This is a genomic window from Streptomyces sp. NPDC005898, from assembly GCF_040629635.1.
Classification (GTDB): Bacteria; Actinomycetota; Actinomycetes; order Streptomycetales; family Streptomycetaceae; genus Streptomyces.
Genome location: NZ_JBEXWC010000004.1, coordinates 344,061 through 399,580, shown reverse-complemented (window position 1 = coordinate 399,580; position 55,520 = coordinate 344,061). Strand labels below are relative to the sequence as shown.

Annotated in this window: 53 protein-coding genes, 1 tRNA gene and 2 pseudogenes (2 of these 56 cut by a window edge); 26 read left to right on the top strand and 30 right to left on the bottom strand. The window is 72.0% G+C overall.

Annotated features, from left to right (window positions below):
• Positions 1-363, bottom strand: partial view of a superoxide dismutase family protein gene (locus ABZ385_RS09070; protein ID WP_358700623.1) — the 5' portion only. The gene continues 186 nt to the left of window position 1, outside the view; only the first 363 of its 549 coding nucleotides appear in the window; it begins with the start codon at positions 361-363; its stop codon lies beyond the left edge, outside the window.
• 262 nt (positions 364-625) lie between these two features.
• On the opposite strand from ABZ385_RS09070, the gene ABZ385_RS09065 reads away from it, so the two are divergent.
• Positions 626-1,240 (top strand): VTT domain-containing protein, encoded by a 615-nt coding sequence (locus tag ABZ385_RS09065; RefSeq protein WP_358910586.1) that lies wholly within the window; start codon positions 626-628, stop codon positions 1,238-1,240.
• A 341-nt stretch (positions 1,241-1,581) separates the two neighbouring features.
• Here ABZ385_RS09065 and ABZ385_RS09060 read toward each other — a convergent pair whose 3' ends face one another.
• Positions 1,582-1,803 (bottom strand): DUF2277 domain-containing protein, encoded by a 222-nt coding sequence (locus ABZ385_RS09060; RefSeq protein WP_358581757.1) that lies wholly within the window; start codon positions 1,801-1,803, stop codon positions 1,582-1,584.
• 114 nt (positions 1,804-1,917) lie between these two features.
• Between ABZ385_RS09060 and ABZ385_RS09055 the strand changes: the two genes are divergently transcribed.
• Entirely contained in the window at positions 1,918-2,277 is a 360-nt protein-coding gene (locus ABZ385_RS09055; RefSeq protein ID WP_358910584.1) for a hypothetical protein, read from the top strand.
• Between the two features lie 194 nt (positions 2,278-2,471).
• On the opposite strand, the gene ABZ385_RS09050 is transcribed toward ABZ385_RS09055, so the two are convergent.
• The 4 genes from ABZ385_RS09050 to ABZ385_RS09035 form a co-directional block, all read right to left on the bottom strand.
• Positions 2,472-2,837: a cupin domain-containing protein gene (locus ABZ385_RS09050; protein WP_358698955.1), complete on the bottom strand. Its 366-nt coding sequence runs from the start codon at positions 2,835-2,837 to the stop codon at positions 2,472-2,474.
• Between the two features lie 78 nt (positions 2,838-2,915).
• Entirely contained in the window at positions 2,916-3,581 is a 666-nt protein-coding gene (locus ABZ385_RS09045; protein ID WP_358910582.1) for a class I SAM-dependent methyltransferase, read from the bottom strand.
• Between the two features lie 85 nt (positions 3,582-3,666).
• Complete coding sequence (locus tag ABZ385_RS09040) at positions 3,667-4,149, bottom strand: hypothetical protein (RefSeq protein ID WP_358910581.1); 483 nt, start codon at positions 4,147-4,149, stop codon at positions 3,667-3,669.
• Positions 4,150-4,249: 100 nt separating this feature from the next.
• Positions 4,250-4,600, bottom strand: coding sequence for a hypothetical protein (locus tag ABZ385_RS09035; RefSeq protein ID WP_358910579.1), 351 nt, complete (start codon positions 4,598-4,600; stop codon positions 4,250-4,252).
• 321 nt (positions 4,601-4,921) lie between these two features.
• Here ABZ385_RS09035 and ABZ385_RS09030 point away from each other — a divergent pair, with 321 nt between their 5' ends.
• A complete protein-coding gene (locus ABZ385_RS09030) occupies positions 4,922-6,265 on the top strand; it encodes a tetratricopeptide repeat protein (protein WP_358698947.1) in 1,344 nt (447 codons plus the stop codon).
• 93 nt (positions 6,266-6,358) lie between these two features.
• Here ABZ385_RS09030 and ABZ385_RS09025 read toward each other — a convergent pair.
• A tRNA-Val gene (locus ABZ385_RS09025) sits at positions 6,359-6,430 on the bottom strand.
• 182 nt (positions 6,431-6,612) lie between these two features.
• Here ABZ385_RS09025 and ABZ385_RS09020 point away from each other — a divergent pair.
• Entirely contained in the window at positions 6,613-8,085 is a 1,473-nt protein-coding gene (locus ABZ385_RS09020; RefSeq protein ID WP_358910578.1) for a hypothetical protein, read from the top strand.
• A gap of 126 nt (positions 8,086-8,211) precedes the next feature.
• Here ABZ385_RS09020 and ABZ385_RS09015 read toward each other — a convergent pair whose 3' ends face one another.
• The 4 genes from ABZ385_RS09015 to ABZ385_RS09000 are packed head-to-tail and all read right to left on the bottom strand — an operon-like array spanning position 8,212 to position 12,907.
• Positions 8,212-8,439, bottom strand: coding sequence for a zinc ribbon domain-containing protein (locus tag ABZ385_RS09015; protein WP_358581765.1), 228 nt, complete (start codon positions 8,437-8,439; stop codon positions 8,212-8,214).
• A gap of 9 nt (positions 8,440-8,448) precedes the next feature.
• The gene (locus ABZ385_RS09010) at positions 8,449-9,258 is read right to left on the bottom strand and encodes an HAD family hydrolase (protein ID WP_358910576.1); all 810 of its coding nucleotides are present in this window, start codon (positions 9,256-9,258) and stop codon (positions 8,449-8,451) included.
• Positions 9,255-11,729: a phosphoribosyltransferase gene (locus tag ABZ385_RS09005; protein ID WP_358910574.1), complete on the bottom strand. Its 2,475-nt coding sequence runs from the start codon at positions 11,727-11,729 to the stop codon at positions 9,255-9,257. Before ABZ385_RS09005 ends, ABZ385_RS09010 begins: the two co-directional genes overlap by 4 nt.
• A gap of 14 nt (positions 11,730-11,743) precedes the next feature.
• Positions 11,744-12,907 carry an HpcH/HpaI aldolase/citrate lyase family protein gene (locus tag ABZ385_RS09000; protein WP_358581773.1) on the bottom strand — a complete coding sequence of 388 codons (1,164 nt, stop codon included), beginning with the start codon at positions 12,905-12,907 and terminating at the stop codon, positions 11,744-11,746.
• Positions 12,908-13,163: 256 nt separating this feature from the next.
• On the opposite strand from ABZ385_RS09000, the gene ABZ385_RS08995 reads away from it, so the two are divergent.
• Positions 13,164-14,096: a TerD family protein gene (locus ABZ385_RS08995; RefSeq protein ID WP_358910573.1), complete on the top strand. Its 933-nt coding sequence runs from the start codon at positions 13,164-13,166 to the stop codon at positions 14,094-14,096.
• 41 nt (positions 14,097-14,137) lie between these two features.
• On the opposite strand, the gene ABZ385_RS08990 is transcribed toward ABZ385_RS08995, so the two are convergent.
• The 6 genes from ABZ385_RS08990 to ABZ385_RS08965 form a co-directional block, all read right to left on the bottom strand.
• Positions 14,138-14,878: a Tellurium resistance gene (locus tag ABZ385_RS08990; RefSeq protein ID WP_358581849.1), complete on the bottom strand. Its 741-nt coding sequence runs from the start codon at positions 14,876-14,878 to the stop codon at positions 14,138-14,140.
• A 157-nt stretch (positions 14,879-15,035) separates the two neighbouring features.
• Positions 15,036-16,181: a DUF475 domain-containing protein gene (locus tag ABZ385_RS08985; RefSeq protein ID WP_358581778.1), complete on the bottom strand. Its 1,146-nt coding sequence runs from the start codon at positions 16,179-16,181 to the stop codon at positions 15,036-15,038.
• Positions 16,182-16,244: 63 nt separating this feature from the next.
• Positions 16,245-16,820, bottom strand: a complete 576-nt coding sequence (locus tag ABZ385_RS08980) for a TerD family protein (protein ID WP_358581781.1) — start codon at positions 16,818-16,820, stop codon at positions 16,245-16,247.
• A gap of 128 nt (positions 16,821-16,948) precedes the next feature.
• Positions 16,949-17,524, bottom strand: a complete 576-nt coding sequence (locus ABZ385_RS08975; RefSeq protein WP_358581783.1) for a TerD family protein — start codon at positions 17,522-17,524, stop codon at positions 16,949-16,951.
• Positions 17,525-17,640: 116 nt separating this feature from the next.
• Positions 17,641-18,108: a peroxiredoxin gene (locus ABZ385_RS08970; protein ID WP_358581785.1), complete on the bottom strand. Its 468-nt coding sequence runs from the start codon at positions 18,106-18,108 to the stop codon at positions 17,641-17,643.
• Between the two features lie 182 nt (positions 18,109-18,290).
• Positions 18,291-18,722 carry a DUF3052 domain-containing protein gene (locus ABZ385_RS08965; RefSeq protein WP_358581787.1) on the bottom strand — a complete coding sequence of 144 codons (432 nt, stop codon included), beginning with the start codon at positions 18,720-18,722 and terminating at the stop codon, positions 18,291-18,293.
• Positions 18,723-19,089: 367 nt separating this feature from the next.
• Between ABZ385_RS08965 and aceE the strand changes: the two genes are divergently transcribed.
• Together aceE and ABZ385_RS08955 are read left to right on the top strand one after the other, a co-directional pair.
• Positions 19,090-21,822, top strand: a complete 2,733-nt coding sequence (aceE, locus tag ABZ385_RS08960) for a pyruvate dehydrogenase (acetyl-transferring), homodimeric type (RefSeq protein WP_358581789.1) — start codon at positions 19,090-19,092, stop codon at positions 21,820-21,822.
• Between the two features lie 198 nt (positions 21,823-22,020).
• A complete protein-coding gene (locus tag ABZ385_RS08955) occupies positions 22,021-22,884 on the top strand; it encodes a potassium channel family protein (RefSeq protein ID WP_358910571.1) in 864 nt (287 codons plus the stop codon).
• A gap of 271 nt (positions 22,885-23,155) precedes the next feature.
• Here the strand turns inward: ABZ385_RS08955 and ABZ385_RS08950 are convergent.
• Together ABZ385_RS08950 and ABZ385_RS08945 are read right to left on the bottom strand one after the other, a co-directional pair.
• Positions 23,156-23,236: pseudogene (locus ABZ385_RS08950) on the bottom strand (small hydrophobic protein); the annotation flags it as partial.
• A 57-nt stretch (positions 23,237-23,293) separates the two neighbouring features.
• A complete protein-coding gene (locus ABZ385_RS08945; protein WP_358910569.1) occupies positions 23,294-23,707 on the bottom strand; it encodes a peptidase inhibitor family I36 protein in 414 nt (137 codons plus the stop codon).
• A 316-nt stretch (positions 23,708-24,023) separates the two neighbouring features.
• On the opposite strand from ABZ385_RS08945, the gene ABZ385_RS08940 reads away from it, so the two are divergent.
• Positions 24,024-25,244, top strand: coding sequence for an alpha/beta hydrolase (locus ABZ385_RS08940; protein ID WP_358698117.1), 1,221 nt, complete (start codon positions 24,024-24,026; stop codon positions 25,242-25,244).
• Between the two features lie 66 nt (positions 25,245-25,310).
• Positions 25,311-26,192 (top strand): DUF4429 domain-containing protein, encoded by an 882-nt coding sequence (locus ABZ385_RS08935; protein ID WP_358581796.1) that lies wholly within the window; start codon positions 25,311-25,313, stop codon positions 26,190-26,192.
• Between the two features lie 42 nt (positions 26,193-26,234).
• Here the strand turns inward: ABZ385_RS08935 and ABZ385_RS08930 are convergent, their stop codons facing one another.
• Complete coding sequence (locus ABZ385_RS08930) at positions 26,235-27,236, bottom strand: aldo/keto reductase (protein WP_358698124.1); 1,002 nt, start codon at positions 27,234-27,236, stop codon at positions 26,235-26,237.
• 90 nt (positions 27,237-27,326) lie between these two features.
• Complete coding sequence (locus ABZ385_RS08925; RefSeq protein ID WP_358581798.1) at positions 27,327-27,800, bottom strand: MerR family transcriptional regulator; 474 nt, start codon at positions 27,798-27,800, stop codon at positions 27,327-27,329.
• A 178-nt stretch (positions 27,801-27,978) separates the two neighbouring features.
• Between ABZ385_RS08925 and ABZ385_RS08920 the strand changes: the two genes are divergently transcribed.
• A complete protein-coding gene (locus ABZ385_RS08920; protein ID WP_358698119.1) occupies positions 27,979-28,794 on the top strand; it encodes a serine hydrolase domain-containing protein in 816 nt (271 codons plus the stop codon).
• A gap of 71 nt (positions 28,795-28,865) precedes the next feature.
• On the opposite strand, the gene ABZ385_RS08915 is transcribed toward ABZ385_RS08920, so the two are convergent.
• The gene (locus ABZ385_RS08915; RefSeq protein ID WP_358910567.1) at positions 28,866-29,540 is read right to left on the bottom strand and encodes a pirin family protein; all 675 of its coding nucleotides are present in this window, start codon (positions 29,538-29,540) and stop codon (positions 28,866-28,868) included.
• Between the two features lie 59 nt (positions 29,541-29,599).
• Between ABZ385_RS08915 and ABZ385_RS08910 the strand changes: the two genes are divergently transcribed.
• The 5 genes from ABZ385_RS08910 to fabF all read left to right on the top strand — a co-directional run bounded on the left by ABZ385_RS08910 (position 29,600) and on the right by fabF (position 34,572).
• Positions 29,600-30,862: a helix-turn-helix domain-containing protein gene (locus ABZ385_RS08910; protein WP_358698122.1), complete on the top strand. Its 1,263-nt coding sequence runs from the start codon at positions 29,600-29,602 to the stop codon at positions 30,860-30,862.
• An 89-nt stretch (positions 30,863-30,951) separates the two neighbouring features.
• On the top strand, positions 30,952-31,863 hold the full coding sequence (locus ABZ385_RS08905) for an ACP S-malonyltransferase (protein WP_358581808.1): 912 nt from the start codon (positions 30,952-30,954) through the stop codon (positions 31,861-31,863).
• A gap of 28 nt (positions 31,864-31,891) precedes the next feature.
• On the top strand, positions 31,892-32,893 hold the full coding sequence (locus tag ABZ385_RS08900) for a ketoacyl-ACP synthase III (RefSeq protein WP_358910565.1): 1,002 nt from the start codon (positions 31,892-31,894) through the stop codon (positions 32,891-32,893).
• Between the two features lie 97 nt (positions 32,894-32,990).
• Positions 32,991-33,239 carry an acyl carrier protein gene (locus tag ABZ385_RS08895; protein WP_030777934.1) on the top strand — a complete coding sequence of 83 codons (249 nt, stop codon included), beginning with the start codon at positions 32,991-32,993 and terminating at the stop codon, positions 33,237-33,239.
• Positions 33,240-33,309: 70 nt separating this feature from the next.
• A complete protein-coding gene (fabF, locus tag ABZ385_RS08890; RefSeq protein WP_358581812.1) occupies positions 33,310-34,572 on the top strand; it encodes a beta-ketoacyl-ACP synthase II in 1,263 nt (420 codons plus the stop codon).
• 72 nt (positions 34,573-34,644) lie between these two features.
• Here fabF and ABZ385_RS08885 read toward each other — a convergent pair whose 3' ends face one another.
• On the bottom strand, positions 34,645-35,139 hold the full coding sequence (locus tag ABZ385_RS08885; protein ID WP_358581814.1) for a DUF3145 domain-containing protein: 495 nt from the start codon (positions 35,137-35,139) through the stop codon (positions 34,645-34,647).
• Positions 35,140-35,481: 342 nt separating this feature from the next.
• Here ABZ385_RS08885 and ABZ385_RS08880 point away from each other — a divergent pair, with 342 nt between their 5' ends.
• Positions 35,482-36,390 (top strand): SGNH/GDSL hydrolase family protein, encoded by a 909-nt coding sequence (locus ABZ385_RS08880; protein WP_358910563.1) that lies wholly within the window; start codon positions 35,482-35,484, stop codon positions 36,388-36,390.
• A 42-nt stretch (positions 36,391-36,432) separates the two neighbouring features.
• Here ABZ385_RS08880 and ABZ385_RS08875 read toward each other — a convergent pair.
• A pseudogene (locus tag ABZ385_RS08875) lies at positions 36,433-37,290 on the bottom strand (glycoside hydrolase family 3 C-terminal domain-containing protein); the annotation flags it as partial.
• Between the two features lie 222 nt (positions 37,291-37,512).
• The gene (locus ABZ385_RS08870; RefSeq protein WP_358910561.1) at positions 37,513-38,484 is read right to left on the bottom strand and encodes a LysR family transcriptional regulator; all 972 of its coding nucleotides are present in this window, start codon (positions 38,482-38,484) and stop codon (positions 37,513-37,515) included.
• Positions 38,485-38,614: 130 nt separating this feature from the next.
• On the opposite strand from ABZ385_RS08870, the gene ABZ385_RS08865 reads away from it, so the two are divergent.
• Positions 38,615-39,850 carry an MFS transporter gene (locus tag ABZ385_RS08865; RefSeq protein WP_358910559.1) on the top strand — a complete coding sequence of 412 codons (1,236 nt, stop codon included), beginning with the start codon at positions 38,615-38,617 and terminating at the stop codon, positions 39,848-39,850.
• 251 nt (positions 39,851-40,101) lie between these two features.
• Positions 40,102-41,334: a pyroglutamyl peptidase gene (locus ABZ385_RS08860; protein WP_358910608.1), complete on the top strand. Its 1,233-nt coding sequence runs from the start codon at positions 40,102-40,104 to the stop codon at positions 41,332-41,334.
• Here ABZ385_RS08860 and ABZ385_RS08855 read toward each other — a convergent pair.
• The gene (locus ABZ385_RS08855) at positions 41,292-42,149 is read right to left on the bottom strand and encodes an EI24 domain-containing protein (RefSeq protein ID WP_358910557.1); all 858 of its coding nucleotides are present in this window, start codon (positions 42,147-42,149) and stop codon (positions 41,292-41,294) included. The two genes, ABZ385_RS08860 and ABZ385_RS08855, sit on opposite strands and share 43 nt — an antisense overlap.
• A gap of 124 nt (positions 42,150-42,273) precedes the next feature.
• Here ABZ385_RS08855 and ABZ385_RS08850 point away from each other — a divergent pair, with 124 nt between their 5' ends.
• Positions 42,274-44,847, top strand: a complete 2,574-nt coding sequence (locus ABZ385_RS08850) for a M14 family zinc carboxypeptidase (RefSeq protein WP_358910555.1) — start codon at positions 42,274-42,276, stop codon at positions 44,845-44,847.
• Between the two features lie 69 nt (positions 44,848-44,916).
• Here ABZ385_RS08850 and ABZ385_RS08845 read toward each other — a convergent pair whose 3' ends face one another.
• Together ABZ385_RS08845 and ABZ385_RS08840 are read right to left on the bottom strand one after the other, a co-directional pair.
• Positions 44,917-45,345: an organic hydroperoxide resistance protein gene (locus ABZ385_RS08845; protein ID WP_358581829.1), complete on the bottom strand. Its 429-nt coding sequence runs from the start codon at positions 45,343-45,345 to the stop codon at positions 44,917-44,919.
• 102 nt (positions 45,346-45,447) lie between these two features.
• Positions 45,448-46,479, bottom strand: a complete 1,032-nt coding sequence (locus tag ABZ385_RS08840) for an NADP-dependent oxidoreductase (RefSeq protein WP_358910553.1) — start codon at positions 46,477-46,479, stop codon at positions 45,448-45,450.
• Positions 46,480-46,616: 137 nt separating this feature from the next.
• Here ABZ385_RS08840 and ABZ385_RS08835 point away from each other — a divergent pair, with 137 nt between their 5' ends.
• The 3 genes from ABZ385_RS08835 (at position 46,617) to ABZ385_RS08825 (ending at position 48,820) form a co-directional block, all read left to right on the top strand.
• On the top strand, positions 46,617-47,066 hold the full coding sequence (locus ABZ385_RS08835) for a MarR family transcriptional regulator (protein WP_358581835.1): 450 nt from the start codon (positions 46,617-46,619) through the stop codon (positions 47,064-47,066).
• Between the two features lie 260 nt (positions 47,067-47,326).
• Positions 47,327-47,878, top strand: a complete 552-nt coding sequence (locus ABZ385_RS08830; RefSeq protein WP_358910551.1) for a DUF4232 domain-containing protein — start codon at positions 47,327-47,329, stop codon at positions 47,876-47,878.
• Positions 47,879-47,953: 75 nt separating this feature from the next.
• Positions 47,954-48,820, top strand: a complete 867-nt coding sequence (locus ABZ385_RS08825) for a YwqG family protein (protein WP_358699558.1) — start codon at positions 47,954-47,956, stop codon at positions 48,818-48,820.
• Positions 48,821-48,860: 40 nt separating this feature from the next.
• Here the strand turns inward: ABZ385_RS08825 and ABZ385_RS08820 are convergent, their stop codons facing one another.
• Positions 48,861-50,159: a helix-turn-helix domain-containing protein gene (locus tag ABZ385_RS08820; RefSeq protein ID WP_358910606.1), complete on the bottom strand. Its 1,299-nt coding sequence runs from the start codon at positions 50,157-50,159 to the stop codon at positions 48,861-48,863.
• Between the two features lie 21 nt (positions 50,160-50,180).
• The gene (locus ABZ385_RS08815) at positions 50,181-50,333 is read right to left on the bottom strand and encodes a hypothetical protein (protein ID WP_358590719.1); all 153 of its coding nucleotides are present in this window, start codon (positions 50,331-50,333) and stop codon (positions 50,181-50,183) included.
• 211 nt (positions 50,334-50,544) lie between these two features.
• Here ABZ385_RS08815 and ABZ385_RS08810 point away from each other — a divergent pair, with 211 nt between their 5' ends.
• The 4 genes from ABZ385_RS08810 to ABZ385_RS08795 form a co-directional block, all read left to right on the top strand.
• Positions 50,545-51,579 carry a DUF3068 domain-containing protein gene (locus ABZ385_RS08810; RefSeq protein WP_358910549.1) on the top strand — a complete coding sequence of 345 codons (1,035 nt, stop codon included), beginning with the start codon at positions 50,545-50,547 and terminating at the stop codon, positions 51,577-51,579.
• A 198-nt stretch (positions 51,580-51,777) separates the two neighbouring features.
• Positions 51,778-52,983 (top strand): glycosyltransferase family 4 protein, encoded by a 1,206-nt coding sequence (locus ABZ385_RS08805; RefSeq protein WP_358698130.1) that lies wholly within the window; start codon positions 51,778-51,780, stop codon positions 52,981-52,983.
• Positions 52,984-53,712 (top strand): class I SAM-dependent methyltransferase, encoded by a 729-nt coding sequence (locus tag ABZ385_RS08800; RefSeq protein ID WP_358590192.1) that lies wholly within the window; start codon positions 52,984-52,986, stop codon positions 53,710-53,712.
• Positions 53,709-55,520, top strand: the beginning of a protein-coding gene (locus tag ABZ385_RS08795) for an alpha-(1->3)-arabinofuranosyltransferase family protein (protein ID WP_358910547.1). Its footprint extends 2,610 nt past the window's final position; only the first 1,812 of its 4,422 coding nucleotides appear in the window; the start codon lies at positions 53,709-53,711; the stop codon falls past the right edge of the window. The genes ABZ385_RS08800 and ABZ385_RS08795 overlap by 4 nt, the downstream gene beginning before the upstream one ends.

Sequence of the window (55,520 nt, the reverse complement as noted above, 5' to 3'; positions counted from 1 at the left end):
GGCGGGGTCCTTCGACGGCTGCACCGGGTCCACGCGATGCTGGTAGTGGCCGCCGGAGGCCTCCGGGCGCGCGCCGCACGGCTTGCGGTGCACATGGACGCCGTACGCGTGTCCCGGCTTCAGTCCCCTGACCCGCAGCGTGACGGTCGTTCCGCGCTCGTCGCCGTGCTGACGCACCAGGATCCAGGACGCCGCGGGCACCAGCCGCATGTCGTAGGTGACCGCGGGCGAGGGGATGAACGCCGTGGGCGGCGCGAACCGCCCCTCCGCCAACACCTCGTGGGATGTGGCTCCGCCGCCGCCGAGGCCGCCCGCGGCCAGTACCGCCGCCGCCACGGCGCCGACCAGTGTCGCTGCCACCATCACTAACTCCTGTCGTTCGCGCCTGCCGTGGGTGGAATCGCGCGGCCACCTTCGTCCTGCCTCGTTCGTACGGGATTCCGAGGCCGCGCGCCCCGCCGGAGGGGGCAGCCGGGTGAACGTGATGCGGCGGATACCCGGGCCCCCAGTGGATCTACGGCACGGTGTGCGGCGTACGCTGTACAGCTGTCATCAGGCCGCCCCTGCCGTTTCCCCGGGACACAGCGGCAACGCGCTGCCGATCGGGGAGTCACGGGGAGTTGTGGTGCTTGTCGAGAGTGTGGGGGCGCTGACCGGCAGTCCATGGATCTACGCGGTCGTGGCCCTGTCCGTCCTGTTCGACGTGTTCGTGCCGGTCCTGCCGAGCGGCGTCCTCGTCATCATGTCGGCCACCGCCGCGGCCGCCGCGGGCACGGGTCGTGTGCCGCACAACGTCCCGGACATCCTGCTGCTGACGCTCAGCGCCGCCACGGCCTCGGTGCTCGGTGACATGGCCGCCTTCCGCCTCGCCTGGCGGGGCGGCGAGCGCCTCGACCGCGCCATCGCCCGCTCCCGCCGGCTGACCAGCGCGCAGGAACGTCTCGGCGCGGCGCTCTCGCGGGGCGGCGGCGCGCTCGTCGTCCTCGCGCGCTTCGCCCCGGCGGGCCGCTCGATCGTCTCGCTCGGCGCGGGCGCGGCCCATCGCAGGCTGCGCGAGTTCCTGCCCTGGTCGGCGCTCGCGGGTCTGGCCTGGGCCGGTTACAGCGTGGCGCTCGGCTACTTCGGCGGCCAGTGGCTCGGCGCGACCTGGCTGGCCACGGGCGTCTCACTGCTGCCGCTCTTCGCGGCGGGCGCGGCAGCGGCGTTCCTGGTCCGCCGCCCCCGGACGAGGGCGGTCTGACCCTCGCCGACTTAGGCACGGGCCGGGGCGAGGGGTGACTGGCGCCGCCCATGATGTGCGGGCCCCGGCGAGAGCTGGCTGACCCCCGGTCTACAAGGCGCGGGCCCGGATGACGACCGGCTGACTCCCGCCTATGAGGTGCGAGTCCCGGGCGGCGGCCGGCCGGCCTCCATTTACGGGGCGCGCGGGCCGAGCGACGGCAGGTTGACCCCACTTATGAGGCGCCGGGACCGGGCGACGGCCAGCTGACCCCTCGCTCCCGAGGCGCGGGCGCCGGGGACGGCAGGCTGACCCCCGCTCTACTAGGCGCGGGCCCGGACGACGACCGGCCGATCCCCGCTCTACGAGGCGCGGGCGCCGCGTACCTCCAGGTCGTCCAGCAGGTGCGCGGTCGCCTCGGCGACGGCTTCGACGGCGCGGTCGAAGACCTCGCGGTTGTGCGCGGCCGGGGCGCGGAACCCGGACACCTTGCGCACGTACTGAAGCGCGGCGGCCCGGATCTCCTCCTCGGTGGCGTCCTCGGGGATGGCGGGCGGGCGGAGCGTCTTGATGCTTCGGCACATGCCTCCAGCTTGCCACCGTGCTCCCCCGGCCTCCATACGCCCGGATGGGGCGAACTCCGGCATGACCCGGGTGTCACTCGCACAACAAATTCGAACAGGAGTACCATTCTCCTCGTGCCCGCATCCCCTTCCGCCCGTGACTTCCCGAGTGACCTCCTCGCCGGTCAGGAGGAACTGCACCAGGTCCGCTCGGAGCTTCTCGCGCTGCTCAAACGGCTCCCCTGGTCGGTCGCGCCCCACGACGGCTTCAGCGACACCGGCGGCTGGCGCAGCGTGGAACGGTCCGCCTCCCCCGGCTGGACGTCGGAGGAACAGGCCGAGGTGGAGAAACTGCGGGCGCGGGAGCGGGAGTTGGCGGTCTCCGTGACCTGCCACCGCTACTGGCAACAGCTGTCCGGCCCCGACGCGGTCGCGGCGCGGGCCGCCCTCAAACACGCCCACGAGGCGCCGGACGAGCCCGGGCCCGCAAGCTAGGGGGCGGCGGCGTAACGCGTAACGTCGATGATCCGGCAGGTCACCTGCCCGGCCGCCTCCCGCGTACCGGTGGCCGTTTCGTTGGCCACCGGTACGCGGGACCGGGCCGCCGCCCCCAGTCCGGGGGCGGGGGAGGTTGCCGAGCTGACATGACGCCCCCAACAACTCACGACTCACGGCCGAGAACCGTGGATTTATCCCTCCGCCGCTCGCGCGTAGTCCTGTGCCATGCCGCCGGCGAAGTCGTACAGGACGACCGCTTCGTCGCCGACGACCCAGGCGTCGTGACCGGGCGAGCACACGAAGACGTCTCCGGGTCCGACCTCGCTCTCGGCCCCGTCGTCCATGCGCAGATGCATCCGCCCCTCGACGACGTAGCCGTTGTGGTGGATCTGACAGCTCTCGGTGCCCGCGAGCGGGGCCACGGACTCCGACCAGCGCCAGCCGGGCTCGAAGGTGCCCACGGCGAAATCCAGCCCCGTGAGATGGACGGCTTCCAGATGCCCCCGCGGAAAATCGCGCCGCTCATCCGGCTTCTCGACCGTCTTGACCTCCATCATGACGATCTCCTCCTCCACTCGGGCCGCCCCTTTCACTCCATCGTCCGTCTGTCAAACGGAGGGCGCCACTTGGGGGACTTACAGCGGCTTTGTGGCGCGAGCGATCAGGGTGCCGATGTGGCCGGGCGTGGGGGCGTCGAGGATCTGCACGTCAGGGTCGGCAAAACCGGCTTTGCGCAGGAAGCCGGTCCACCTGCGGGGCGTGTAGCCGTACCGGTACGTGTACATGGCCTTTCCCGCGAACCCGCCCTTGTACATGCCCTGGGGGCCGTACGCCCCGGGGATGGCGGGCGGGTGGGAGAACGCGAAGACTCCACCGGGGGCGAGTCGCTGCGCGACGAGCGGCAGCAGCTTGGCCGGGTCGGTGAACCAGACGGCGCCGAAGATGGAATAGATGGCGTCGTACGTCTCGGTGCTTTTCCGGAGATGGTCCAGGACTTCACCGCACACGAGTTGTGCCCCCAGCGGCCCCCAGCGTTCGGCGGTATGGGCGACCATGACGGGCGAGAGATCCAAGCCGGTCACCTTGACCCCCCGCTGTGCCAGGTAGGCCAGTGCTCGCCCGGTGCCACATCCGATTTCGAGGGCTGTTGTCGGCGTGCCGAGGAGTTCGGGCCCCGGACCGTGGCCGGAGTACTGGGTCCAGCAGAACGCCGGATCGGACTCGAACACCTTGTTTTTCGTGCTCTCGGCGAAGGTGTCCCAGAGTTCGCGTTCGGCGTCGATGTCGTGTTGTGCGGGCAACGGGCTTCCTCGCTGTGTGGTGGGGAGCGCGGCGGCGCCCCCGTCCTCGGGGGGGGAGGGCGGGGGCAGGCACTCTAGTGCCGGTTCAGTGGCTGTCGGGAACCTTGTTGTCGCACGGGGAGCAGTCGGACGCGTCGACCGACCACAGCTCGCCGTCGACCGTGAATCCGTTCCGCCGGATCAGTTCGGCGGTGCGCGTCACCGTGCCGTCGCGCCGCCGCTCGATGAGCGGGGCGTGGTGCTTGTAGTTCCCGCCGTTGTACTCCTCGCAGAGCGCGAAGTAGAGCGGCGTGTCCAGGATCAGCTGGTGCACGCCGATATCGACGGTGTACCCGACGCCCATGTCCACGCCGGGGTTCTCCATGGCGGTGACCAGGTACGCGATGCCCTGGCCCAGAATGCGTTCGGTGAGGCTCCGGACGGCGACGCTGTCACGCAGCAGAAGCTGGACCTCACGCTCCCAGAGGTCGGGCACGCCCACGCCGGCGACCAGGTGGGGCACCCGGGATTCGAGCATATTCAGGATGTTGCGCGGATCGCGGGTCCGCGTCTGCAGTGCGGTGGTCATGGTGTGGTCTCCTCCTGCGATCGGGAATTGCTGCACTTGCCGACCCGCCCATTGCTTCCCTGGTTGGACGGGGAGTTCGTAGGTTGTGCTGCGAGCCGGCCTATACGGCGAGACCCGTGCAACGCGTGCGGTGGAGCTTGGCGAGGGCGGCAAGCTGGCGCTTCTCGCGGTCGGTGGCGGGGCGCACCCGGGTCCAGGGGGACGACCAGGCGTAGCCGGTCGGCCGGATGAGGCGAACGATCCCGCCGGGGGCGAACCCGGCGATCACGCCCACCATGTCGTGTGAGGACTCGTACACCTTGAGCCCGACAACGAGACCGGTGTTCCCGTACGGCTCGGGCCGACGGCTCACCATGCCCGGGCGCCCCGCACGACCCGTCCGCGCGTCCTGGACGGCTTCCCCCGGCTCCCACACACGCGGGTGCTCACGGGGGTTCTCAGGGGTGTTCACAGCGGCCCCTCTCGCTCCAGACCGTCACGGACTGCGAGCAGGACCGGCCGGGTGGGCATCACGTAACCGCTTCGAGGCACCCACTCCGGCGCGAGACGCCAGAACCCGCCCGCCTGTATCAGGGCGACCAACTCGGCCAGGTCATCAGTCTCGTGGGCGGGGTGATGATCCATATCGGGGGCCCTTCGCTGTGGCGGCGTCCCTTGCGGGCTTCTCTGTTCGCACCAGGTAACCGTGCCACTACACACAGCGGTTCCGTGGCGGCAGAGAGCAGACCTTAAGAGCTTTAAGCGACCTTCACAGTGCGGGAGTTGAGGACCGGTGGGCAATCCCGAACCGAACGCGGGGCTTGAGCGGCTGCACCGGGAAAGCGGGTGGACGCTGAGGCAGTTCGCGCAGGAGATCAACCGCTTGGGCACGGAGCGCGGGACACCCCTCCGGTACCGAGAGCCCTCGGTTCATCAGTGGCTCAAAGGACACCTGCCGAAAGAGGATGTGCGCCCGCTGATCCTGGAAGCGCTCGCACGCCGGTTGCGGCGCCCGGTGACGCACAGTGAGGCCGGGTTCCCGGCTCCCGCCGATCGGCACCTCACGCATCCCAGTACGGTGGAGGGGTTGTTGGACCTGGGGAGGCAAGACATGGACCCGTCCCGCAGGAGCGTTCTCGGGGTCGGTCTCTTCTCCGTTGCGCTGACCGTCCCGAATTGGCCGGACGTCGTCGGCAGGATGGAAGCCGTCCAGAAGAACGATGTCCAGCGCATAGGGATGGCTGACGTCCAAGCCGTTTCCGCCATGACCGAGCGGATCTCTGAACTGGATGACCAGTTCGGGGGGCGCGCGGCCCGGCCCATGGCTGCCGCGTTCCTGGCTAACACGGCGGCTCCCTATCTCCGGATGGAAGCACCTCAATCCGTCCGCAAAGCGATGATGGGCGCGGTCTCGGATCTCTGTTATCTCACGGGCTATATGGCGGTGGACGAGGGGCTTCACGGACTGGCCCAGCGGTATTACCTGAAGGCACTTGAACTCGCCGGGGCCTCTGAGGATCATTTGACGTTCTGCACCACCCTCCGAGGGATGAGTGTTCAGGCGGTCGATTTGGGGCACGGCGCCCAAGCGATGCGTCTCGCGGACGCCGCAGCGGCTGCCGCACCGCAAGCCGGCCCGCGCATGCGCGCCTTTCTCGTCGGGCAGCAAGCCCATGCGGCAGCGCAGACAGGCGAGCGGGTGCAGGCACAGCGGTACCTACGGGAAGCCGAAGTGGCCATGGAAAAGGCAGAGTCGCAATCAAAGGCCTTCGGTTCCTACGACCCGTCGTCGCTGCTCTATCACACGAGCCAAGTGCGCTATGAACTCGGCGACGTCGCCGGGTCGATCGAAGCCATGGAACAGTCGGACCGGATTCGGCAGAGCATCTATCGCCGTGCCAGGGTCCGGCATCGCTGCACCCTCGCCGAAAGGCAACTCGAACGAGGGCACCTTGAAGCCGCCTGCCGGACCTGGACTCTCGCCTTGGAGGATTATCCAAGCCTGCAATCCGGGCGGGCGGACGAGCGTATCCGGACCATGCACAGCCGCATCCGACCGTTCATGAAGAACCATGCGGCCCGTGACCTGTTCGAGCGGGCCCGTCCGATTACCCCGGCAAGGCTGCTGCCGCGGTAGGCGCGAGATCTCCAGGCAGACGCGAAAAGGCCCCCCGACCGATCGCGGTCGAGGGGCCCCGAGGCAGGCTTTGCCTGCTTCCGTACTTCCCGGTGGGCGCGGACGGTTTCGAACCGCCGACATCCTCCTTGTAAGGGAGGCGCTCTACCCCTGAGCTACGCGCCCGGGACGAGTGGACAGCCTACCTTGCCGCAGGCGGTGCCCCGCAAACCCGTCCGCCCGTCGCGAAGGCCGCGGGCCCATCGCGCGCGCCGCGAACTGATCGGCCCGTGTGTTCGTCCCTCACCGGTGGGAGAATGTGACACCGGGGCAGGGCGGACAGGGCGGAACAGCACGGGAGAGGGATAGTGACGGCGACACCTTGGCAGCCGTACACACCGGACGGATCGGAGACCGAGAGCGGGAGCGGGAGCGGGAGCGGGTCCAGGGAGGGCGTCGGCTTGAGTGGCGGGAGCGTATGCCCCCGTGCCCCCCGTGCCCCCCGTGGTGGCGCCCGCGGAGCTCTGCGGGACGTTCTCGCCCTCGCCCTGCTGCCCCTGCCGCTGCTCGCCCTCATCGCCCCGGCCGCGTTCGCGGGCGGCGGCACGCGCCGGTGGTTCGGCGGGCGCGGCGAGAGCGAGCGGGCCGAGGCGCAGGCCGCGAAGGACGCCGCGGCCGCCGCCTTCTACGAACTGGACACCGCCCAGCGCGATCTGCGGATCTCCATCGAGACGATCACCGCGGTCGACTCCTCGCCCGCCGCTCAGCGCGCCGTCTCCGACTTCGCGGCGATCGGCCGCCGCATCGACGAGGCCAGCGGCCGGTACATCAGCGCGGTGGACGCCCACGACCTCGACCGGGACGATCTGGAGGCCTCGGTGGCGTCCCGGGCCCGGGCCGAGCTGACGCGGGCCACGGACGAGCTGACCCAGGTCCGCGCCGACCTGGACCGCTTCCAGCAGGGGCTCGGCCCGCTGCTGGACAAGGCGGAGACCCAACTGGCCCGCCTCGCCCCCGCCGTCGAGCGGGCCCGCCAGACGCTGCTCGCCGCGAGCAACGCCCTGGACGCGGTGCGGGCCGCGGGCCTGAAGGCCGACGACCTGGCCGCCCGCCTCGCCGCCCTCGGCCCCGAGCTGACCAAGCTCAACCAGGGCGCTGGCCGGCACGGCGTACCGGAGACCCTGCAGCGCGCCGACCGCGTGCTGCGCGACGCCGAGGCCGTGCGCGCCGAGGCCGAGCGGCTGCCCGAGCGCGCCGCCGAGATCGACCGGCGGCTGGTGTCCCTGCGTACCCGCGCGCAGGCGCTGACCACCCGCAGCGGCCAGGTCGAGCCGATCCTCAGCGAGCTGCGCCGGCGGTTCACGCTGGCCTGCTGGCAGGACCTCCAGCACGTGCCCGAGCAGGCGGCGCAGAGCGTGCACCAGGCGGAGGCCAAGCTGACGGAGGCCCGTCAGGCCCGCGAGGAGCAGCGCTGGCCGGACGCCACGGCGCTGCTCTCCACGGTCCGGGCCCTGCTGAACTCCACGGACGAGGCGGTCTCCGCCGCCGGTGACCGGCTCCAGCGGCTCAACGCCGTGGCGAAGGACCCCCAGCAGGAGATCGAGCGGACCCGGTTCGCGATCCGCGACGCCCAGCGACTGGCCATGGCGGGCCGCCAGACCCCCGAGCCGCGCCACGCCCGCCCACTGGACGACTCGGTGGCCCGCCTCGACCGCGCGGTGGCGTCCCTGGAGGGCCGCCACCCCGACTACTGGCACTTCCTGACCGAGACGGAGGCGGTCCGCGCCACGGTGGCCCGCGTGGTCACGCAGATCCGCGAGGAGCGCGGCCACGGCGCGTGAGGGACACGCGCCCATAAGACCCATAAGGGACACGCACCCTCACGCACCCGCACGTGCCCGCACAGGGGCTCCCTCGGACCCTCGTAGGGGCGCCCCCGGACAGCCGCAGCCAGCCCTCAGGCCCCCTCAGCCGCAGCAGCCCCCACCGCAGCAGCCCCCGCCCCCGCCGCCCCCGCGAGGCGCGGACGCGGGCGCGGAGGCCGAGGAGGACCCTCCGACGGCCACGGTCGACAACAGCTTCACCGTGTCCTCATGCCCGACAGGGCACACCGCGGGATCGGCGGACTCCGCCATCGGACGGCTCAGTTCGAACGTGTCGCCGCAGGACCGGCACCGGTACTCGTATCGAGGCATGCGCACAGGCTAACCGGGCTTCCCCGCCCCGAGGAATGCCCGCAGGATCTCCTCCCCCGCCGCGATCCCGCGCTGCGGCAGCACCGTCAGGCCCGGCGCGACGAATCCGGTGTCGGCCAGTTCGCCGTGGCCGGGGCGCCAGGAGCGGTCGCCGGCGAGCAGCAGGTCGGTGTCGAGCAGCGAGTCGCCGGCGGTGAGGATCTCGTCCGCGCCGATCCGCCGCGCGACCTCCCGGACCGCCGCGCTCTTGGTGAGCGGCTGCGGCACGGCGTAGATCTTGCGGCCCTGGAGCGAGACGGTCCAGCCGCGGGCCAGGGCCCACTCCCCCAGCTCCTTGACCCAGCCCTCGGGCAGGATCGAGCGCTCGACGACGAGGTACGCGAAGAGGTCCTCGGCGACGCGTTCCTTGAGGAGCCAGGCGGGGTCGGCGGTGCGCACGAGGTGCGCGCGGACCTCGTCGAGCGAGGCGCACTCGTCGGCCAGGCGGCGCGCCACCCGCGCACGCCACTCGGGGTCAGGGGCGCCGTCGACCAGGATGTGCCCGCCGTTGGCGCAGATCGCGAAGCGCGGGGGCGGGCCCGGGAGATGGATGCGGCCGTACTGTTCGCGGGTGCGGGTCGTGGTCGGCACGAAGACCGTGCCGCGGCCCAGTTCCTCGAGGAGGCCGGCGGCGGTCTCGGTGAGGTAGGAGAGCGGCCTGCCCTCGTACACCTCGACGCAGAGCAGGCGCGGCGCCTCGGCGTCGGGCATGGTCAGGCCGAGGGCTGCGGCGGAGTAGATGAGGGTGCGGTCGAGGTCGCTGGCGACGAGTCGGGTCACTGGGACGCCACCGCCCTGCCGTCCGCGCCGGTCGCGCCGCGCGTGTACTTGGGGTGGATCAACCCCACACAGCTGTACGGGAGTTCACCGACCTCCTCGACGGGTACGCCCCGCTGTTCGGCGAGCAGCCGGATGTGGTCGAGGTCCGCCCCCGCTCCGGTGCGGGCCAGGATCTTCCAGGGGACGCGGCGCAGCAGCACCCGGGTCGTCTCGCCGACGCCCGGCTTGACGAGGTTCACGTCGTGGATGCCGTACTCCTCGCTGATGCGCTCCACGGCGGCCCAGCCCTCCCAGGTCGGCGCCCTGTCGGCGGACAGCGCGTCCTTGACCTGGACGTCCACCGCGCCGGCGACCGCGTCGAAGTGGGCGGCGACCGTGTCGACGAAGTGTCCGGACACATCGGCGTCCGCCAGTTCGCGGTAGAACTTCGCGCCGTGGAAGTCGTCCGGGCCGACCAGGTCCGCGCGCAGCACGGTGCGCGAGATCAGGCCGGACACCGTGGAGTTGAGGCAGGCGGAGGGGATGAGGAAGTCCTCGCGGGTGCCGTGGGTGCGCACGCACGAGCCGGGGTCGGCCAGCACCGCGATCTCGGGGCGGAAGCCCACCGCGCCGCCGTCTGCCTCGAACTCCCTGATGGCGTCGGCGAGTTCGCGGGTGATCGCGCCCTTGCCGGTCCAGCCGTCGACGAAGACGATGTCGGCGGGGTCGTGATGGGCGGCGAGCCAGCGCAGCGCGTTGGCGTCGATGCCGCGGCCGCGCACGATGGAGACCGCGTAGTGCGGCAGGTCGATCCCGTGCCGGTGGGCGGCCCAGCGGCGCATCAGGACGCCGACGGGCGTGCCGGCGCGGGCCAGCGACACGAGGACGGGGCGGGGCGGCCGCTCGGCGAGGACGATGTCGGTGACGGTGCCGACGGCCTGGGCGATGCGGGCGGCGGAGGTGTCGAGCGCGGCACGGAACAGGTCCTGGTAGCGCTCGCTCGGCTGGTATTCGACCGGCAGCGACTCGGCGTAGTGCGCGCCACCGCTCTGGATCGCCTCCTCGCGCTCCTCGGTGGGCGCTTCGAGCGTCACGCCCGAGAGGTCCTGGAGCAGCCAGCCCACGTCGTCGGGCGCGTACGAGGAGAAGGCGGGGCCACGGAGCGGCTCGGGGAGCATGGGGGACCTTTCGGGGACGTCCGCGTCCCGCGTCGCGGCGACGCGGGAGGGGACGTACGAGGGGACGACGGCCAGCAGCACCTGTGCGGTGTGCGCGGAGAGCTGCGCCAACAGGCCGTCGGCGGCGTGCAGTGACGGGGTGTCCGCGACGGAGTCCACCACCGCGACGACCGCGTCGAAGCCGCCGCCCGCGACGTTGTAGGCGAACCGTGGTCCGGCCCCGTCGGCGGGCGCGTCGTGCGCGGGGAAGACCAGGCGGGTGCGTATCGCGTAGCCGGGGTCGTCCACAGCGAGGACGGGCGAGCGGGTCGTGGTGGAGTACCGCACCTCGGCCCCCACCTGCCGCTCCAGCTCCACGCCGAGGGCGAGCGGCGCGTACATCAGCTCCTCGAAACCGAGGACGAGAACGCGGCGCGCGCCGTCCGGCAGGGCCCGCGCGATCCGCTCGGCCATGCCGGGCAGCGCCGCGCGCAGCCGCTCCCGGTGGGCGGGCGTGAAGCCGTGCCGCCCGCCGTCGGGCACTCCGGCCGGCCAGTCCAGCTCGACGCGGGAGACCGTGCCGCGCTCTTCGCGCGGGGGCGGCGGGGCGGGGTCCGTCTCGTGCTCGGCGACCAGGCGCCGCCCCTTCTCCAGGACGTCGTCGGGCAGCCGCACGGTCCCGGACGCCAGGGCGACCAGGTCGACGCGGGCCCCTATCTCGTCGGCGAAGGCGGCGAGGCGGCCCTGGTCGTCCGGCGAGCGCATGTCGACCAGCGCCACGATCACGTACCGCTCGCGCGGGAAGCTCCCGTGCAGGTCGCGGATGGTGTTCAGGACGGTGTTGCCGGTGGAGAACTCGTCGTCGACCAGGACCAGCGGGCCGTCCCCGGCGAGCAGGCGGGGGTCCTCGGGCAGGAGCAGGTGCGAGGTGGCGTGCGAGTGGGCCTCCTCGAAGCCGCCCGCGCGCGCGACGCCCTCGACGGGGCGCCGGGTGGAGTGCAGGTAGGGCGCGAGGGCGAGACCGTCGGCGACGGCGTGGCCGAGGCCGGTCGCGGTCTCCGCGTAGCCGAGGACGACGGCCCGCCCGGCCTCGTCGTCGCCGAGCAGGGCCCGCACCCGGACCCCGAGGTCGTGCCCGGCCGCGTACACGACCGAAGGGTGCTGGGGCACGTGCTTGCCGAGCACGTTGGACACCAGGAGGTGCGCCCGCTTGGGGTTGCGGCGCAGCGCGAGGCCGAGCAGGCCGGGCAGCGCCTCGTCGCCGTCGAGATCGACCCCGAGCCGTTCGGCGACCCAGCTCCCCGACCACACCGCGTCTTGTCTCACGTACGTCATGTTCCTCACGTTCATCAGCCGGGCAACCCGGCGGTGAGCAGCTCCACGAAGCCGATGTCCTCCCTGGCGACGCCGAAGACCTCGGCCCGCCGCAGGGTCCGCTCGGCCCAGGCGCGGTGCGGCTTCACCTCGTTCATCTTGTTCGTGTACGAGGAGCGCAGGACGCCGCCGCCACCGCGCTCCGGGCGCAGGATGTCCTCGGCGTCGCTGAACTCCTCGTGGCTGACGACGGACAGGGCGTGCACGGGCAGCACGTGCGAGGGGTGGATGCAGGTCTTGCCGAGCAGGCCGTTGGCGCGGTCCAGCTCGATCTCGCGCAGCAGGCCGTCCATGTCGTGCTCGATCAGGGCCTGCCGCAGTTCCTCGGCGCGGCCCGCCAGGAAGGGGCTGCGGCGCAGCTGCGGCTTGAACATGCGCTCCTGGGCGCGGAAGTACTCCCACACGGGCCCGGTCACGGTGAAGCCGGTGCCGTCGGCCCTGCCGAGAACGTTCACCACGTCCGCGATGACGGAGGCCACGATCCGCACGTCGTAGGCGGTCATGTCCGGCGGTCTGCGCAGTCCGTAGGCCGAGCAGAAGTCGGTGACGCCGAGGCGCAGCGCGAGCACCCGGTCGCGGTACTTGTCGACGGTGCGGGCGATCCCGGCGAGGGTCTCGGCGCGGCTCTCCAGGTGCAGCAGCTCGGGCGACTCCAGGACCGGCATGGCGAAGAGCCGGCGCCCCCCGTCCGCCTCGGCGGCGACGATGGCCTCCAGGAACGGAACCCCGCGCTCCTCGGTGAACTTCGGCAGGACGAATCCGGACAACAGCCGAAGGCTCGGTCCGAGCCTTCGGGTCAGGTCGGGGATCTGCTCGGCGGCCCGGACCCGGATGAACAGCAGCGGGGGTTCCTGACCGCGTTCCGCCAGGTCGGAGAAGTGCCGGACGAGGTTCTCCTCGGCGTCGGCCACCTCGGAGTCGTCGATGGAGTCCTCCAGGCAGATCACCATGGAGGTCACGCCGCGGCCGGCCTGCTTCAGGATGTCGTCGGCGAGGCGGGGGCGGGTGGCCGGGCTGTAGAGCGTGGCGCCGAGCGCGGATGCGAGCAGGTGGGGCGGGGAGTCCGCGCCGAAGGCACAGGGCTCCCGGTGGAAGATGCGCTGTCGCACCTCTGGGGCGATGTGCCCGAAATGACGCATGAGATTCCCTTTTTCCGCCGTTATCGCCTGTTTCGTCGGCATGGACCGTTGTGATGTGGCCGGTAATAGTACGTAGGGACGGGTGCCGGGGGTTCCCTCCGGGCATGAACTTCAGGTAACCCGGCCATGTCGCACACCCTCACCACACAACCGTCGCACGCTCGCACCACCCGCAGGTCAGGGGTCTGTCGACGCGGTCGGGACCGGGAAAGCCCCCGCGTTGTCCCGCCCGTGCGGGGGAAGGCAGGATGACCGCATGACGCACGCGATGTTGAAGGGGTCCAACGTCCCTCTGGAGGCCTCGGCGGTCCGCGCCGTGCTGCGCTGGACCCCCGGCCACGGCGTGCCCGACGTCGACGCGTCGGCGCTGCTCCTCGGCGGCGACGGCAGGGTGCGCTCGGACGAGGACTTCGTCTTCTACAACCAGCCGCGCCACCCCGGCGGCACGGTCTGGCGGCTCGGCAAGAAGCGGGCCGCCGAGGGCCTGACCGACACGATCCAGGCGGATCTGGCCGGTATGGAGGCCGGCGTGAGCCGCGTCCTGCTGGCCGCCTCCGCGGAGGGCGTCGCCTTCGAGCACGTGCCGTCGCTGCGCATCCTCCTGTACGACGCCGCGGTCACCGAGGGCGAGCCGCTCGCCTACTTCGACATCACCCCGCAGACCGGCGAGGAGACCGCGCTGATCTGCGGAGAGCTGTACCGCCGCGGCGAGGGCTGGAAGTTCCGGGCGCTCGGCGAGGGCTACTCCAACGGCCTGGAGGGACTCGCCTCCGACTTCGGGATCTCCGTGGACGACACGGACTCCGGCGCGACGGCGCCCACCGCGGCCGTGCCCGCCGCGCCCGCGGCGTACTTCCCGCTGCCGCCCCAGCAGAGCGCGCCGCAGCCGCAGCCGTCCCTGGTCCAGCCGCCGCCCTCGGTCGCGCAGCCGCTGCCCCGGCCGGCCGCGGCCCACCCCGGCCCGCGGCCGTCCCCGCAGCCCTCCTACGGCCATCCCCCGGAGCCGCCCCGGTACCCGGCGCCCCAGCCCGCGTACGGCTACCCTCCGGCGGCTCCCACGCATCCGGCGCCGCTGGGCGGACCGCCACCGGCGCCGGCTCCCTCGTACGGCTATCCGCAGCCGGCGGCCTTCCTGCCCGACCCGAATTTCCGGCTGCCTCCCCAGGGGCCGCAGTTCCTGCCCCGCTGAGGTCGGGGGAGGACCGGCCCGGACGCCCGGGGCGCTCGGGCTCAGCCGACCTTGGTCTTGTAGCCCCGGCCCCACTGGAGTCCCCAGCCGTAGAGCCGGTCCAGCTCGGCCTGGAAGCCGTAGACGAACTTCACCTCGCGCCGCACGACCAGCTCGCCCTTGACGTTCTCGACGGACACCACGGCGCACGAGCGGGCCTGCGGCTGGCGCTCGTCCAGGTCGATCTCGATCCTCGGCCCGTTGCTGGGATAGAGCGTGACCTTGGCGTGCGTGCGGTCGAAGGCGGGCGTCTGGTCGTAGATGTACGCGAAGACCAGCAGCCGCTTGATGGACTCGCGGTGGTCGAGATTGACGTAGATCGTCTCGCCGGAGGGCGAGCCGAACCGGTCGTCGCCGCTCAGCTTCACGTACGGCGGCGCGTTGAGGCTGCCGAAGAAGCCTCCCAGCGGCTGCACGACCCCCTTGGTGCCGTCCATCAGCTCGTACAGGCAGCCGATGTCGAGGTCCACGTTGACCACGCCCTGGGTGTGGGCCTGGACCACGTCGGGCTGGAACAGCTTGAGCGGGTGCCGCAGCAGGCCGCCGCGGCGGCGCTGCTTGCCCATGAAGTCGGACGTGCGCATCTGCCAGGAGAGGTTGACGCGCAGATTGCCGGTGGCCGCGCCCTGCTTGCTGAGCGAGACCGTCGGGTTGCGCTTGGTCAGTTCGATGGAGTTGGTCGCGGCGCCGCCCGAATCGAAGTCCATCGATCGTCCTCGCCACAGACCGTCCCAGAAGGACATGCCGCCCCCAAGTGTCCTCGTGCCCCATACGTACGGCGAAGGGGCGGCCATGAGGACTCCTCCTCGACGGCCGCCCCGCACAGAGCGTTCCTCACCGGGGCCGCCGTCACACTCCGCGGTGCGGAATCGGCCGGCCCGGTGCGGGAATCGGTCGGTGTCAGACCCCGGACGGGACCTCGGTCTTCTCTCCGGAGCTGCCCTGTCCCTCGCTCGCCGCGAGCCGCTTGTTGCGCCGCACGGAGGAGAGGAACGACCAGGCGATCAGGAGGACGCCGATGGAACCGGTGATGACCTCGTGGATCTCGTACTGGATGGTGACCAGGAGGAGGGCGGCGAGGGCACCGATCGCGTAGTGCGCGCCGTGCTCCAGGTAGACGTAGTCGTCGAGGGTGCCCTGGCGGACCAGGTAGACCGTGAGCGAGCGGACGTACATGGCGCCGATGCCGAGGCCGAGCGCCATCAGGACGATGTCGTTGGTGATCGCGAAGGCGCCGATGACCCCGTCGAAGGAGAAGGACGCGTCCAGGACCTCCAGGTAGAGGAACATGAAGAACGCGGCCTTGCCCGCCATCACGACGGCGGGAACCTTCTTGCCGCTCCGCTTGGCCTCTTCCTCGGCCTCGTGCTCGCGCTCCTCGTCCTCCTCCAGCTTGTTCTCGAAGTAGCTGGAGAGGCCGCCCACCACGAGGTAGGTGATGAGGCCGGCGATACCGGAGATCAGGACGGTCTGCGCCTTGTCCACATGGATGCCGCCGTGCTGGTGGGCGTGGGTGGCGACGGTCATCGAGCTGATCAGGAGCACGACGAGCGCGATGCAGACCGACAGCATGTCGACCTTGCCGAGCTTGGCGAGCGGGCGCTCGATCCAGCCCAGCCACTTGATGTCACGGTCCTCGAAGATGAAGTCGAGGAAGATCATCAACAGGAACATGCCACCGAAGGCGGCGATCGACGGGTGAGCGTCGGTGACCAGCTGCTGATACCGGTCCTTGTCGTTGAGCGCGAGGCGGACCGCCTCGATCGGACCGATCTTGGCACTGATGGCCACGATGACGACGGGGAAGACCAGCCGCATGCCGAAGACCGCGATCAGGACACCGACGGTGAGGAAGATCTTCTGCCAGAAGGCACTCATCTTCTTCAGGATTCCGGCATTGACCACCGCGTTGTCGAAGGACAGCGAGATCTCGAGGACGGACAGGATCGCGACGACGCCGAACCCGGTCCACCCCCCGTAGAGCACCGCGGCGACAAGGCCGAGCGCGGTCACCGCGAACGACCAGCCGAAGGTTTTCAGAATCACTGGTTACCCAATCGTGTGTGTACGGGCTCCCGTTCAGCGGTCTCCCCCGCGCCGGTCCCGGCTTTACGAAACGTTGACCCCGAAGTCTAGAGCGATACCACGCAGGCCCGACGCGTACCCCTGCCCGACGGCGCGGAACTTCCACTCGCCGCCGTGGCGGTAGACCTCCCCGAAGATCATGGCGGTCTCCGTGGAGGCGTCCTCACTGAGGTCGTAGCGCGCCAGCTCCTGCCCGTCCGCCTGGTTCACCACCCGGATGAACGCGTTGCTGACCTGGCCGAAAGCCTGACCGCGCGTGTCCGCGTCATGGATCGAGACCACGATGACGATCCGGTCGCAGTGGGCCGGCACCCGCGAGAGGTCGACCAGGAGCGACTCGTCGTCGCCGTCGCCCTCACCGGTGAGGTTGTCCCCGGTGTGCTCGACGGAGCCGTCGGGGCTCTTCAGGTTGTTGTAGAAGACGAACCAGTCGTCGCCGAGGACCCGGCCCGCGCCGCACAGCAGCGCGCTGGCGTCGAGGTCGAAGGGGGCGCCGGTGGTCGAGCGCGCGTCCCAGCCGAGGCCGACGAGGACCTGGGTGAGGTTCGGTGCGGCCTTGGAGAGGGAGACATTGCCTCCCTTGGCGAGTGTGACGCCCATGTTCGTGGTCCTCCCCGGTGGTGACGGCGGTGTCCCCGCGGTGGCGGGGGCACGGGGTGATGAGCGCGTCCGGCGCCGCACCTTCGACATGTGCGGCGCCGGACGGGACGGCGGAGGGGCTGCTCGGCTCAGACGTTGACGCCGAAGTCCTGCGCGATGCCGCGCAGGCCCGAGGCGTAGCCCTGGCCGACCGCGCGGAACTTCCACTCCGCGCCGTGGCGGTACAGCTCGCCGAAGACCATGGCGGTCTCCGTCGAGGCGTCCTCGGAGAGGTCGTACCGCGCGATCTCCGCGCCGCCCGCCTGGTTCACGACGCGGATGAACGCGTTGCGGACCTGGCCGAACGACTGCTGGCGCGTCTCCGCGTCGTAGATGGAGACCGGGAAGACGATCTTCTCGACGTCGGCGGGGACCGCCGAGAGGTCGACCTTGATCACCTCGTCGTCGCCCTCGCCCTCACCGGTGGTGTTGTCACCGGTGTGCTCGACGGAGCCGTCGGGGCTCTTCAGGTTGTTGAAGAACACGAAGTTCTGGTCACTGCTGACCTTGCCCTCCGCGTTCGTCAGGATCGCGCTGGCGTCCAGGTCGAAGTCCGTACCGGTGGTGGTACGCACATCCCAGCCGAGGCCGACCAGAACCGCGGTCAGGCCGGGCGCCTCCTTGCTCAGCGATACGTTGCCGCCCTTGCTGAGGCTGACTCCCACTAGTCCTCCCAATTGGTGTCCAGGGGCGGGGAGCCCCAAGCGTTGCGTTGCCATCGGATCAACGAGTGGATCCTAGTGACCGGTTCCCGGCGACCCCGGGCTCTGCGGCCGAAGTGTCACAGGGTGTCGAGCGCCTCGAGGTACTCGTTCAGGTCACGCGCGTCGGGCAGGTCGTTGACGACGCTCCAGCGCACGACGCCTTCCTTGTCGATGATGAAGGTGCCGCGCACCGCGCAACCCTTGTCCTCGTCGAAGACGCCGTACGCCCGCGAGACCTCGCCGTGCGGCCAGAAATCGGAGATCAGCGGGTACTCCAGGCCCTCCTGCTCGGCGAAGACGCGCAGGGTGTGGATGGAGTCGGTGGAGACGGCGAGCAGCTGCGTGTCGTCGTTGACGAACTTCGGCAGCTCGTCGCGGAGCGCGCACAGCTCGCCCGTGCACACGCCGGTGAACGCGAACGGGTAGAAGAGCAGCACCACGTTCTTCTCGCCGCGGAAGTCGGACAGTTTCACGGACCGGCCGTGGTTGTCCTTCAGCTCGAAGTCCGGGGCCTTGGTGCCGGTGGCGATTCCAGCGAGCGCCATGGGTACGCATCCCTTCGACGGGGCCCCTCGGATGGGGCCGTTCGGGTGACACCACCCTACGTGCGCCGATCTGTGCCCCTTGTGGGCCCGTACTCACGCGCGTGAGGCCCTCGCCGACGGATGGTCGTCGGCGAGGGCCTCACGGTTGACTCTTCTGGGGTCGCGGCTCGGCGCGCGGGTGGCTAGCGCTTCTTGGCGGCGCCCTTGGGGGTGCTCAGCCGGCTGCCGTTCCAGTCCTTGCCGGCGTTGATGCTCTTGGTCTGGGAGAGGCCCGCGGTGGTGGCCGCCTCGCCGATCTCGCTCGGCTCGACGTACCCGTCACGACCGGTCTTCGGAGTGAGCAGCAGGATCGAGCCGCCTTCCTCCATGTAGGCGATGGCATCCACCAGCGCATCGGTCAGGTCCCCGTCGTCCTCACGGAACCAGAGCACCACGGCATCGGCCACGTCGTCGTAGTCCTCGTCGACGAGCTCGGAGCCAATGGTCTCTTCGATGAGCTCGCGGAGCTCCTGATCGACGTCGTCGTCGTAGCCGATCTCCTGGACCACCTGGTCGGGCTGGAAACCAAGCCTTACGGCAAGGTTCGTCTCCGCGTGGTCCGCGGTCGCGCTCACGGATTGCCTCCTGATCATGTTTCTGAGAATGCCTGTCAGCCACGCGCGGGCGCGGGGCATTGGCCGTAGTCCACACGGGCGGGGCGGATCGCGCAAGTACCCGGCCGCCGAGACCGCCGAAACGGTGACGTTCCCCGCCGTGTCGCCGCAACTGCCGCCTCATCCGTACGGGACCGAACGGCTCTGCGAAGCGGCTAGGCAGGATGGGCGTATCGTTGCGATTTGGTCGAGCCTACCCCAGGGACACTGGGCGATCGCCTCGGTTACCCATTGGTAGAGATGACGTTCGCGTCAGCCGGGTACACGATGGGGAGCGGTGTACGGCCAGGCAGAACCCAGGCGAGAGCCCCAACAGCGAAGGAACAGCGTGGCTTCCGGATCCGATCGCAACCCGATCATCATTGGCGGCCTGCCGAGTCAGGTCCCGGACTTCGATCCCGAGGAGACCCAGGAGTGGCTGGACTCCCTCGACGCCGCGGTCGACGAACGCGGCCGCGAGCGGGCCCGCTACCTGATGCTCCGGCTGATCGAGCGCGCGCGCGAGAAGCGCGTGGCCGTCCCCGAGATGCGCAGTACGGATTACGTCAACACGATCGCCACCAAGGACGAGCCGTTCTTCCCCGGCAACGAGGAAATCGAACGCAAGGTCCTGAACGCGACCCGCTGGAACGCCGCGGTGATGGTCTCGCGCGCCCAGCGCCCCGGCATCGGGGTCGGTGGCCACATCGCCACCTTCGCCTCCTCCGCCTCGCTCTACGACGTGGGCTTCAACCACTTCTTCCGGGGCAAGGACGAGGGCGACGGCGGCGACCAGATCTTCTTCCAGGGGCACGCCTCCCCCGGCATCTACGCCCGCGCCTTCCTCCTGGACAGGCTCTCCGAGCAGCAGCTCGACGCGTTCCGCCAGGAGAAGTCCAAGGCGCCGCACGGCCTGTCCTCGTATCCGCACCCGCGCCTGATGCCGGACTTCTGGGAGTTCCCGACCGTCTCCATGGGCCTCGGTCCGCTCGGCGCGATCTACCAGGCGCGGATGAACCGCTACATGGAGGCGCGCGGCATCGCCGACACCTCCAAGTCGCACGTCTGGGCCTACCTCGGCGACGGCGAGATGGACGAGCCCGAGTCGCTCGGCCAGCTCTCCATCGCCGCCCGCGAGGGCCTGGACAACCTCACCTTCGTCGTCAACTGCAACCTCCAGCGCCTCGACGGCCCGGTGCGCGGCAACGGCAAGATCATTCAGGAGCTGGAGTCCCAGTTCCGCGGGGCCGGCTGGAACGTCATCAAGCTCGTCTGGGACCGCAGCTGGGACCCGCTGCTCGCCCAGGACCGGGACGGCATCCTGGTCAACAAGCTGAACACCACCCCCGACGGCCAGTTCCAGACGTACGCGACCGAGACCGGCGCCTACATCCGCGAGCACTTCTTCGGCGACGACCACCGCCTGCGCGCCATGGTCGAGAACATGACCGACGAGCAGATCCTGCACCTGGGCCGCGGCGGTCACGACCACAAGAAGGTCTACGCGGCCTACGCGGCGGCCAAGGCCCACAAGGGCCAGCCGACGGTGATCCTCGCCCAGACGGTCAAGGGCTGGACCCTCGGCCCGAACTTCGAGGGCCGCAACGCCACGCACCAGATGAAGAAGCTGACGGTCGACGACCTCAAGGGCTTCCGCGACCGTCTGCACATCCCGATCACGGACAAGCAGCTGGAGGACGGCGCCCCGCCGTACTACCACCCCGGCCGTGACTCCGAAGAGATCCAGTACATGCACGACCGCCGCAACAGCCTGGGCGGTTACGTCCCGACCCGCGTCGTGCGCGCCAAGCCCCTCCAGCTCCCCGAGGACAAGACGTACGCGACCGCGAAGAAGGGCTCGGGTCAGCAGTCGATCGCCACCACCATGGCGTTCGTCCGCATCCTGAAGGACCTCATGCGGGACAAGGAGATCGGCAAGCGCTTCGTGCTGATCGCCCCGGACGAGTACCGCACCTTCGGCATGGACGCCTTCTTCCCGAGCGCGAAGATCTACAACCCGCTCGGCCAGCAGTACGAGGCCGTCGACCGCGAGCTGCTCCTCGCCTACAAGGAGTCGCCCACCGGTCAGATGCTGCACGACGGCATCTCCGAGGCGGGCTGCACCGCCTCGCTGATCGCCGCCGGCTCGGCGTACGCCACCCATGGCGAACCGCTCATCCCGGTCTACGTCTTCTACTCGATGTTCGGTTTCCAGCGCACCGGTGACCAGTTCTGGCAGATGGCCGACCAGCTGGCGCGCGGTTTCGTCCTCGGGGCGACCGCCGGCCGCACGACGCTGACCGGTGAGGGCCTGCAGCACGCCGACGGCCACTCGCAGCTGCTCGCCTCGACCAACCCGGGCTGCGTCGCCTACGACCCGGCCTTCGGCTACGAGATCGCGCACATCGTCAAGGACGGTCTGCGCCGGATGTACGGCCCCGAGAGCGAGGACGTCTTCTACTACCTCACCGTCTACAACGAGCCGATCCAGCACCCGGCCGAGCCGGCGGACGTCGACGTCGACGGCATCCTCAAGGGCATCTACCGCTTCAAGTCCGGCGAGCAGGGCGCCATCCCGGCCCAGATCCTCGCCTCCGGTGTCGCCGTCCCGTGGGCGGTCGAGGCCCAGCAGATCCTCGCCTCGGAGTGGGACGTCAAGGCGGACATCTGGTCGGCGACCTCCTGGAACGAGCTGCGCCGCGAGGCCGTGGACGTGGAGCGCCACAACCTCCTGCACCCGGAGGAGGAGCAGCGCGTCCCGTACGTGACGCAGAAGCTCTCCGGTGCCCAGGGCCCGTTCGTGGCCGTCTCCGACTGGATGCGGAGCGTCCCCGACCAGATCTCCCGCTGGGTGCCCGGCACGTACCAGTCGCTCGGCGCGGACGGCTTCGGCTTCGCCGACACCCGGGGTGCCGCCCGCCGTCACTTCCACATCGACGCGCAGTCGATCGTGGTCGCGGTCCTGACCGAGCTGGCCCGCGAGGGCAAGGTCGACCGCTCCGTCCTGAAGCAGGCGATCGACCGCTACCAGCTTCTGGACGTCACGGCTGCCGACCCCGGCGCGGCCGGCGGCGACGCGTAGCCGCATCCGCGGGACGCCTCCGGAGGGCGACGGGCCATGGGTCCCGTCGCCCTTCGGCGTTTCCTACGATGCGCCCATGAAGGAACGACCGCCGCAGGTGCGCGGTGAGCGGAAGTCTCGGGACCGGCGCCGGGAGCGGGAGCACCGGGGATCGGACCGCCCGGGGCGCCGGAGGTCGGGGCGCGGGAGGTCGGGGCGTTGGGCGACGAGCCGCTCGGAGAAGGACCGCTAGAGCAGCTCACCCAGGGGCCGCTCCTCGGGCTCGCCGTGGCGTTCGCCATCGCGTACGCCGTGCCGATCGTCGTGCCCGACGCCGATCCGGCCGTGTCGCGGGCCTGCACGGTCGTGGAGTGGGTCGTCTGGGGTTCGTTCGCCTTCGACTATCTCGTGCGTCTCCTCCTCACCGATCACCGCGGACAGTTCATCCGCACGCACTGGCTCGACCTGTGTGCCGTGATCCTTCCGATGATCCAGCCGCTGCGGCTGCTGCGGCTCGTCTCCACGCTGATGCTCGTCGGCCGGCGTGCCCGCATGGCGTCGCAGATCAGGTTGACGACGTATGTGGTGGGCTCGGTGGTCGGCCTGCTGATGTTCGGTTCCCTCGCGGTGCTCTCCGTGGAGCGGGACTCACCGGACGGGAACATCAAGACTCTGGGTGACGCGGTGTGGTGGTCCTTCACCACCATGACGACGGTCGGTTACGGCGATCACGCCCCGACGACGGGCCTCGGCCGGGTGCTCGCGGTCGGGTTGATGCTGTCGGGCATCGCGCTGCTCGGTGTGGTCACCGCGAACATCGCGGCGTGGTTCATCGCCCGCTTCGAGAAGGACGACGTGGAGGAACGGCGCCAGACGGCCGCCATCGAGGCGTTGACGGCCGAGGTACGGGCCCTGCGGGCGCAAGTGACGGCTCTGTCGGGAGCCGGCTCGGCGCCTCGCCCGGTGGGCGCGGAGGGCGCGGTGGAGGACCTCGTGGCCGGGGAGGCCGCCCCCGGGAAGGCCGCCCCCCGCGAGGCCGTCGCCGGGGAGGCCGAGGCGCTCGGTGGGCGAGGGACGGCCTGACCCCGGGGCGGGGCGGCGGACGCCGGCCCGGTTGCACCTCAGGGCGAGGCAGCAGCCAGGATGCGTCTCAAGGCGGGCGCTGGCCCGGATACGCCTCAGGGCGAGGCGGTCGCCCAGCTGTGCCCCGGGGCGAGGCAGTGAGCCGGCTGCGTTCTCAAGGCGAGGCAGCGGCCCGGCTGTGCCCCAGGGCGAGGCGGTCGCCGGCGGGCCGAGGGGGGCCTCGGCCCGAGGGGCCCGGCGATCGTGTGGATGGCTCGGCCATTTCGGGTGGCGCGCGGTCCGGCCCGCTCCGCGACCACGTGCGGCCGCGTGAGCGAGGGTTCTCGCGCGTGCTGTGCCCGAAGCCCGAGACCCGCCGTCATCGCCCTTGACGCGGCCGGTTCGGGCCCGTCACCGCGAGTACCCCTCCTCAGCTCTCCCAGACCTTGAAGGCCCGTACGCGGTAGGGGGATTCTGGCGCCCAGGTGCCGCTGCCCGGGTAGGTGTTGAATTCACCGGTCTCCGCGCATTTCGCGGACTGGTACGCGGTGACAGGGCGGCCGGTGCGATTGGAGACGGCCTGCGCGCTGCCCCCCTCCGGCAGCGCGACGCAGCTCTCGATGTCGATGTCGGTCAATTCGTAGGCGTGCCGCGCACCCTTGAATCCCGCTTTCTCCCAGAAACACACCGCGCCGGGGTCACACCTGCCGAGCGTCGGCGGAGCGGCGGCCGCGAGGTGTGCGGGAGAGAGGATCAGCGCGCTGAGCCCGGCGAGTGCGGTGAGCGCGGCCGCCGTGACGGCTGCGACGCTCGTGGGCATGGTCCTGGGCATGGTCGTACGCATGTGTTCAACCCCCGTGTGGTGTGGATCAGTTGTCCGCGCCGTGCGGACCTCACGTCAGAACTGTGGACCGCCCGACCGCGCCATCGGAAGGGGTACGAATGTGCGTCACCCGGATAGGCGAAAGCCCCCCAGAACACCCCTTAAGGGTTCCCCCCTGCGCCACACCTCCGGCTCGCGCATCACGCCCGCACGCCGCACACGGAGCGTGACGACACCACTCAAACGCGCCCGCTTTTACCCCGATTACCCACTCGAAACCGTGATCTGTCTCACGCGATGCACGGTATGCATCGGGGTTCTCCTAGGCTGTTCCGCAGTGACTTCCTTCGACTCATCCCCTCAACTCAACGCCTGGCGCACTCTGCTCGCGCTGGCCGTCGTGTTCGTCATGCTGGCGACCACGGGCTGGACCGCCGTACGCGACCACAAGGGCGAATCCTCGCCCCTGGAGGCCGCGCGCTCCGCATGGGAGCGCGGCAGCATAGGCGGACACGCGCTGCCCGACCCCGACGGTCCCGCCGCCCGGCTCGGCCACTTCTTCGCCTCGCTCGACGAGCGGCAGCGCGACCGGCTCGCCCGCCGCTACCCCCTCGCCGTCGGCAACATGAACGGCGCGCCCGTGGACCTGCGCTACCGCGCGAACCGCATCGCCCTGGCCCAGGCCCGCAAGGTGGAGCGGCAGCGCATGCGCGACAAGCGCCTCTCGCCCTTGGGGCAGCAGGAGGCCGAGCGCAGGATGAAGCGGTTCGGGGTCATGATGCGTCCCAGCCGGCACGTCCTCGCCTTCGACCCCATGGGTACCGGGCGCATGGCCGAGGTCTTCGGAGACCTCGACACGGCGCGCCGGGTCTCCGTCGTGGTGCCCGGCGTCGACACCACCGTGCTGACGTTCGAGCGGACGTTCCGCAAGTACTCGGCTCCGGTGGGCATGGCGAAGGCGCTCTACCGCGAGGAGCGCGCCGTGGACCCGCGCGCGCGTACCGCCGTGATCGCCTGGGCCGACTACACCGCGCCCGTGGGCATCGGCGTGGACGCGGCCACGGCCATGCGCGCCGAGAGCGGGGCCGTACGCCTCGACTCCCTGGTGCGGGCGCTGCCCGGACGCTCCCCCGTGGCGCTCTACTGCCACAGCTACGGCTCGGTGGTGTGCGGGGTGGCCGCGCGGACCCTGCCCGACCGGGTCACCGACATCACGGTCGCGGGCAGCCCCGGCATGCGCGCCGAGAAGGCCTCGCAGCTGGGGACCGGGGCCCATGTCTGGGCCGCGAGGGACAGTGACGACTGGATCCAGGATGTGCCGCACCTGGAGGTCGGCGGGCTCGGCCACGGCGCGGACCCGGTGTCCGGCGGCTTCGGCGCGCGGGTGCTGTCCGCGGCGGGCGCGGCCGGGCACACCGGTTACTTCGAGCCCGGCACGCAGAGCCTGCGCAACTTCGCCGAGATCGGCACCGGGACCTACCGCGACGTGCGGTGCGCGAGCGGGGACGGCGCCTGCCGGAAAGGCCTTTTTGGCGGGGCAGCGGCCCGACGCGCGTAGAAATCGTCGAAACAGCGGCCCGCCGCAGGAGGGACGGAGGCACGCGTGCCGCCTACGATGAGCCGCATGGGTGATGTTCTGGCCGGATTTCACGCCGCCTGGGAGTTCGAGTCCGACTCCGTGCTCATCCGCTTCGAACGGGGGATCCGCACACCGAAGCTCTACCAAGCGCTCGGTGAGCGGCGTATCCCGCTTGAGGCGATCGCGGCGGTGACGCTCTCCCCGGGCAAACGCGGGACCGTCGTCCTGCATGCCGTGCCGAGACCGGGCGCCGATCCTCTGATGGAGGCGGCGGCGGGGCAGCTCAAGGACGGCTGCGACCCGTATCGCCTGGTGCTGCCGGCCGAGCGGGAGACGCTCGCCGAGTACTACGCGGACGAGCTGCGGGCGCTGCTCCCGGCGCACGACCGCGGGCCCTGCGATCGCTACCTGGTGACCGCGCCCGAGGCTCCACTGCAGTTCAAGGCGTACGACGGCAAGGCGTCCTTCGACGGCAAGCAGGTGTCCTTCCGGTGGTTCTGGACGGGCGCCTCGTCGGCGAAGTGGAAGGCCGGGGACCAGAGCTTCCCCGTGACGGACCTGTGCGGCATCGAATGGCGTTCACCGGAGGTCTTCGAAGGCCATCTGCGGCTGCTGCGCCGGGAGAGCCCTGTCGCGCAGCCCGCGCAGGCCGACCAGGACCCGGCGGCCGTCGTCTTCGGTCTCGGCTACGGCCCGGTCCACGAGTCGCTGCCGTTCGCCGCGTCGGTCCTGGCCGCCGTACGGGCGTCGGGGCCGCTCGCGCCGGGCGACGGGGTCGGCGCGAGCGTGGCCGTCGCCGCTGTCGTCCGCCGCGACCCGGCCGACATCGCGGACCGCATCCGGCACCTCGGCGAACTGCACCAGGCGGGTCTCCTCACGGATGACGAGTTCACGACGAAGAAGGCCGAGCTGCTGGCGGAGCTGTGAGCGGCCGGCGCGGCGGCGCGATGCGGGGGCGGTGCGGCCCGGTTACTCCCGGCCCGCCGAGGTGAAGGTCATGTCGGCGTACCGGTCGCCCGCGACCTCCGCGGCGATGGGGTCGAGCAGGGCGAGCTCGTCATCGGTGAGGGTGATGCGGGTGGCCGCGGTGTTCTCCTCGACGCGGGTGCGCTTGCGGGTGCCCGGGATCGGGACGACGGACAGGCCGTGGACCGCGGACCGCTGCTGCACCCAGGCCAGGGCGATCTGGCCGAGGCTCGCGCCGTGGGCGTCGGCGACCGTGCGGACGGGGGCCAGCAGGGCCGCGTTGGCGGCGGCGTTGGCGCCGGTGAAGCGGGGCTGCTGACGGCGGAAGTCGTCCTCGGCGAGTTCCTTGTCGGCGTGGACGAACGCGCCGGTGAGGAAGCCGCGGCCGAGGGGTGAGTAGGGCACGAGGGCCACGCCGAGCCCGGCGGCCGCGGGGACCACGCCCCGCTCGATGTCGCGGCTGAAGAGCGACCATTCGGACTGGACGGCGGCGATGGGGTGGACGGCGTGGGCGGCACGCAGCTCGTCGCCGGTGACCTCGCTCAGGCCGAGGTGCCTGACCTTGCCCGCGGCGACGAGTTCGGCCATCGCGCCGACCGTCTCCTCGATGGGGACACTCGGGTCCCGGCGGTGCATGTAGTAGAGGTCGATGACGTCCGTGCCGAGGCGGCCGAGGCTGGCGTCGACGCTGGAGCGGATGTAGGAGGGGGAGTTGTCGATGCGCCGCTTCGCCGGCTCGTTCGGGTCGATGGCCAGGGCGAACTTGGTGGCGATGACGATCTCGTCGCGGTGCGCCTTGAGGAAGGGGGCGAGGAACTTCTCGTTCTCGCCCATGCCGTAGACGTCGGCGGTGTCGTAGAGGGTGACGCCCAGTTCGAGGGCGCGCTCCAGGGTCGCCCGGGCCTCGTCGGTGTCGGTGGGGCCGTAGGCGAAGCTCATGCCCATGCAGCCGAGGCCCTGGACACCGACCTCGGGGCCGTCGGTGCCGAGGCGGGTCGTGGCCATGCCGTGAGCAGTGGTGTCGGGCGTCGTCGTCTTGCCGGGCGTCGTCTTGTCAGGCGTCTTGTCAGGCGTCTTGTCGGGCGTCATCGCAGTTCAGAGCCTCTCCGGCGCCGTGCGGGCGCCAGCGTACGTATTGATCTTGTGGTCGAGGACCGCGAGGGTGTCCCGCAGCTCCGCGATGCGGGCGCGGACGTCGTGCCGGGTCCGCTCCAGGAGGTCCTGGCGCTCGGAGAAGGTGTGCTCGCCCTCGCGCACCAGTTCCGCGTAGCGGACCATGTCGGCGACGGGCATGCCGGTCAGGCGGAGTTTGCCGACGAAGGCGAGCCAGTCCAGGTCGCGGTTGCGGTAGCGGCGCTGGCCCGTGTGGGAGCGGTCGATGTGGGGCATCAGGCCGATCCGCTCGTACCAGCGCAGGGTGTAGGCGGTGAGGCCGGTGAAGGCGGCGACTTCGCTGATCGTGTAGTGGTCCTGCCCGTCCGGGCGGCGCGGCCCGGCGGGCGCGGGGGCGCAGGGGTCGGCACCGCGGGCCGGGCGGGCTGGTGCAGGCGTGGTCTCCATCACCGTCATGTCCCTCACGCTATGACCTTGGAGTGCGCTCCAAGCAAGTGGGTCAGGAGGAATTCCCGGGAACGTCTCACCTGACGAGCGGGCCCAGGAGCCCGGCCTCCACCGGTGCCCGGCGCCCTCCAAGTCCCCGGTGTCCCCGGTGTCCCTGGAGTCCCCGGGAGGAATTAGGCTCGGCGGCATGCAGAGCTTGGCGATGATCGAGAACTGGCCGGTCCCCACCGCTGCCGCCGCTGTCGTCCGCGCGGACGGGACGATCGCCGGGGCGCACGGGCCGACGGACCGGCGCTTCGCACTCGCCTCGGTCACCAAGCCGCTCGCGGCGTACGCGGCGCTGGTCGCGTACGAGGAGGGCGCCGTCGAGCTGGACGAGCCCGCCGGGCCCGAGGGGTCCACGGTGCGGCATCTGCTCGCGCACACCAGTGGCCTCGCCTTCGACGAGCACCGGGTGACGTCGGCGCCGGGGACGCGGCGGCTGTACTCCAACGCGGGCTTCGAGGTCCTCGGGGAGCACATCGCCAAGGCGACGGACATCCCGTTCGCGGAGTATCTGCGGCAGGCGGTGCTGGAGCCGCTCGGGATGAGCGCCACGGCGCTGGAGGGCGGCGGTTCGCCGGCCAAGGACGGGGTGTCGAGCGTCGACGACCTCGTCAGGTTCGCGGCGGAGGTGCAGGCGCCTCGGCTGCTGGACGCGCGGACGGTGGCGGCGGCGATGACGGTGACGTATCCGGGGCTGAAGGGTGTGCTGCCGGGCTACGGGCACCAGAACCCCAATGACTGGGGGCTCGGGTTCGAGATCCGGGACGGCAAGGCGCCGCACTGGACGGGCAGTACGTCGTCGCCTCGGACCTTCGGGCACTTCGGGCAGGCGGGGACGTTCCTGTGGATCGACCCGGACGCGGGTGCGGCCTGTGTCGCGCTGACCGATCGGCCCTTCGGCCCCTGGGCCGTGGAGGTCTGGCCCGCGTTCACCGACGCGGTGCTCGCGGAACTCTAAGGACGGCCGCACGGCAAGCACCCCGCACGGCCAGGACCCCGCCCGGCGAAGACAGGCGCACCCCCGGCCCGTCAGCCCCGCTCGGCCCCCGCCATCTCCCACACCAGCAGCTCCGCCGGGGTACTCGCCCCGGCCACCGCCTCCAGGGCCCGCTCGTCCGTGGCCCGCGCCGAGTCTCCCGGCCCCAAGTGGTGCTCGCCGAGCCGTATGTCGCCGCGGACGACGTGGACGTAGGTGAAGGGGGCGTCCGGCAGGGCGGTGCGTTCGTCCGGGGCGAGGCGGCGGACGTGGAGCAGGGCACCGGCGCCGGGGATCTCGTACGGGGTGGAGTCGGCGATCCCGTGGACGACCGCGTAGGACGGGTCGCCGCCCGGGGAGAGCGGGGCCAGCCACATCTGGACGAAGACGAGGGGGATGTCGCCGTCGTTGCGCTCCACGTGCCGCACGCCGCCCGCCGCCGAGAGGTGCTGGAGGTCGCCGGGGCGCACGAGTGACTCGCGGCCCGTCGAGTCGCGGTGGGTCAGCTCGCCCGCCACGACCCAGGTCACGATCTCCGTGTGGCTGTGGGGGTGTTCGTCGAAGCCCGCGCCGGGTGCGAGGCGTTCTTCGTTGCAGGCCAGGATCGCGCCGAAACGGAGGTTGTCGGGGTCGTAGTGGGGCCCGAAGGAGAAGGCGTGGAAGGACTCGATACCGGCCTCCGCCTCCCCGCCGCGGTACCGGTCGCCTGAGCGCCGCAGGTCTATCACGGACCCCACGTTAGCCCCGGCACCGCATGTCCCCGCCCCGATAAGGCAGTCTTGTCCCCGTGCCCGAACCCTCAGCGAACGAAGACCGCCAGGAGTCCCCGCCGGGGTCCGCCCCCGGGTCCCCCTCGGATCCGGGAGCCGCCGGCCGGGACCGCCGCACCCCGCACGCGCACACCGCGACCCTCAAGCGCCTGGAGAAGTCGTCGGGGAGCCTCGCGGCGCAGGCGATCGCGCGCATGGACGAGACGCTGTCCTGGTATCGGGCCATGCCGCCGGAGAACCGCTCCTGGATCGGCCTGGTCGCGCAGGCCGGTATCGCCGCGTTCACCGAGTGGTTCCGGCAGCCGGACGCCCCGCAGGCCATCTCCACCGACGTCTTCGGGACCGCCCCCCGCGAGCTGACCAGGGCGATCACCCTGCGCCAGACCGTGGAGATGGTGCGTACGACGATCGAGGTGATGGAGTCCGCGATCGACGAGGTGGCGGCCCCGGGCGACGAGTCCGTGCTCCGTGAGGCCCTGCTCGTCTACGCCCGCGAGATCGCCTTCGCCACCGCCCAGGTGTACGCGCAGGCCGCGGAGGCACGCGGTGCCTGGGACGCCCGGCTCGAATCGCTCGTCGTGAACGCGGTGCTCTCCGGGGAGGCCGACGAGGGTGCCGTCTCCCGCGCCGCCGCGCTCGGCTGGAACTCCCCCGAACACGTGTGCGTGCTCCTCGGCACCGCCCCGGACGGCGACAGCGAGCTGACCGTGGAGGCCATCCGACGCGCCGCCCGGCACGCGAAGTTGCAGGTCCTGACGGGCGTCCTCGGGTCTCGCCTGGTCGTGATCGCGGGCGGCAGCGACAATCCGCTGGCGGTCGCGAAGGCGCTGATCGGGCCGTACGCCGCGGGTCCCGTGGTGGCCGGGCCGATCGTGCCGGACCTGCTCGCGGCGACGCGTTCCGCGCAGGCGGCGGCCGCCGGGCTCAAGGCGAGCATCGCCTGGCAGGACGCCCCGCGGCCCGTCCTCGCGGACGATCTGCTGCCGGAGCGCGCGATGGCCGGGGATCCCTCGGCCCGGGAACAGCTGGTGGAGGAGATCTACAGACCGCTGGAGGAGGCGGGCTCCGCGCTCCTGGAAACACTCAGCGTCTATCTGGAGCAGGCGAGCAGCCTGGAAGGCGCCGCGCGGATGCTGTTCGTTCACCCCAACACCGTGCGCTACCGGCTCCGACGTGTGACTGACGTCACCGGATGGTCGCCCTCCGATGTGCGCTCCGCGTTCACGCTGCGCATCGCGCTCATCCTGGGGCGTCTGGCCGACGGGGATGCTCAGTCGTAGGGTTTTGTGGGGCCCCTACAATTCCCCCACCCGTTCTTCGTCCCTGTCCCCACGGGCGGCTCAGGCCGTCGACAAGAGAGAGTGTGAGAGTGCTCGTACTCGTCGCTCCCGGCCAAGGCGCTCAGACGCCCGGCTTCCTGACCCCCTGGCTCGACCTCCCCGGCGCCGCGGACCGCCTCGCCGCCTGGTCGGACGCCATCGGGCTCGACCTCGCCCACTACGGCACGCGGGCCGACGCGGACGCGATCCGCGACACCGCCGTGGCCCAGCCGCTGCTGGTGGCCGCCGGACTGCTGTCCGCCGAGGCACTCGGTGACATCGCGCCGGGCGCGGTCGCCGGACACAGCGTCGGTGAGATCACGGCCGCCGCGTACGCGGGTGTGCTCGGCGACGACGACGCCCTGCGTCTGGTGCGCAAGCGCGGGCTCGCCATGGCCGAGGCCGCGGCCGTCACGGAGACCGGCATGGCGGCGCTGCTCGGCGGCGACCCCGAGGTCACCGTCCCGCACCTGGAGAAGCTGGGCCTGACCCCGGCGAACATGAACGGCGCGGGCCAGATCGTGGCCGCCGGCACCAAGGAGCAGCTCGCCGCCCTGGAGGCCGACAAGCCCGAGGGGGTGCGCAAGGTCGTCGTCCTCAAGGTCGCGGGCGCCTTCCACACGCACCACATGGCCCCGGCGGTGTCCCGCCTGGAGGAGGCCGTCCAGGGTCTCGCCCCCGCCGACCCGAGGACCACCTACGTCTCGAACCGCGACGGCCGGGCGGTCACCACCGGCGCCGAGGTGATCGAGCGCCTGGTCGGCCAGGTGGCCAACCCGGTGCGCTGGGACCTGTGCATGGAGACCTTCCGCGAGCTGGGCGTCACCGCGCTGATCGAGGTGTGCCCCGGCGGCACCCTGACCGGCCTGGCCAAGCGTGCGCTGAAGGGCGTGCAGACGCTCGCGGTGAAGACCCCCGACGACCTCGAAGCGGCCCGCGCGCTCGTCGCCGAGCATTCCTGAGCCGACGACAGACAAGGAGCCGTTGCGCATGTCGAAGATCAAGCCCAGCCAGGGCGCACCGTACGCGCGGATCATGGGTGTCGGCGGCTACCGGCCCACCCGTGTCGTGCCGAACGAGGTGATCCTGGAGACGATCGACTCGTCCGACGAGTGGATCCGTTCCCGTTCGGGCATCGCCACCCGCCACTGGGCCTCCGACGAGGAGACCGTGGCCGCGATGTCGATCGAGGCGGCCGGCAAGGCGATCGCCGACGCGGGGATCACTCCCGAGCAGATCGGCGGCGTGATCGTCTCGACCGTCTCGCACTTCAAGCAGACCCCGGCCATCGCGACCGAGATCGCGGACAAGATCGGCGCGGGCAGGCCCGCCGCGTTCGACATCTCCGCGGGCTGCGCCGGCTTCGGCTACGGCCTGACGCTGGCCAGGGGTATGGTCACCGATGGTTCGGCCGAGTACGTCCTGGTCATCGGCGTGGAGCGGCTGAGCGACCTGACCGACCTGACCGACCGCGCCACGGCGTTCCTGTTCGGTGACGGCGCCGGCGCCGTGATCGTCGGCCCCTCCAAGGAGCCGCGGATCGGTCCGACGGTCTGGGGCTCGGAGGGCGACAAGTCCGAGACCATCAAGCAGACCGAGTCCTGGGAGGCGTACCGCAACGGCGCGCCCGACAAGTTCCCGGCCATCACGCAGGAGGGCCAGGCGGTGTTCCGCTGGGCCGTGTTCGAGATGGCGAAGGTCGCCCAGCAGGCGCTGGACGCGGCCGGGATCAGCGCGGACGACCTGGACGTCTTCATTCCGCACCAGGCCAACGAGCGGATCATCGACTCGATGGTGAAGACTCTGAAGCTGCCCGAACACGTCACGGTCGCCCGTGACGTGCGCACCACGGGTAACACCTCGGCCGCCTCGATCCCGCTCGCCATGGAGCGGCTCCTGGCGACCGGCGAGGCCAAGAGCGGCGACACCGCGCTCGTCATCGGCTTCGGGGCGGGTCTCGTGTACGCCGCCACGGTCGTTACCCTCCCCTAGGCATCACGTCCGGATCGCGAGGTCCGGACGGTCCCACCAACCTGCCGCTGCCGCGGCGGGCGCCACACCCTCTGGATACATACGAAGGAGCGCCAACATGGCCGCCACTCAGGAAGAGATCGTCGCCGGTCTCGCGGAGATCGTGAACGAGATCGCCGGCATCCCGGTCGAGGACGTCCAGCTGGACAAGTCCTTCACCGACGACCTGGACGTCGACTCGCTGTCCATGGTCGAGGTCGTCGTCGCCGCCGAAGAGCGTTTCGACGTCAAGATCCCGGACGACGACGTCAAGAACCTCAAGACGGTCGGCGACGCGACCAAGTACATCCTCGAGCACCAGAACTGACCGAGCCCGAGCTCAGTCGCCACCCGGCGGTGGCGCCGTTGATCCCCTCAACACCGTGGAGAAAATTCCTGTGAACTCGACCAATCGCACCGTGGTCGTCACCGGTGTCGGCGCAACCACACCGCTGGGTGGCGACGCGGCCTCGACGTGGGAGGGCCTGCTCGCGGGCCGCTCCGGCGTCAGTCTGCTGGAACAGGACTGGGCGGCCGAGCTGCCGGTCCGCATCGCCGGCCAGATCGCCGTGGAGCCCGGCGAGGTCATCCCGCGCCCGCAGGCGCGCAAGCTGGACCGCTCGGCGCAGTTCGCGCTGATCGCGGCCAAGGAGGCGTGGGCGGACGCCGGCTACACCGCCAAGGCGGGCGAGGACTCCTCCGTGGACCCGGACCGCCTCGGCGCGGTGATCGCCTCCGGCATCGGCGGCGTGACCACCCTCCTGGACCAGTACGACGTGCTCAGGGAGAAGGGCGTACGCCGCGTCTCCCCGCACACCGTGCCGATGCTGATGCCCAACTCCCCGGCGGCCAACGTCGGCATCGAGCTGGGCGCCCAGGCGGGCGTCCACACCCCGGTGTCGGCCTGCGCCTCGGGCGCGGAGGCCATCGGCTACGCGGTCGAGATGATCCGTACCGGCCGGGCCGACGTCGTCGTCGCGGGCGGCACGGAGGCGGCGATCCACCCGCTGCCCATCGTGGCCTTCGGCAACATGATGGCGATGTCCAAGAACAACGACGACCCGCAGGGCGCCTCGCGCCCCTACGACGCGAACCGCAACGGCTTCGTGCTCGGCGAGGGCGCCGGTGTGATCGTCCTGGAGTCCGAGGAGCACGCGAGGGCCCGCGGCGCCAAGATCTACGCGGAGGCCGTCGGCCAGGGCATCTCGGCCGACGCGCACCACATCACGCAGCCCGAGCCGTCCGGCAACGGCATCGCCGCGGCGCTGCAGAACCTGCTCGACACGACGGACCTCAAGCCGGCCGAGATCGTGCACGTGAACGCGCACGCCACCTCGACGCCGCAGGGCGACGTCGCCGAGATCAAGGCGCTGCGCAAGGCCTTCGGCGACGACGTCGACCACATGGCGATCGCCAGCACCAAGTCGATGACGGGTCACCTGCTCGGTGGCGCGGGCGGCGTGGAGACCGTGGCCACGGTCCTCGCGCTCAAGCACCGCATCGCCCCGCCGACGATCAACATCGAGAACCTCGACCCCGAGGTCGACGCGGACGTCATCCGTGACGAGGCCCGCGCGCTGCCCGAGGGCCGCATCGCGGCGCTGAACGACTCGTTCGGCTTCGGCGGCCACAACGTCGTCCTGGCGTTCAGGACCGTCTGACCCGGATCCGATGTCACCCGAAGGGGCCTCCACCGCATGGTGGGGGCCCTTTCGGGTTACCCGGCCCAGATGTCAGACGACCTGGTGCAGCCACCGCACCGGCGCGCCCTCGCCGGCGTACCGGAAGGGCTCCAGTTCGTCGTCCCAGGGCTTGCCGAGGAGCTTGGCCAGCTCGGCCTCCAGGTCGCTCTCGCCGCGCTGCGAGCGGGCGAGGGCGGCGCGCAGCCGGTCCTCGGGGATGAGGATGTCGCCGTGCAGGCCGGTGACGGCGTGGAAGATGCCGAGGGCGGGTGTGGCGCTGTACCGCTCGCCCTCGGCGTTCTGGCTCGGTTCGGCCGTGACCTCGAAGCGCAGCAGGGACCAGCCGCGCAGCGCGGAGGCGAGCTTGGAGGCGGTGCCCGCCGAGCCCTGCCAGGAGAATTCGGATCTCCAGGTGCCCGGCGCGGCGGGCTGCCTGATCCAGTCGAGGCTCACACGCGCGCCGAGCACGCCCGCGACGGCCCACTCGACGTGTGGGCACAGCGCGCGCGGGGCGGAGTGCACGTACAGAACTCCACGTGTCGTCACCGGGACCTCCAGTGTGGGTCGAGGTTCGCCTTCCCCCGGCGGCCTCGCGCCCGTGCCGAGCAATTTTCCCCAAATGCTAGAGAAACCTGGGAAAAGGGGACAGATGTGACGTGATGTAATTTAGCGGAACCACGGCAGCGGGGCGTCACCGGGTGGATCTCCCGCCTGTCGCCGCCGTGACAGCGGTGGCCGGGCGGCTACGGGGCGAGGCTACCGTGCGGCGGGGCAAGGAGTGTGACGTACCGTCGGTCCCGGGGCCAGAAAAGTCCGACCTTTCACCCGGCGGGGCGCAACCCCGGGCACGCGCACGGCGTCACGTTGAACGACAGAGGGGACCAGGGGATGCGGAACCGCAGGCACCGTTCGCGTACCGCCGTCGCCCTCGCGGCGGCGGCCCTGCTCGGCACATCGCTCGGCGCGTGCGACGCCCAGGGCGGGAACTCCCCGGCGCCCGGCCCGTCCGCGCACCGCAAGCCCTCCCCCAGGCCCACGCCCGCCTGGGACACCACGCCCCGCTCGCTCGCCGCGGTCGGCGACTCCATCACGCGAGGCTTCGACGCCTGCTCGGTGCTCTCCGACTGCCCCGAGGCGTCCTGGGCGACCGGCACGGACGTCGAGGTCAAGAGCCTCGCCACACGGCTGCTGGGAAAGGAACGGGCCGCCTCGCACAGTTGGAACCACGCCAAGACCGGCGCCCGCATGGCGGATCTGACCGGCCAGGTCCAGCAGGCCGTCACCGAGCGGCCCGAGCTGGTGACGGTGATGGTGGGCGCCAATGACGCCTGCCGCCCCTCGGTAGGCGCCATGACGCCGGTCGGCGAGTTCCGCGCCGACTTCGAGGAGGCAATGCGCACCCTGCGCCGCTCGCTGCCGAAGGCGCAGGTGTACGTGGCCTCCGTGCCGGACCTCAAGCGGCTCTGGTCGCAGGGGCGCACCAACGCCCTGGGCAAGCAGGTGTGGAAGCTCGGGATCTGCTCCGCGATGCTGGCCGACCCGGACGACCTGGGCGCCGCGGCGTCCGAGCGGCGGGCGCGGGTGCAGGACCGGGTGGTGGCGTACAACGAGGTGCTCGAAGAGGTGTGCGACGAGGACCGCCGGTGCCGGTACGACGGCGGGGCCGTCTTCGACTACCGCTTCGACGGCGACCAGTTGAGCCACTGGGACTGGTTCCACCCCAGCAAGAACGGCCAGGCGCGCCTCGCCGAGCTGGCCCACCGTCAGGTGACCTCCAGGAAGCCCGTGGCCCGGTGACGGTGTACGGATGCGCCGCGGGGTGATGTCGGGCGCCGTCCCTCACGCCGTCAGGGGCGCGCACAGGCGCCGGTCCGCGAGGGAGCGGCCCGCCTCCACCTGGTAGGAACCGCCTTGGTGGGCCCAGGCGTTGCGCTTCTCGTCCCAGATCTCGAAGGCGCGGCGCGGGAGTTCCACGCGCGCCTCGACGCTCTCGCCCGGCGCCGCCTCGACGACCTCGCGGCCCGCGCGCGGCCCGTGGTTGCGGACGCGGACGGTGGCCATCGCGGCGTCCACGGTGAGCGACTCGTACGTCCAGTCGGTGTAGCCGAGGCCGTGGCCGAAGGGGTACGACGGGGTGGCGTCGGCCCTGTCCCAGGCTCGGTAGCCGATGAAGACGCCCTCGTCGCAGGCGAGTTCGCCGTCGGTCGGAGCGACCCGGGTGACGGGGGCGGCGGCGAGGTCGCCCCAGGTGGTGGGGAGCCGGCCCGTCGGCTCCTCGGCGCCGGGCAGGACGTCGGCGAGCGCGGCGCCGCCCTCCTGGCCGGGGAACCAGCTCAGCAGCACCGCGGCGACCTCCTCGCGCCAGGGAAGCTCCACCGGGGAGCCGGAGTTGACGACGACGACCGTGTTCGGGTTGGCGGCGGCGACCGCGCGGACCAGGTCGTCCTGGCGGCCCGGCAGCCGCAGGTCCCGGCGGTCGAAGCCCTCGGACTCGACGCGCTCGGTGGTCGCGACGACCACGACGGCGGTGTCGGCGTGCCGCGCCGCCTCGACGGCCTCGGACATCAGTTCGTCGGCGGCGCGCCGCGGCCCGAGGTGGACGAAGGAGAACATGACGCTGGGCAGCGGGGTCGCGAGACCCTTGTCCGGCCGGTGCAGCAGGGAGACCGCGACGGGCTCGCCCGCCGTGAGCGCCACGGTGCCGCGCTCGACGGACGGCCTCGGCGACCGCCCCCTCGGCGACCTCGCCGGCGCGGACGGCGGCGGCCGGGCCCCGGTGCCGTGCGCCTGGATGCCGCCATGGCGGTGCCTTCTCGGTGAGTCCGTCCCGGCCGGCCGCGCCGGTCGCTCCCATCCTGCCCGCGGGGCGGCGCGAGGCCGAGGGGCGGGGAACCGCCCGTGGAGGCCCTTCGGCGGGGTCTACCGTCCGCCGGGGGCGGCCCGGCGCCCCTCGGGCGGGCGCGGTGTCATGGCCCAGGTGGGGCGCCAGACCGGTTCGGGCGGCGGGGTCAGGCCCGCGAAGTGGCCAAGGACCGCCCGCAGCCCCGGGTGGGGGTCGGCCCGGGGGCGGATGAGCGAGAGCGGGTACGCGAGCGTCGGGCCGAGGATCGGGATGCGGCGCAGGTCGTGGCCGGTCGGCCAGAGGTACCGGTCGCGCGAGCCGACGAGCGTGGCGACGTCCGGGGAGTCGGCGAGGACGTCGAGGAGCACCTCGTTGCCGAAGTTCGGGCCCGCCGCGTCCACGCGGAGGTCGAAGGCGGTGGCGAGCTGGTCGTAGAAGTCCGCCCATTCGCTGCGCGGCGCGATGCCGGGCACCCAGATCCGGTGTCCGCGCAGCCGGGAGGGCGTCAGGGTGCGCGCGGAGGCGAGCGGGTGCCTCGGGCCGACGAGGAGTTCCAGCGGGGAGTCGCACGCGTGGACCATCCGCACGTCGCGCGGCAGCGCCGCCGGGTCGGTGACCGAGCGGAAGGAGGCGTCGATGTCCCCCGCCCGGACGGCGGCGACCGCCTCGCGCGGGTCGTCGACCCTGAGCGTCACCACGTCGAGGTCGGTCCCGGGGTGCGAGCGCCAGTAGTCGTGCAGGACGACGGCCTGCGCGGAGCGCAGGCCGAGCACGTCGATCCGCAGGGCCCGCGAGCCCGGTCCGAGCGCGGTGACGGCCCGGTCGGCGGCCGCGACGATGCTCCGGGCGTGCGGGAGGAAGGCCTGGCCGTCGAGGGTGGGCTCGACGCCCCGGGCGGTCCGCGTGAACAGGCGTACGCCGAGCCGCCGTTCCAGGGCCGCGATCCGCTTCGACACGGCTTGCTGGGTGACGCCCAGCTCGTCGGCCGCGTGCTGGAGCCGGCCCAACTCGGCCGCGCGGACGAAGGAACGCACCGCCTCGGTATCCATGGGCTCAGCCTATGTGTGCCCAACCGATGGTTGTGGCCGGCGCGTGGCCGGTTGTTTGATCTGGAGCCGGTCCGGGCGGTGGGATGCCGGTGCACGAACATCGGTTGTCGGCGAAGAGGGGCGGATCCCTGTGCCTGTGCGTCTGGGGCGCGATGTCGACCGGCTGTGGTCGGCCTACGCCGTCAGCACCTACGGGACCTGGCTCGCCTTCGGCGCCTTCCCGCTGATCGCGGTCCGGGTCCTGCACGTGTCGGCCTTCGCCGTCTCGCTCCTGGAGGCGGTGGGCCCCGCCGTCGCGGCGCTCGTCGCGTTCGCGCTCGGGCCGTGGATCGAGCACCGCCCCAAGCGGCCGGTGATGATCGTGCTGGACCTGGTCCGGTTCGCCGCGCTGGCGAGCGTGCCTCTCTCGTACATGCTCGGGCTGCTCGCCTACGGGCAGCTGCTGGGGGTCGCGGTCGTCTGCGGCACCGCGAACATCGCCTTCGGTGCCGCGTCCGGCGCGTATCTGAAGCATCTCGTCCCCGGCGAGCGCCTGCTGGTGGCGGCCGGGAGGTTCGAGGGCACGAACTGGCTGGCGACCGCGGCGGGGCCGCCCCTCGGTGGCGCGCTCGTCGGGCTGCTCGGCCCGGTCGTCACGGTCACGGCCGACGCCGTCAGCCACCTCTTGTCCGCGCTCGGCGTCCTGCGCATCCGCGGGACCGACGTCGCGGTGGCCCGCGAGGAGGGCGCGGGGGCGCGCGGCGGAACGCGCCGTGCCGCTCTGCTCGCCGGGCTGCGGCGCATTCTCCGGGACCGGGTGCTCAGCCGGCTCTTCCTCAACTCCACGCTGGTCGGGGGGCTGATCATGGCCACCGCCCCGCTCCTCGCCGTGCTGCTGCTGGGCCGCTACCACCTGCCGGCCTGGCAGTACGGCCTCGCCTTCGGCGTTCCCGCGCTCGGCGGGTTCGCGGGCGCCCGCCTCTCCGCGCGCCTCGCGGCCCGCCACGGCCGCCACCGGGTCCTGATCGTCTCCGGCCGTCTGCGTTCGCTCTTCCCGCTCGGGCTCGCGTTCGTCGGCCCCGGGGTCCCCGGGCTCCTCACGGTGATCGCCGTCGAGGGCCTGCTGATCACGTGCATGGGCGTCTTCAACCCCCTCCACGCGGCCGAACGCCTGCGCCGGACTCCCCCGGAGCTGGCCGCCCGGGTCCTGAGCACGTGGAGCGCCGTCAGCAGACTCGTGCAGGCCGCCCTGGTGGTGCTCTGGGGCGCCCTCGCCACGCTCACCGGCCCGCTCACCGCGATCACCGTCTCCGGGGTCCTCCTGCTCGCCACCCCGCTGTTGCTGCCCGTGCGGGAGCTGCGGGCGGCCGCCGTGTCCGTCGGCTGACCGGCCGGGGCTTCGGTGGCTGCCGGGGCGGGGCACGCTGCGGCGACTCATCCGGCGGCGGGCCCGAAAGCGCTCCCGCCCGCCGCCGATCCGGCGGTCCTCGTGGCACGCGCCATGGCGTTCGCCCCGTCCGTCCCGCGATACTTCCGCCATCCACCGGTCACGGAAGGACTCGCGTGCTCTCTCGACCCCGTACCCCCTCTCGCCCCCGTACCCTCGCCCGGCTCGGCGCCCTCGGTGTCGCCGCCCTGCTGGCCGGTCTCACCGCCCCGGGGCCGGCCGCCGCGGACGACGGTGGCGGCGCCGCCACCGTCGAGGAGCGGCGCCTGGAGCGGGCCGCCCCGCAGGAGATCCTGCGGCGCGGCGGATTCGACTCCCTCGCCCCGGAGTTGGCGCGGGCCCTGGGTAAGGCCCGCTCCTACGACCAGGCCCGCCGGATCGTCGTACGGGACGGCAGGGCGCTGTGGCGGCGTGCCGTCGACCGGGCGCAGGGGCGCGGCCCGGCCGGCGGGGACCTGAGCCGCGACGACGACCGGCCGCTGTACTGGGCGCGGCTCGCGATGACGCGGGAGCTGCGGCAGTGGGAGCCGGCCCGGTTCGCCCTCGGCGAAGAGCGGCGGGCCCGGCTCATATCGGCCCTGGAGCGGACGTCCCGGGGGCAGGACGGCGTCCGCTTCCCCGGAACAGGGGACGGTGACGGGCGCGGCGGCAAGGGGCGCCCCGTGAAGCGGATTCTCGTCACCGGCTTCGATCCGTTCACCCTCGACCGGGATGTCCGCATCAGCAATCCGTCGGGTGCCACTGCCCTGGCGCTGGACGGCACGACGATCCGTACCGCCGACGGGCCGGCCCGCGTCGAGGCGGTGACCTTCCCCGTGCGCTGGCGGGACTTCTCCGAGGGGGCCGTGGAGCGGGCGCTGCGTCCGCACCTGCCGCACGTGGACCTGTTCACCACCATCAGCCAGGGACGCGTCGGCCGCTTCGACGTCGAGCGGACCAACGGGGCCTGGCGCGGCGGGTTCCCGGACAACGAGAACGTCTCCCGGACGGAGACCGTGCCGGTGGCCGACCCGGCCTCGCAGCCCCAGTGGACGACGACGACCCTCCCGTACAAGAGGATCGTGGAGGCCGGGACGGGCCGTTTCCCCGTGTACGACAACACGTCGGTGACCGAGATCCCGGCGGGCGGCGGCGCTCCCGTGGTCCGGCCCGACGGGCCCACCGAGGGGTCGACGGCCCGTGCGGGCGGCGGCGGGGACTACCTCTCCAACGAGATCGCCTACCGGGTGACGCTGCTGCGCGACCGGCTCGGGCTGCGCGAGCGGCTGCCCGGCGGCCATGTGCACACGCCCGTCCTCCAGTTCGGCGCGGGCAACACCGACCCGGCGACGGGCGCGGTCACCGATCCGCAGTTCGTGCGCAACCGGCTCGACATCATGGATCAGGTGCGGGGGATCCTGCGGGCCGCCGCCTCGTCCTCCTGACGGCCTCCGAAGTCGCCCTGAAGGCCTCCGGAGTCGCCCCGCCGGCCTCGGGAGTCGCCGTCGTCGCCGTCCGCGCCGTTCTCGCCCATCAGGTCCCGTGCCATCAGCGTCGCGCCCGCGACCGCGCCCGGCATCAGGAACACCGCGACGAACGGCACCAGGAAGGCGACGGCGAGCGGCGTCCCGAAGCCCCAGGCGAGGCCCTTGCGGGAGCGCAACAGGGCGAGCCGGTCGCGCAGTTCGACGCCGCGGCGCTGGAGCGCGACGGCGGTCAGCTCCTCGGTCAGGAAGAAGCCGGTGACGCAGAAGCCGATCACCGGTACGACGGTCTGGCCGGCGACCGGGACGAAGCCGAGCGCGAAGACCAGGACGCCCCAGAGCGCGGCGCGCACGACGATGCGCAGACTGTCGCGTCCGGAGATCCACAGGTCGCGCCAGAGCGGGAGCCCCGACTCGGGGGCGTGGCCCGACTCGGCGATGTCGACCTTCTCGGACAGCGACTCGTAGAAGGGCTGCCCGATCAGGAGCGTCACCGCGGTGAAGGTGAGGACGGACAGCAGCAGCGCGAGGGCGAAGAGCAGGACCGTCAGGAAGCCGCGGAAGAGGCCCTGCCACGGCGCGGACCAGTCGTCGGCGAAGGGCGTGGCCCAGCCGACGGCGTCCTGCCCCCACACGGCGAGGGCGACGAGCGCCGCCACGTAGAGGACGAACGTGAGGAGGCCGGGCAGCAGTCCCCATCCGTACTGCTTGCCGTGCTGGGCGACCCAGCGCTGCCCCTTCATCAAGTAGCCGAAGCCCACACCCAGATCGCGCATGCGGCACACCTTAGCCGCAGGCCGGGGGCGCTCCGGCGGGTGATCCCGGTGTGCCGCGAACGCCCTCTTGTTGCGGGGGAGTTGAGCCGGTAGACCTCCCTCTATCGATCTCCCGGAGGTACGTATGGGCATATCCCGCACATTCCGGCCACGCGGCCCCGTTCTGCTGACCACCGCCGTCGCGGCCGGTGCGCTGGCCCTCACCGCGCTCGCCCCGGGCAGCGCGACCGCCGATCCGACGCCGCGCCCGGTCACCCGGGAGGGTTCCCCGCTCGGCGACGACCGGGCGGCCACGGCCCCGCAGGGCGCGACGGAGCGGGCGCTGGCCGACGCGGGCGGCGCCGGGCTCGGCGGGGACCGGGGCCGCGGCTATCCCCGGGAGCGCAGGCTCGCCCGGCCCCCGGTGAATCCTGCCGACAAGTCGATAAAACTGGGGCTCGTGCCGTATCACGGCATCGCCCCGAGGCTGAACGAGCTCCAGCGGATCGGCGACCGCGTCAGCGTGGAGATCGCGGGCCGCTCGGCGGGCGGCCACCCGCTCTACCTGGTGACGGTCACCGCGCCCGAGTCCGCGCGCGAGACGGCCCGCCAGGAGCGGATGCGCGAGCGCATCGAGAACGCGCCCGCGGCCGCCGCGAAGGACGAGGCGATCAAGGCCGGGTACAAGACGCCCGTCTTCATCAACAACAACATCCACGGCAACGAGTGGGAGGGCACCGACGCGGCCCTGAAGCTCATCGAGAAGCTGGCGAAGGCGAAGGACGGCCCCAGCCGGTCCCTGCTCGCGCACAACCGCCTCTACTTCAACATCACCGCCAACCCCGACGGCCGTATCGCCGGAACGCGCGCGAACGCGGGCGGCTTCGACCTCAACCGCGACTTCATCACCGCCTCCCAGCCCGAGGCCCGCGCGATCCGCGAGATCGCCGTCGCCAAGCAGCCGGCCGTGATGATCGACCTGCACGGCTATGTGAACGGCACGCTGATCGAGCCGACCACTCCCCCGCACGGCGAGAACTACGAGTACGACCTGTTCCTCAAGAACTCCTACGCCAACGCCCTGGGCATGGAAGCCGCGGTCAACGGCCTCGGCTACACGGAGGCGAAGGACGGGGTGCGGCCCGCCGTCATCCCCTTCCGCGACCAGGAGGAGGGCTGGGACGACTGGCCGCCCGTCTTCACCCCGCAGTACATGCCCTTCCAGGGCGCGGTCGCCGCGCACACCATCGAGTTCCCGATGCAGGTGAACAACGCCGAGTACGACGACCAGCCGGTCGCGGAGCTGCGGCGCAGGGCCGGCATCAACGTGGACATCGCGGGCGCGGCCATGCGCGCGAGCATCGGCTACGCCGACCGCCACCGCGCCGCGCTGATCGCCGACCAGATCGAGGTGTTCCGCCGGGGCGCGACGGGCGCGCGGCAGGTGCCGGTGTCGGAGCGGACCGTGCCGGGCGTGCCCGGGATCGGCCCGGAGGACGTGTACACGACCGACTTCCCCCGCGCGTACGTCATTCCGGCGCACGAACGTTCGGCGCCGGCGGCGGCGCGGCTGGTGGACCATCTGCTCGCCAACGACGTGCGCGTCGAGCGGGCGAGCCACGCCTTCCGGCTCGGCGGGCGGACGTACGCGAAGGGGTCGTACCTCGTCGACATGCGTCAGCCCAAGCGTGGCCTGGCCCATGTGATGCTGGCCGACGGGCGGGACATCAGCGCCAAGGTGGCGACCATGTACGACATCTCGGGGTGGAGCCTCGGGCGGCTGTGGGGCGCGAGCGTCGAGGCCGTCGAGAGCGGCGACCTGGACGGGGTGCGGGCGCGCGCGGTGCGGGCCGCCTCGCGGGTCGGGTACGTGGCGCCGCGCGGCGACCTGCGGCTGCGGCTGGACGACCCGCGGGAGATCGCCGCCGTCAACCACCTGCTCGCCGAGGGTGTCGTGGTGCGCCGGGACCGGTCGGGCGCGGCGCTCGTGCCGGCGTCCGCGCGCGGTGCGGCGAGGGCGGCGGCGAAGAAGTACGACGTCGCGTTCGACGCCACGAAGGCGAAGGGCGGCCCGGTGCTGCACCGGACGCGGGTCGCGGCGGCCGTCACGCCCGGTGAGCTGTTCGCGCTGCGGGAGATGGGCTTCGACGTGGTGCCCGTGTCGACCGCCGTGCTCAATGCGGGCTTCGACTGGAAGCGGGCGGACGTGCTCTTCGTGTCGGCCGGGCTCGATCACGGCAGGCTGAACGCGGCGGCGCAGGCCGGCCTGGACCGGTTCCTCGCCCGGGGCGGCGGTCTCGTGGGCCGGGGCGCGGCGGGCGCCGCGCTGAACACCGGCGCGAAGCTGCTCCCCGTGCGGCCGGTGGAGGGCAACGGCGACGCCAACGGCGTGGTGCGCGTGGTCAACAGGGGCGGCACGCTCACCGGTGGCGCGCCCGACCACAGCTTCGTCTACGCGCCGATGTGGTTCACCGGCCTCGGCTCCGGGGTGCGCGTGGAGCAGCGGTACGGGGCGGGGAACCCGCTGGTGGCGGGGCACTGGCGGGCCCTGGCGGACGGCGGCGGGGGCCCGGCGGCCGCCGCGGGGCGCGCCGCGGTGGTCAGCGGGTCGGCGCGGGGCGCCGAGGTGGTCCTGTTCGGCACCGAGCCGCTCTTCCGCGCCCACCCGAAGGGCGTGTTCCCGCAGGTGGGGCGGGCGTTGCTGAGCGTCGGCCGGTAGTCGGCGCGGCACGGCGCGGGGCCGCACCCCCGGGTTCGGGGTGCGGCCCCGCGCCGTGCGAGCGGGTGGTCAGGCGACCGCGAGCTCGACCTTGATGTTGCCGCGCGTGGCGTTCGAGTACGGGCACACCTGGTGGGCCTTCTCGACCAGGGACCGCGCGGTGTCCGCGTCGACGTTCGGGATGGAGGCGGTGATCGCCACCTCCAGGCCGAAGCCGCCGGACTCGTTCTGGCCTATGCCGACCTCGGCGGTCACGGTCGAGCCGGAGATGTCGGCGTTCTCCTTGCGGGCCACCACGCCGAGGGCGCCCTGGAAGCAGGCGCTGTAGCCGGCGGCGAACAGCTGCTCGGGGTTGGTCCCCGCGCCGCTGCCGCCCATCTCCTTGGGCGGGTTCACGACGACGTCGAGCTTGCCGTCGTCGCTGGCCACGCGGCCGTCGCGGCCGTTCTCGGCGGTGGCGACCGCGGTGTACTTGACGTCGATCTTCTGGATGGACATAGGTGCCGGCTCCTCCTGAGACGGGCCGCGGTGCGCGCCCACAACCGCGGCCGAGTGGAATCAGGTTATCGGATGCCGGAAATCAGGAAAGGGGTGGTCGCCTCAGACGAGGGAGACGATCATCTTTCCGGTGTTCTCGCCGCGCAGCATGCCGAGGAAGGCGTCCACGCCGTTCTCGACGCCCTCGACGACCGTCTCGCGGTACTCCAGCTCACCCGAGCGGACCCAGGCGCCGACCTCGCGGACGAACTGGGGCTGGAGCGCGCTGTGGTCCTGCACGAGCATGCCCGTCAGGCGCAGGCGCTTGCCGATGACCAGGGCGAGATTGCGCGGGGCCGGGGTCGGCTCCTTGTCGTTGTAGCCGGCGATCATGCCGCAGATGGTGACGCGGCCGTGCACGTTCAGACGGCTGATGGCGGCTTCCAGGTGCTCGCCGCCGACGTTGTCGAAGTAGACGTCGATGCCGTCGGGGGCGGCCTCCTTGAGCTGCTCGGCGACCGGCTTGGCGTCCTTGTAGTTGAAGGCGGCGTCGAAGCCGTACTCCTCGACCAGCAGCTTCACCTTCTCGTCCGAGCCCGCCGAGCCGATGACGCGCGAGGCGCCCTTCAGCTTGGCGATCTGGCCGACCTGGCTGCCGACGGCGCCGGCGGCGCCGGAGACGAACACGGCGTCGCCCTCCTTGAAGGAGGCCACTTCGAGCAGACCCGCGTACGCGGTCAGGCCCGTCATGCCGAGCACGCCGAGGTAGGCGGAGAGCGGCGCGGCCTGCGCGTCGACCTTGGTGGCGTGCTGGGCGGGCACGGAGGCGTACTCGCGCCAGCCGGCGAAGTGCAGGACGTGGTCGCCCACCGCGAAGCCCTCGGCGTTCGAGGCGATGACCTCGCCGACCGCGCCGCCCTCCATGGGGTGGTCGAGCTGGAACGGCGGGACGTACGACTTCACGTCGTTCATCCGGCCCCGCATGTACGGGTCCACCGAGAAGTGCAGGTTGCGGACCAGGACGCGGCCCTCGGCCGGGGCCAGGACGGGGGCCTCGCGCAGCGCGAAGTCCTCGGGGACCGGCCAGCCGTCGGGGCGGCGCACGAGGTGCCATTCACGGCTGACGGAGGGGAGCTGCTCGGGGGTGACGGTCATGGGGGGGCGTCCTCCTGTTGCGTACGTGAGGGTGGGAGGGGGCGGAAGTGTCTCGCGCCCGAAAAATGCTTCACGTTGTGAAACAACCATGCTCTTGGATATTTCATGATGTCAAGTAAATGGGTAACCTGGTCACCATGGCCACGAGCAGCTCGCGTACCCCCTCGCCCCGCGTCGACCCCTTGACGCGGGAAGTCGTCGAGCTGATCGGCACGGTGGTGGCGCGCTACCACGAGGAGTACGAGGAGGCCGCGGCCGAGCACGCGCTGACCGGGGCGCAGGCGCGCGTCCTCGGGCTGCTCTTCATCGAACCTATGCCCATGCGCCGCATCGCGCAGAAACTGAAGTGCGAGCCGTCGAACATCACGGGCATCGTCGACCGTCTGGAGGCACGGGGCCTGGTCGAGCGGCGGCCCGACCCGGCCGACCGGCGCGTGAAGCTGGCGGCGCCGACGGCCGAGGGCGAGGAGGTCGCCCGCGGTCTGCGCGACTCCCTGGACTTCGCGCGCGAGCCGCTGGCGGGGCTCTCCCGCGAGGAGCGGCTCGCCCTGCGGGAGCTGCTGCGGAGGATGCTGGGCGAGGAGTAGGGGCGTCGGCCTCTCTCGGGGGCGGAGGGCCGGGCCGGGTGGGTGTCCGGCGTCCCAGGCGGGCGTTCCAGGGGGTCGGTGTTCGCGCAGGTCAGGGGCCGTTTCGGTGTTCCGGCGTCCCGTATCGGCGGGTGGTGGTGGCGGGCGGGACGGCTCGCGGGCCAGGGTGTGGACCGGCCCAGCGGCTCGCCGGACGTCAACGCCCGGCCGGCCGTTCGGGGCCGCTCAGCCAGACCGTCACCGCACCCATGGAGTTCTCGATGCGTTCGTCTCTCGCCGCCCGTTCCGGTTCCGCCCGCTCCTCGCGTTCCGCCCGTCTCGCCCTGACCGCGGTGGCCGCCGCGGCCCTCGCCGCCACCACCGCCGGGACCGCTCTCGCCGTCGGCCAGAACAAGGCCCCCGTCGAGCAGATCTGCGGGACCAACGACCTGACCTTCAAGGTCAGCGAGAGGACGCAGGCCGGCGGCTACCTCCTCGTGACCGCGAAGGCGCGGCCCGGCATCACCTGCCACCTGGAGGGCACCATCCCCTCCGCCGCCTTCGGCTCCCACCCCGACCGGCAGGTCGCCCCCGTCGAGCAGGCCGTCACCGACAGCATCCGGCTCTCCGGGTCCACCGCCGCGTACGCCGGCATCAACCCGAAGTCGACCAACGACGACCACGGCGCGGAGTTCGACCGGATGATCATCGCCGTCGCCGGGGACGAGGGGAGCGCCACCTCCGTCCGGCTGCCCGGCCCGACGCTGATCGACAGGCCGCTGAGCACCAACTGGCACGCCGACCCGGCCGACGCCGTCCCGTTCGGCGGCTGATCACCGCGCCGCCCCGCCGGCCCCGAACAGGCCGGCGTGGCCGCGTTGTCAGTGGTGGGGGGCATGATCGGGGGCATGACGCCGAACTCCGCGGGCGAGTTGCACGCCCTCGCGCACGAGCACCTTCCCTCCGACGTGGCCGAGCGGTGGCTCGGGCTGCTGCGGCCCGGCATCCGGCTCGCCCCGGCGGGCGGGGACGAGGCGGTGGTGGGGCAGTTGGGCGGGGAGCCCCGGCTGCCGGACGACGTGGAGTGGCCGGAGTGGGAGGGGCGCGGCCCGCTGTCGTTCGTCGCCTCGGTGGACTGCGCCGCGCTGCCCCCGGCGGCGCTCGACGTGCCGTTCCCCACGGCGGGCACGCTCGCCTTCTTCTACTTCGACGGCCAACTGGACGACGGGGAGGCGGTGGTGGACGTGGCCGACGTCCCGAGCAGGGCGGGCGCCCGGGTCGTGTACGTCCCGGCGGGGGTCCCGGCCGTCCGCCGGGACACGCCGGACGAGCTGGACGCCTACCCCCATGTGCCGCTGGCCGCGCGGGTGGAGCCGACGGTGGCGGAGCCGACCCATCCGCGGGTGCAGCGGGTCTTCGCACCGGACGCGGAGCCTTTCCAGGACTACGAACACCCGGTGTGCGCCGAGGAGTTCGTCGACGCCCTGTGGGAGTACGAGGCCGACGCGGGCCACCGGCTCGGCGGCACCCCGCAGTCGGTGCAGGGGCCCGTCGAGCTGGAGGTCGCCCGCGCGGCGCTGGGCCCGGGGGTGGACTGGCACGATCCCCGGCTCCCGGCCGAGATGGACGAGTGGGTGCTGCTCGCCCAGTTCGACTCGGACGAGACGGCGGACATGATGTGGGGCGACGACGGCTGCCTGTACTGGCTCATACGCCCCTGTGACCTGGCGGAACTGCGGTTCGACCGGGCGCTGTTCACCTGGCAGTGCTGCTGACCGCCCTCGGGCACCACCGATCCCCCCTCTGGGGCCGGACCTAGGACCGGCCCAGGAGGCCCCTCAACCGCCGTGCGCGCAGCACCAGTTCCAGTTCGAAGCGGCGGTCCGGGTCGTCGACCTCGTCACCCCACAGCTCCCTTATCTGGCGCAGGCGGTAGCGGACCGTCTGGGGGTGGACGCCGAGGCGGGCCGCGACCTCGGGGGCGCCGCCGCGGGTCTCCAGCCAGGCCAGCAGGGTCTCGGCGAGGCGGCGGCCGTGGGCGGGACCGCAGTGGTCCAGGGGGGCCAGGCAGCGCCGGGCCAGGTCCTCGATCAGCTCCTCGGGCTGGAGCAGCACCAGCGCCTCGGTGTGCTCGGTGCAGTGCAGCACCTCGCCGCCGGGCAGCAGACCGCGCTCCATGAGCCGCACCGCCGCCTCCGCCCAGCGCAGCGACTTCGCGGCGTCGGCGAGCGGCACGGGCGGCCCGATCGCTCCCGACCAGCCCGTCATGGCGCGCCGCAGCAGCTCGGGGCGCCCGGCGGCGTCCGGGTCGGGCACAACCATGCGGGGCTGCTCCGCCTCCATGTCGAGCAGGACGCCCGCGCCGACGGCGGGCGCCACGGCCTCCGGCGCCGGGCGCAGCAGGACGCCCACCGCGACCCGCTCGGGCAGCTGCCAGCCGACGCGGGCGGCGCGCTCGCCGAGGGCGTTGCCGAAGGGGGCGCCGGGGGTCGCCGAGGGGCCGGACACCGCGCCGCCGGTGGTCTCGGCGCGCCGCTCCGACAGGAGCAGCTCCATCAGCTTGCGCTGGAGGCGCAGCCGCTCGCCCGCTTCCCGGGCGGCGGCCTCGGCGTAGCCGCGTACGGACTGGTCGACCAGGCCGTCGAGGTACTCGAAGCCCGACTCGGCCAGTTCGTACATGGCCGGGGGCGGGATCTCGAGCTGCTGGCCGATCTCGGCGAGGCGGCGCCAGGCGAGGCGTACGCCGAGGCGGTAGATCGCCTGGAGGGAGTCGAGGCTGCGGCCGTGCAGGCCCTCGCCGCGGCCGAATTCCTGGAAGACCTCCAGGTGGTAGCGGGGCCGCCCTTCCTGGGACGCCAGCTGCTGGACGAAGCCTTCCAGGGCGCGGCGGATGCCCACCAGGGCCATGGGCTCACCGGCGTCGTTGAGGACGACGGGCAGCCCGGGGAACTCGGCGCGGATCTCGCGCAGGATGTCCTGGGCGAGCGCGGGCACCTCCTCCAGGGCGAGCGCGGCGAACCTGCGCACTTGGCGGGGCGGCACGTCCCGCCAGGCGGAGCGCGCCTGCGCGGGGCCGTGGCTCTCCGTGGGGGCGGCCTCGGGCGGCGGCTGGATGTCGGTCACGGCCACGGTCGCTCACTGGCTCCGCGGTGGCGCGTCGTAGTGGACCAGCGGCGTGTTCGGCTGGTCCGGCGTGGCGTCGAGGAGCGCGACGACGCCGAGGGCCGCGCCCACGGCGAGGAGCGCCGCGGCGGCGACGGTGAGTGATGCGGCGAGCAGTCGGTGCATGCGAGGGCCAGCCTCTCGTTCGGAGGTCGTCCCCACCCCGGATCATCCAGGCCTGGTCACACAGTCCTGGTCGTACAGTCCCCGCCGGCCCCGTCCGGCGCGTGCCCAGTGTCCGCATCCATTGACACCCAGTCAAGGGTGCGCCTACGGTTCCCCGCCCATACGTACGGCTCGGTAACACTTCTCCCGCCCTTAGCCCAGGAGTGCCCCCATGCGCCGCACCACCTCGCCATTTTCCCTGGTCATCCTCGGTCTTGGCGCGTTTCTTCTGGTCCTGGCCCCCCTGCTGGCCTGGTATGTCGAGCCGCGCGCGAAACGGACCCCGACCGATATCGACACGATCACGGTTTTCAAAGGAAGAGGAAGCTACTTCGACACCGAGAAGATCAAGACGGTCCACGACAAGAACCTCACGATCACCCGGCAGGTCCGCGGCGACGTCGCCGACAGCGAGAAGAGCGGCCGGGCCGTCTGGGACGTGTCCACGTCCGTCGATCCGGACAAGTCGCTGCCCGCGGCCGACCCGCACGACTCGCTCCAGTGGACCGTCGAGCGCTGGGTCACCGACCGCAGGACGAACCGGCCCGTGCACTGCTGCGGCGAGAAGCCGTACTTCGAGGGCGAGGCGTACCTGAAGTTCCCCTTCGACGTGGAGAAGCGCTCCTACCGCTGGTGGGACAACACCCTCGGGGCGACCGTGCCGCTCACCTACCGGGGCACGAAGAAGATCCAGGGGTACGAGGGTCTGCGCTTCACGGGGTCGGTCGAGCCCACCCGGACCGGTACCCGGCAGGTGCCGGGGCGGATGGTCGGGCAGCCGAAGAAGAGCCAGGTCATGGCGGAGGAGTACTACGCCAACCACGGCATCGAGCTGGTCACGGACGAGCGCACCGGCCGGATCATCTACGCCGCGATCGGCCCCCGCAAGACGCTGCGCGCCCCCGGCTCGGACAAGGACGCGACGGTGCTGCTGGACAGCGAGCGCATCGCTTTCACGCCGGACACGCAGAAAGCCCAGGTCAAGCTCGCCAAGGACGACAGCGGCCGACTGAAGCTGCTCGGTGAGACTCTTCCGGTGCTCGCCGGGGTACTCGGGGCGGTGCTCGCGCTCGTGGGCGGCGTCTGGGTCGTACGGGGGCGCCAGGACGACGGCGCGGACGGCCCCGGAGGGCACGACGGTTCGGTGGAGCCGGGGAGTCCGCATCCTGGTACGTCCAAGACCGCCCTGCAGTCCAGCACGATGTGATGAGGCGTCAGCCCGGAAAAGGCCGGAAATTGTCACTCCGGTGAGTAGACCCGCGGTAAGGGGCGGCGAAAACTAACCACCCCCACCCCAGCACAGTCCCCGCACCACCTCGGCAGTACCTCCGCAAGCCCCACAGCAGGACCGTTTCGCCCGCCCGGCCCCCCACAGTTCCGCACCCTGAGACGAGTTGGAGCACGCATGCCCCAGCACGTACCGTCCTCGCTGCGCGCAGCCGCCCCGCGGCACGCGCAGCGGCTCCCGGCGCCTCCCCCACAGCCGCGCCGGATCGTCTTCCTCGCCCACCGTGACCTCGGCAATCCGGCCGCGGGGGGCTCCGAACTCCTCGTCGACCGGCTGGCCGACGGGCTCAGCAAGCTGGGCCACCAGGTCACGCTGCTGTGCGGCGGGCCCGCGGCCCACCGCGACTACCGCGTGGTCTCCGCCGGTGGCGACCTCGGTCACTTCCTGCGGGCGCGGACCGCTTTCACCCGCCGGATCGGCGACTGCGACCTGCTGGTGGAGGTCTGCAACGGCATGCCGTACCTGGCGCCGCTGTGGCACCGCGGGCCGACCCTGTGCCTGGTCAACCACGTGCACACCGATCTGTGGGGGATGCGCTTCCAGGGCGCCCTCGCCCCCGCCGCCCGGCTCGGGCGGCGACTGGAGCACTGGGCCCTGTCGGGCGCGCAGCGCGGCAACCTGCTCGTGGCCGTCTCGCCGTCGACGGCCACGGCGCTGCGGGCGATCGGCGTGGAGCGCGAGCGCATCCGCGTCGTGCACAACGGCGTGGAGGAGCCGGGCCCGCTGCACGCCCGCTCCGACGAGCCCTTGTTCCTCGCGATGGGCCGCCTCGTGGAGTACAAGCGGATCGATCTGCTCCTGCGGCTGTGGGAGCGGGTCAGGCCCGTCACCGGCGGCCGGCTCGTGATCGTCGGCGACGGCCCCGAGCGGGCCCGCCTCGAACAGCTCGCCGGTCCCGGTGTGGAGTTCCGCGGCCATGTCTCCGAGGCCGAGAAGCACCGGCTGCTCTGCGAGGCCTGGATGCTGCTGCATCCCTCGGCAGTGGAGGGCTGGGGCCTGGTCATCACCGAGGCGGCGACCCGTTCGACGCCCTCGGTCGGCTTCGACGTCCCCGGGGTCCGCGACTCCATAGCGGACGGCGTCACCGGTCTCCTCGCCCGCGGCGAGAGTTCCTTCGCCGCCGCCTGGTGCACGCTGGCGCTCAGCGCCGAGCGGCGCAGGGCGCTGGGCAAGGCCGCCGGCGAGCGGGCCGCGCAGTTCCGCTGGGGCAACACCGTCCGCCAGTTCCAGGCGGTGGCGGCCGAGGCGGTCGCCGCCCACCACACGCCCGCCGGGCCCGTCATACCCGCGCCCGCCGGGCCGCCGACCGCACAGGGGACCTGAGTGAAAGACCCGTCCCTGCGCCGTTCCGCCACCCTGTTCCGTGCCTTCCTGCGTGAGCAGCAGGACCCGGAGCGCTGCTACACCCTCCTCGCGAAGGACGCCGCCGACCAGGTCGAGGCGCACGTGAAGGTGAAGGACCGCGTCGTCGTCGACATCGGCGGCGGAGGCGGCTACTTCACCGAGGAGTTCCGGCGGCGCGGCGCGCAGTCCTACCTCTTCGAGCCCGATCTCGCCGAGATGAAGGCGTCCGGCACCAAGCCCCCCGAGGGCTCGGTGCTCGCCGACGGCTATCTGCTGCCGCTGGCGGACGCCGTCGCCGACGTCACGTTCTCCTCGAACGTCCTGGAGCACGTCGACGACCCGCAGACGTTCCTCAGCGAGATGGTCCGGGTCACCAGGCCCGGCGGGCTGATCTATGTCTCGTTCACCAACTGGCTCTCCCCCTGGGGCGGCCACGAGTGGGCGCCCTGGCACTACCTGGGCGCCGAGCGGGCCCGCGCCCGCTATGAAAGACGTACCGGAAAAGCCGCGAAGCACACCCTGGGCGAGAACCTCTTCGCCCACCACGTCGGAGCGACCCTGCGCCAGGTGCGGGGCCGCTCCGACGTGGTCGTGGTGTCCGCGCGCTCGCGCTACTGGCCGTTCCTGGCCGGGGCGATCACAAAGGTGCCCGGTGTGCGCGAGATCGCCACCTGGAACCTCCTCCTCATTCTCAGGCGGTGTCCATGACCACGGTCCAGGCCCCACCCCCGGCCGCCGTACGGCCCACGACCGCTGCCCCTGAACCCTCGCGGGGGCCGCGCTCGCGGCGCTGGCTGCTGGGGTTCTGGGCCGTGGCGTTCGTGGCGTTCCTCGCGGTGAGACCCGGGCGGATGACGTTCGACACCAAGCTCGGTGTCACCGTCGACCCCTGGCAGTTCCTCTCCGACCTCGGTCAGCTCTGGCACGACCGGGGCGGCTTCGGCGGCATCCAGGACCAGTACGTCGGCTACGCGTTCCCGATGCTGCCGTTCTACGGCCTGGCCGACCTCGTCCAGCTCCCCGTCTGGCTGGCCGAGCGGCTGTGGCTCTCGCTGATCGTGAGCGCGGCCTTCTGGGGCGCGCTGCGGCTGGCCGAGCGGCTGGGCATCGGCAGCCGGCACAGCAGACTGCTCGGCGCGGTGGTGTACGCGCTGTGGCCGACGTTCACCATAGTCGTCGGCTCCACGTCGGCGGCCGCGCTGCCCGGCGCGGTCCTGCCGTGGGTGCTGCTGCCGCTGACGAACGAGCGGATCAGCGCCCGCCTCGCCGCCTGCCGCTCGGCGCTGATCATCCCCTGCATGGGCGGGGTGAACGCGGCGGCGACCCTCGCCTCCCTGCTCCCGGTGGCCCTCTATCTCCTGTCGCGCCCGGGCGGGCCGCGCAAGCGGAAGCTGATCACCTGGTGGGTGCCGGGCGTCATCCTGGCCACCGCCTGGTGGATCGTGCCGCTACTCATGCTCGGCATCTACGGCGAGAACTTCCTGCCGTACGTGGAGAACTCCGCGACCACGACCGCCACCATGTCGGCCACCGAGACACTGCGCGGCGCCGGCAACTGGGTCGCCTACCTGAACTTCGGCGAGGCCTGGCTGCCGGCCGGCTGGACGGTGGCGACGGCCGTCGTGAGCGTCGTCTGCTCCGCGCTCGCCGCGGCCCTCGGCCTGGCCGGGCTCGCCCGCCGCGACCTGCCCGAGCGGCGCTGGCTGGTCCTGACCGTCCTGTCCGTCGCCCTGATCACGCTGGCCGGATACGGCGGCGCCCTCGGCGCGCCCTTCCACGAGAGCGTCCAGTCCTGGCTGAACGGCGGGCTCGTCCCCTTCCGCAACATCTACAAGTTCCAGACGGGCCTCGCGCTCGCCCTCGCCCTCGGCCTGGCGCACCTGGTGGGGGTGGCCGCGCAGGCACGCGGGGCCCGGCCGGTGCGGGGCAGGCGGTACGCCGCGCTGGCCGCCGCGGTCCTGGTGCTGCCGGGGCTGGCCTGGCCGTACCTCAACGGCTCGATCCTCCAGCCGGGTTCGTTCCAGAAGCTGCCCGCGTACTGGCAGACGACGGCCGACTGGCTGGAGAAGTACTCCCCCGACTCCCGTGCCCTCGTCGTCCCGGCGACCGCGCACGGCATCTACACCTGGGGCTCGCCCATCGACCAGCCCCTGGACGTGCTCGCCGACTCGCGGTGGGCGCAGCGCGACTACGTGCCGTTCGGCACGGCGGGCAACCGCCGCGCGATGGACGCGGTCGAGCAGGCGCTGATGACGGGCGGCAAGGTGCCGGGCCTGAGCGACTACCTGACCCGGGCCGGGCTCTACTACGTCGTCGTGCGCAACGACCTCGACCCCGACCAGGTCGGCCATGTCCCGACCTCGACGGTCAAGCGCACCCTGGAGGAGTCCGGCTTCAGCCGCGTCACCGGCTTCGGCCCGCAGACCACCGGCGGCACCATCCCGGCCGACACGCCCCTCCAGGTGGAGGGCCTCTACCCGCGCCAGCGCGCCGTGGAGATCTACGCCCCCGGCGAC

What these genes read in the sequence shown, in the direction of transcription:
- ABZ385_RS09060 (WP_358581757.1), bottom strand. Translation starts at nt 1,803, where the DNA reads ATGTGCCGAAGCATCAAGACGCTCCGCCCGCCCGCCATCCCCGAGGAC.
- ABZ385_RS08900 (WP_358910565.1), top strand. Translation starts at nt 31,892, where the DNA reads ATGTCGAAGATCAAGCCCAGCCAGGGCGCACCGTACGCGCGGATCATG.
- ABZ385_RS08830 (WP_358910551.1), top strand. Translation starts at nt 47,327, where the DNA reads ATGCGTTCGTCTCTCGCCGCCCGTTCCGGTTCCGCCCGCTCCTCGCGT.
- ABZ385_RS09050 (WP_358698955.1), bottom strand. Translation starts at nt 2,837, where the DNA reads ATGATGGAGGTCAAGACGGTCGAGAAGCCGGATGAGCGGCGCGATTTT.
- ABZ385_RS09040 (WP_358910581.1), bottom strand. Translation starts at nt 4,149, where the DNA reads ATGACCACCGCACTGCAGACGCGGACCCGCGATCCGCGCAACATCCTG.
- ABZ385_RS08850 (WP_358910555.1), top strand. Translation starts at nt 42,274, where the DNA reads ATGGGCATATCCCGCACATTCCGGCCACGCGGCCCCGTTCTGCTGACC.
- ABZ385_RS08930 (WP_358698124.1), bottom strand. Translation starts at nt 27,236, where the DNA reads ATGGCCACGACCCGCCTCGGCACCGACGGCCCCGAGGTCGGTGTCCAG.
- ABZ385_RS08870 (WP_358910561.1), bottom strand. Translation starts at nt 38,484, where the DNA reads ATGGATACCGAGGCGGTGCGTTCCTTCGTCCGCGCGGCCGAGTTGGGC.
- ABZ385_RS08920 (WP_358698119.1), top strand. Translation starts at nt 27,979, where the DNA reads ATGCAGAGCTTGGCGATGATCGAGAACTGGCCGGTCCCCACCGCTGCC.
- ABZ385_RS08995 (WP_358910573.1), top strand. Translation starts at nt 13,164, where the DNA reads ATGACGCACGCGATGTTGAAGGGGTCCAACGTCCCTCTGGAGGCCTCG.
- ABZ385_RS08980 (WP_358581781.1), bottom strand. Translation starts at nt 16,820, where the DNA reads ATGGGCGTCACACTCGCCAAGGGAGGCAATGTCTCCCTCTCCAAGGCC.
- ABZ385_RS08845 (WP_358581829.1), bottom strand. Translation starts at nt 45,345, where the DNA reads ATGTCCATCCAGAAGATCGACGTCAAGTACACCGCGGTCGCCACCGCC.
- ABZ385_RS08935 (WP_358581796.1), top strand. Translation starts at nt 25,311, where the DNA reads ATGGGTGATGTTCTGGCCGGATTTCACGCCGCCTGGGAGTTCGAGTCC.
- ABZ385_RS09000 (WP_358581773.1), bottom strand. Translation starts at nt 12,907, where the DNA reads ATGCGTCATTTCGGGCACATCGCCCCAGAGGTGCGACAGCGCATCTTC.
- ABZ385_RS08835 (WP_358581835.1), top strand. Translation starts at nt 46,617, where the DNA reads ATGGCCACGAGCAGCTCGCGTACCCCCTCGCCCCGCGTCGACCCCTTG.
- ABZ385_RS09015 (WP_358581765.1), bottom strand. Translation starts at nt 8,439, where the DNA reads ATGCCTCGATACGAGTACCGGTGCCGGTCCTGCGGCGACACGTTCGAA.
- ABZ385_RS08825 (WP_358699558.1), top strand. Translation starts at nt 47,954, where the DNA reads ATGACGCCGAACTCCGCGGGCGAGTTGCACGCCCTCGCGCACGAGCAC.
- ABZ385_RS08945 (WP_358910569.1), bottom strand. Translation starts at nt 23,707, where the DNA reads ATGCGTACGACCATGCCCAGGACCATGCCCACGAGCGTCGCAGCCGTC.
- ABZ385_RS08810 (WP_358910549.1), top strand. Translation starts at nt 50,545, where the DNA reads ATGCGCCGCACCACCTCGCCATTTTCCCTGGTCATCCTCGGTCTTGGC.
- ABZ385_RS08855 (WP_358910557.1), bottom strand. Translation starts at nt 42,149, where the DNA reads ATGCGCGATCTGGGTGTGGGCTTCGGCTACTTGATGAAGGGGCAGCGC.
- ABZ385_RS08880 (WP_358910563.1), top strand. Translation starts at nt 35,482, where the DNA reads ATGCGGAACCGCAGGCACCGTTCGCGTACCGCCGTCGCCCTCGCGGCG.
- ABZ385_RS09005 (WP_358910574.1), bottom strand. Translation starts at nt 11,729, where the DNA reads ATGACGTACGTGAGACAAGACGCGGTGTGGTCGGGGAGCTGGGTCGCC.
- ABZ385_RS08970 (WP_358581785.1), bottom strand. Translation starts at nt 18,108, where the DNA reads ATGGCGCTCGCTGGAATCGCCACCGGCACCAAGGCCCCGGACTTCGAG.
- ABZ385_RS08925 (WP_358581798.1), bottom strand. Translation starts at nt 27,800, where the DNA reads ATGACGGTGATGGAGACCACGCCTGCACCAGCCCGCCCGGCCCGCGGT.
- ABZ385_RS08990 (WP_358581849.1), bottom strand. Translation starts at nt 14,878, where the DNA reads ATGTCCTTCTGGGACGGTCTGTGGCGAGGACGATCGATGGACTTCGAT.
- ABZ385_RS08815 (WP_358590719.1), bottom strand. Translation starts at nt 50,333, where the DNA reads ATGCACCGACTGCTCGCCGCATCACTCACCGTCGCCGCCGCGGCGCTC.
- ABZ385_RS08805 (WP_358698130.1), top strand. Translation starts at nt 51,778, where the DNA reads ATGCCCCAGCACGTACCGTCCTCGCTGCGCGCAGCCGCCCCGCGGCAC.
- ABZ385_RS08895 (WP_030777934.1), top strand. Translation starts at nt 32,991, where the DNA reads ATGGCCGCCACTCAGGAAGAGATCGTCGCCGGTCTCGCGGAGATCGTG.
- ABZ385_RS08840 (WP_358910553.1), bottom strand. Translation starts at nt 46,479, where the DNA reads ATGACCGTCACCCCCGAGCAGCTCCCCTCCGTCAGCCGTGAATGGCAC.